Genomic DNA, 57,671 nt, shown 5'->3' with positions numbered 1-57,671 from the left:
TAAATGTAATTGACGTTTTAATGGTTGAACGGACAATCAGAGTATTATATTTTCATAGATATGGTTCGAAATCGGCATCGTAAGTACCGAAAAATGAACTTAGAATTACATAAAAAGCAATAATAAACAGGCGATTAGATGGCTATCGAATCATTACAACAATTGGGGGCGGTTTTTTTGTCCCCCGTTTTAACCTATTTCAACAAAAACCTTTATGAACAGCGACCTAAGGGCAGACCTCTGTTTTTCTTAGCTCGAGAAGGTTATTGGTTAGAGCGCTCATTTTCCCGCTATGCTTCGGGGCAGGAGAAATCTGTTGAGACACGTTACTTACTTGTATCACGAGCATTTCTCTTCAAAATTGGCTTAATCGAGCCGAAAACCCACGCTTACTCGCTGAATTTTAAATTCTCGGGATCAATGTATGAGTTACTGCGCACGCGATTTATGCTTAGTGATGTCAAGATCAGAGAAGTTTTTTCACAGAAAGAGCTCAGTCAAAAACTTTTTCTGCCCAATGACCTAGAAAAGGTTTCCGCGTTACTTTGCACAAGAGTTGAACAACTGACACCCGTCATCCGTCGTTCAAGTGATGCTTATAAAGAATATCTAACCCAACTGGGTTTCTTTGAACACGACACAGTCGATGTCGTTGATGTCGGTTATGGCGGAACCATACAAACACTGTTGAGCTTAATCTTTGATGTCAACACTGTAGGACATTATCTTATTGCGTCAAAACCTGGTAAAAAACAGATTGGAACAAAATCCGCAGTAATGAAGGGCTACTTAAAAGAAGGTGTCAAACTGGGTGACGGTTATGTGCCACTCGATCGTTCCATGTTCTTAGAAGGCTTATTAACAGCACCAAATGGTCAGTTCCAAGATATTCGTTTTAGTCCGCTGCAACATCGAGAATTTGACTATTACTATGGACGAAAAGTCTCAAGCCAGCATAACTTCCATTTATTGGAAACGGTTTGTAATGGCGCGTTGAAGCAAATGGACGAGTTTGTGGCACATGGTATAGAGTTCTCCCGTCAAGAAATCGAAGATTTATACACCACCTTTGTCTCCAAAAAAGGCATGTTACCTCGAGGGAGCTGGCCGTTGTTTGAAATAGACGATGACATCACCAGTGAAGGAACCGTGAACGGTATTGATTTTTTTGGGTTGAGACTATGAATTACAGAGCATTAATTAAACAACGCTTTCCTAGAGTTGAACGCACTTTACGCCATAACCCAAAACTTATGACTTTGGCCGAAAAAGTAGAGAACCGACTTCTCCGACGTAAACTAAAAAAGCACACTAAAGCACTCAGCGGCCAGTATAACGACATCAGCGTTGATCAAGTTCAACTTCTTCTTGACGCTAAAAAGCACGGTCTGTTTGACTTTGATTGGTATTGTGAAACGCAAAACCGCCAGTTTTCCTCCGAACAACAGGCATTTTGCGACTACTTACATAAAAGTCGGTTTTCCGCAGTAAGCCCAAGCCCAAGCTTTGACAACTTAACGTACCAAAAGCATAGCCTAGACGTATACCACGCAAACGTTAGTCCACTTGCGCATTACCTCTCTACTGGTCACACTGAGGGGCGAATTTCCGCACCTTTTTCACCAAAGTGGACACCGAGACAATCTATTGAAATCACGCCGAATAAAAAACGCATTGCCGAAGCAAAAGTTGCGGTCTGCTTGCATATTTTCTATGAAGATTTTATTTCGTATTACGCTAAATGCTTAACAGACTTTCCGGTCAAGGTAGATTTATTAATAAGCGTAAGCGACAAAGCGTTTGAGAGCGAAATAGAGAAGCAACTCTCCTCACTTAACGCTGTAAATAACATCGAAGTTGTCGAAGTTCCTAACCAAGGCCGTAATTTTGGTCCGATGTTGGTTGAGTTTGGACAAAAGCTGATGGATTACGATCTATTCTGTCATCTGCATTCTAAAAAATCCTTGTACTCAGGACGTCCGCAAACTCAGTGGGCTGACTATCTAGGCGAGTACTTGCTCAAAGATCACTGTGTCATCACAAGAATGTTGACTCACATGCTTAACGATGAAGAGTGCGGCATTTATTACCCAACATCATTTACTATGATGCCAGACTGGGTAAACCACTGGCTTAAAAATAAACCGTTTAAAGGGCAATTCTTCGAAGAATGGGGGCTTGATGATCATACCGAGTTCCTTCCCTACCCTGTAGGCGGTATGTTTTGGGCGAAGCCAAAAGCTATCCAGCAATTGCTTGATAAAAGTTACCAATACTCCGATTTTCCACAAGAGCCGTTACCTAACGATGGTTCACCTCTTCATGCACTAGAACGCTGCATTGGATTATTGGCAGAAAAGAATGGCTATTCACAGCTGTTTTTCAACCCCGAACTTGCACGCTTCACCTATGACAAGAGTTACATCTTTGCCAACTATGTCAGTAACAAAGAACAGCTTTTGCACAAACTACAGCCCTTCGAAATTATTTCGTTTGACGTTTTCGACACTTTAGTTCGACGCAGCCACTATGTACCTGATTATGCGAAATTTAAACTTGGCAAACAGTTGGTTGATGATGGGCTGTTTTCATGTCCACATGAGTTTGTTAAGGCTCGCAACGAAGCAGAATTTAAAGTAAGACAAGACAAGAAGTTTCAAGGCGATGTGAACATTTTTGAAACTTACGAAAAAATGGTTGCTCTTAAATTACTTCCTGAAGGCAGCGCAAAACAGTATGCCGATCTAGAGTTTGCCTATGACCTAGAGATGATTGAGAGTAAAGATGAAGTTGTCGACATCTTAAACCAACTTATCGGTATGGGTAAGGAAGTCTACATCGTCTCTGACACCTACTATGACGAATACCAAATTCTCTTAATGCTGAGAAAAGCAGGTGTGACAAACGGTTACAAACTATTTGTCTCAAGCGACCTAGGGTTAAGGAAAGATAATGGCACAATGTGGTCGTACATCAGTGACAATCTCAAGAATAAAACTCGCTTTGTTCATATAGGGGACAATGCAGTTGCCGATGCACAATTGCCAGGGGATTTTGGCCTTGCCAACCTGCATATTTTAAATCCAATCGACAAATGGCAGGCCGCAGGCTGGAATAACCCTTTCACAGGCGAAAACGAACTAAACGAACAACAGATTTTAAAATGGGGCCCTTTGATCAGTCAGTTTGGCCGGTTCCCATTTTTAGGTGAATAAGAAAATGAAACAAACGATTTATCTGCACGTTGGCCCTCATAAAACAGGGACAACGGTGATTCAAAAAGCGAGCTTGGACAATAAAGAGGTCCTAGAAAAGAACAATATTTCTTATCCACTTCAGTTTTTTAATCATATTGGCCATCATGATCTTGTGAATATCGTGAGAAGACGAGCCATTAGTAATGAAGATATTGAAAAGCTAAAAGCATGTGGATTAAACATCTTGTTATCAAGTGAGAATTTTATTCATTTCACCGCTCAAGATTATGCTTACTTACATAGTAGCCTAGAGAAAGATTTCGATATCAAAGTAATCTATGCATGGCGACGCTCTAGCTTGAAAATGTATTCTCTTTGGCAAGAATCTGTAAAACATGGAGGATGTCAACCCTTTCACTCATTCTTCTATCACGATTTGATTCGCCCAGGGCAAAGTAAAACATTAATGCAGACAATGACATTAGATGTACTAGCGAAACACTTTGGTAGAGAAAATTTACATATTTTAGACTACGACTCTCTAGCAAAAAATGGGGAATTAGTAAGTGTATTCTTCGGCCTAATGGGTATTTCTCCAGGTGAAATCGATGTGTCTAAGCAAAGCGACGGTGTAAGAAATGCTTCTTTGGATCCAGAAACAACAGAAATAATACGTTGCTTGAATGTCTTGAGCAAAAAAGCCCAACTACCTCAAAGCAGTAAGACTCGAGAAAACTTCTATGCCCGTAAAGATGATGTTCAAGAGCTCATCCAAAAAATTCGTGATTTGATGGCAAAAGATCAAGATTCGACTGAATCTGGAGATTATTTTGTCGATCGGCTTTGTGAACGAAGTATTCCAGAGAAATACTCTGATCGGATATTGAGCTATTCTCCCGTCAACCATAAGAAACAAATAAAGACTATCAGTCCTGATTGGCTTTTAAGCCCAAACGCTTCTAACTTCATTCAAGATGTATATAACATCGTTATGGAGGGGGTGGCTCTAAAATGATTGAGCTGATTTTACACCCAGGCCACTCAAAATGTGGTTCGACTACTATTCAAGATTTTCTTTATACTAATAGACTAGTGTTAAAAGATCGTGGCATTTTTATGCCAGATAGTGACTTCAACTTCCCAGGTAATAAAGCGTATCGAATTAATCGTACTCATACACCAAGAGACTTTATAGAAAAAGTCATCAATGGTGAGCTTAACATTAATGCTCTAGAAAAAAAGATCGACGACTTTTTAATTACTGCCGAAGAGCAAGGTTGTAAAAAAGTAATAATTACAGCAGAAAATTTAGTCAACGCAATAGGATCTCCACAGCTAAAAGCAATCCACTCTTTATTTGCGACACGCTTTAGTAACGTTAAAGTTGTTTACTATATTCGTGATCAACGAGAGTTACTTCTTTCCGCGTGGCAGCAATGGGGACACAAAAAAGGCGAAACAATAGACGCTTATATCGATAGAATGATAAATACTAATTTTGGTGATTATGTATTTGTTACAGAACAGCTTAGTAATTATTACCCTAACGCTGAACTAAAAGTTTGCTCATTAGATAAAAAGCACTTAATTAAAAGCAATTTAACTATAGACTTTTGTACTAGAGCAGGTATTAATAATAACGGACTAAAGCCGTCTCTAGAAGCAAGCAATGCAGGACTAAGCAGTGCTATATGCGAAAGTCTGACGAAAATTCACACTATTTATGAGAGCCCTCATACTCAAAAGGTTAAGAATACTATTTTAGCATTTGCACCTAATAGTAAGAAATTAATAAGCAAAAAATATTCTGTAAAGCTTCCCTTTGAACTAGAAAATAAGATATCTAGTAGATATCTTGAGTCAAATAAAAAGCTAGAACAAACATACTATTTAGGTAAGCATGCTTTTCCGTCTTCCCTGAATAAATCTAATTCAGAATCTGACAATGAAATATCACTATTAAAACAGAGAATTGAAAAACTTGAAGATATAGTCTCTATTCAAATGGATATGATTTTAACTATCGTTGGAAAAAAATAATATGGATATGAAAATAAAGCTCATAGCAATAGCTAAGGACGAAGCTGCTTATTTGCCTGATTGGATTTTTCATCACCTATATTTTGGCTTTGATTCAATTGATATCTATGTAAACAACACTACCGATAATACAAATGACCTAAAGCTCTTTCTTGAAAAAGAACACCGAGTCAGCTTCATTGACGGAGACTCATTTTTTGATCCATCTGTTGCTAAGCCTCAAGAATCAGTCTATAAACACGCTCTTGATTTAGCGAAAAAAGATAATTTTACCCATTTGTTATTTCTAGATATTGATGAGTTTTGGACACCCAAAAACTTTGCAAGCAAGATCCAAGATTGTATAAATGAGATCGACTCCGATGTAATATGCTTTGAGTGGTTTTTACTCCAATCTGAGCTAAATGAGTATGCAGAACCTTATGATCTGAAGAATGAAGGAAGGTTATCACCTTATGTGAAATCTATACTTTCTTTAAAACACGACTACATAAATATCGGTGTTCATAACTCAATATCACCATCAGTAGATTATGCTCTCGCTGACGGTTCAACGGCACTATTCCACGGAAAGGGAAAAGGAAGAATCGCTTCAGAAGAGAAGTCGACAGAATTAAAATCCTACTTCATTCTACATCGAATGTTCCGAAGTCAAATGGAATATGTTTCTATGCTAGCTCAACCGCTGGCTATTAACCAATTGAATGCTATTTCTGTATTCAAAAGTAATCGATCTGGTTATTGCCCTGTAAGCAGCAATGTTTCATTTAAATTGTCAAATGACAATTTTGAAAAATATTACTCTGCGAAGCGTGAATTTATAGAAAATAGCATTCCAGTGAGTTACTTCCTTAAAGCTAGAGAGTTTATTAAATCTAGGTTTAATAGTGTTAACAACAGTATTTCTACAGCACCGAGTTTTGAGTTATTGACACTTAATAAAATATTAAAGAATGTCACTATCTCTCCGACTAAAGAAGTTTTTAATAGTTGGAAAGAAAAAGTCATTACTCCAGGTGATGTAGAAGTACTTAGGGATTTAGCGATATCTTTGGAGACATCTGATTTATTAAAAGCTTACAAGTTAATGTCAATAGCTCAAAAGATGAGACCTAATGGTAAAATAATTGCGAATAAGATAAAGCAATATACACAAGCCTTAAAAGTTTGAGCAAAATTCTCAATAAATTAGATTGGCATATGATTAAGCTAGAAAAACTAACAAAATATTACCCCTCTGAACTGGGCAATCAGTATGTCTTTCGGGACATCAATTTTACGATCCCAGAAGGGCGTAATGTCGCTTTACTTGGTTCGAACGGTGCAGGTAAATCGACTCTGTTTCGCATATTGGCGGGTAGCGAATACCCAAACAAAGGACGAATCGTCACTGATAAAGCACTTTCATGGCCAGTCGCTCTCGCGACTGGCATTCACCCGCAAATGACTGGACGGGAAAATACACGTTTTATCGGAAGAGTAAACGGGGTTGCCGACCTCGATGAGTACGAAGAAAAGGTCAAAGCTTTTGCAGAACTGGGATTAAAATACGATCTCAAAGTGGCTTCTTATTCAAGCGGTATGCGCTCTCGACTGGCTTTTGGTTGCTGTATTGCGATTGATTTTGATGTCTACCTAATTGACGAAGCCACCTCTGTCGGTGACCTAAAATTTCGTAGAAAAGCGAAGCAAGCACTGCTGAGAAAAAGCCAATCGGCACAAGTCATCATGGTAAGCCATGAACTCGACGAAGTGCGTGAATTCTGCGATAGTGCGGTCATACTGCACCAAGGTGCACTCACTTATTATGATGATTTAGAAGAGGCAATTCGTCACTATAAAACACTGTAATGCACTTGCACTAACAACCAACGCTATCTAAGCATTGTGAAATAACAGATACAATCAGAAGGGTAGCGTCAATAATTATAAAAATTAATAAGACATAACTATGCTAGGTATTCAACCCTCTTATATTGTCCTGGCGCTCTTTGTAGCGACCATCGCAGGATTGATTAAGTATCAAAACCAACCCGAAAAAGTCTTCGGTATTTTGTTGATGGTTCTCTATCTTGGTGGACTCGTCACCACGGAGCAAGTGATCACAAGCTTTGCAAATCAAGGGCTATTAACGCTTATTCTTCTGATGGTGTGTTCGTTAGCGCTGGAAAAAACCAGCTTGCTTAGACAAGTGGCGAAGTTTGTCATAAAGCCTAGTTACAAAACTACTTGGTGGCGGCTGTTTTCAATGACCGCACTGTCTTCGGCAATCTTGAACAACACTGCGGTGGTATCAACGATGTTGGCACCTATCCGTAACAACCCCCATCATCCGGCAAGTCGTTTACTACTTCCGCTTTCTTATGCTGCAATTCTGGGTGGTACGCTGACGCTTGTTGGTACTTCAACAAACCTGATTGTGAACAGTATGGTGTTGGAATCCGATCTACCAGGCCTGGCCTTTTTTGATTTTACAGCGGTCGGCGCATGTGTAGCGGTTGGATGCGGTCTATTACTCTACTTTCTTTCTAAATTTCTTCCTCACCATGCCAAAGAAAATGTTGTTGCAGCAGACTACTTTATTGATGCAAAGGTACAACCTGGCTCAAACTTGATTGGTAAATCGATAGAGGATAATGGACTTAGAAGCCTCGAGTCACTGTTCCTTGTGGAAATTTTGCGTGACGGTAGATTAGTCAGCCCAGTATCACCTCATGAGGTAATAGAAGAAAGTGATCGTTTGATGTTCAGTGGCGATATCAAAAAAGTCACACTTCTTAACCAGTTCGATGGTTTAAGCTTGTTTGCGCATGAGAACGGACTGCCTTTAAACAACTTGATCGAGGTTGTTGTAAGACCAGAAAGTGTATTAGTAGGGAAAACTCTTAAGCATGCTGGATTTCGTGCTCGCTTTGACGCAGCTGTTGTAGCAATGAAACGTGACAGTGAACAGGTCTCCGGTAAGTTAGGAGAAATGGGCATTGAAGCAGGTGACTACCTCGTATTAGCGGTCGGTGAAGATTTTAAATCACGTCATAACATCCACAAAAATTTCTATTTACTGAGTAGTTTCGAAACAGAGAAGCAACTTGAGGGAGGAAAAAGCCTTCTTGCGACGCTTGGCTTCTTCAGTGCAATTCTATTATCTGCATGCAATGTAGTGCCGCTATTTCAAGGCATGTTATTACTATTAGGAGCACTGCTTATTACACGGTGCCTATCTCCCAATGAGATCTTACAACGCTTACCCACTCAGATCTGGCTAATTATTTCGTCTGCTCTCTTGCTCTCGCAAGCACTGATAAACACGGATGGATTACGTTTTTTAGACACACTAATACAAAACAACCAACAAACCTTAACCCCTTTCGTCGGGCTTGTTGTGGTCTACTTATTAACCTGTCTGTTGACTGAGCTGGTTACAAACAATGCGGCTGCCGCGTTGATTTTTCCTATGGCTTATGGGCTAGCGGTGGGTTTGGACAGCAATGTTCACAGCTATATTTTAGCGGTTGCCTTTGGCGCTAGTGCGAGCTTCATTAGCCCCTACGGTTACCAAACTAATTTAATGGTTTATAATGCGGGGCGTTACAAGATCAAAGACTTTTTTAAAGTGGGGCTACCTATTAGCCTGCTATACGGAAGTATTGTGATTACTGCGATCACGCTATTCTATGGAGTGTAACGAGGCTAGGTTAAGCAGTTACGCAATAAACAATAAATATGGGAAACTGAGAATGACTATTTCTCCTGAACGCATGACTCACTTAAAACAGCTAGAAGCTGAGTCAATTCATATAATGCGAGAGGTTGCCGCAGAGTTTGACAACCCAGTGATGCTTTATTCAGTGGGTAAAGATTCATCTGTAATGCTGCACCTTGCTAAGAAAGCTTTCGCACCGGGAGTGCCTCCATTTCCACTGATGCATGTCGACACAACGTGGAAGTTCAAAGAGATGATTCAGTTTCGTGACTACATGGCAGAGAAACTGGGAATGAAACTTATTGTTCATCAAAACCCTGAGGGTTTAAAAATGAACATCAATCCGTTTGTACATGGTAGCTCAAAGCACACGGATATCATGAAGACCCAAGGCTTAAAGCAAGCACTGGACAAACACGGGTTTGATGCTGCATTTGGTGGCGCGCGTCGTGATGAAGAGAAATCCCGCGCGAAAGAGCGTGTTTACTCTTTCCGTGACGAACACCATCGCTGGGATCCAAAAAACCAACGTCCTGAGCTGTGGAACATCTACAACGGTAAAGTAAACAAAGGCGAAAGCATTCGTGTTTTCCCACTTTCTAACTGGACAGAGCTTGATATCTGGCAATACATCTACTTAGAAAATATCGAGATCCCAGGTCTGTACCTTTCAGCGAAGCGTCCTGTTGTAGAAAGAGACGGTATGCTAATCATGGTTGATGATGAGCGTATGGAACTAAAAGAAGGCGAAAAAATCGAAGAGAAAATGGTTCGATTCCGCACGCTAGGTTGCTACCCACTAACAGGTGCAGTTGAATCTGAAGCGACGACCTTGCCAGAGATTATTCAAGAAATGCTTTTGACGACGACTTCTGAACGCCAAGGCCGAGCGATCGACCACGATAGTGCAGGTTCGATGGAAAAGAAAAAACGCGAAGGTTACTTCTAATTTAGGGACGCTGATAAATAAGAAGTAATACTTGTGTGTTTTGCTTCTCATGCAACAGCTCAAAGCACAGACCTCACGGTGCTTGTTTTTTACATCAAACATAGGAAGTGAGTGAGAGAGCCAATACCTTATCTCACTGCAAAATTATGAGTACACCATACGAATTTAAGAAACATGAATCCGTAAGCCAAGATGTCGTCTGGCACAACAGCACGGTCACTCATCAAGATCGCGTCAATCTTAAGCAGCAAAAACCTGTGGTACTGTGGTTTACAGGTCTTAGTGGCTCAGGAAAGTCCACCGTCGCAAACGCTGTCGAAAGTAAACTACTGAGCCTAGGCAAGCACAGTTATTTACTGGATGGCGATAATGTTCGTCATGGCTTGAACAAAGATCTTGGATTTAGTGATACAGACCGAGTAGAAAACATTCGACGCATCAGTGAAGTTGCGAAGCTATTTGTCGACTCGGGCACCCTTGTTCTTACTGCCTTTATTTCTCCATTTATTGCAGATCGCGCACAAGCTCGCTCTGTGATCGGAGAGGATGCATTTATCGAAGTATTTATTGATACTCCTTTGGAGATCTGTGAACAGCGCGATCCTAAAGGTCTGTATAAAAAAGCAAGATCTGGGGAAATCAAGCACTTTACCGGTATTGACTCTGCTTACGAAGCGCCTGTGGCTCCTGATATTCATGTAAAAACGCATGAATTATCCATTGAGGCTTGTGCGGAATATGTCGTGGAGCAGCTTGCAGAAAAAGGCTACTTAAGCCAAGAGCAGGAGAAGTAATGCATTACGACATTTTTAATGGTGATGCAGATGGTATCACTGCGCTGATACAGCTCCGTCTCGATACACCGCTTGATTCAGTACTTGTTACGGGAGTGAAGCGCGATATTAAACTGTTAAGTCAGCTCGTTGATAAATCAGATGTGGCCAGTGTGACCGCTTTGGATATATCAATGGAGAAAAACATGGCTGCTCTTACCTCTCTTTTAGATAGAGGGATAGATGTTTTCTATTGTGACCACCATCGTTCGGGTGAGATACCACAGTCGTCCCACCTTGAAGCACTTATCGACCTAGATGCAGAGATCTGTACAAGCTTGTTGATCAACAAGAAACTATCAGGTCGCCATTCGAAATGGGCAGTAGCCGGGGCCTTTGGTGATAACCTCTTCAACAGTGCTGAAACGTTGGCTGCTGAGATTGGCCTGTCTTCTGAAGATACTGCCTTTCTTAAAGAGCTCGGTACGTTGATCAATTACAACGGCTATGGCTCTACGCTTGATGATTTACATATTCCACCAGCCCAATTGTACAAAATGCTGTTGGAGTACCCTTGCCCACTTACACTCCGTGATGATCTCGATTCTCCCTACTATGTGTTAAAACGAGGGTATGAGTCAGACTATCAGCACATTGCGTCTCTAAGTCCGATTTTCAATGACGACGTTGCTTGTGTCTTCGAACTTCCATGTGAAGCATGGGCACGTCGCACGAGTGGAGTGTTTGGGAATGAACTTGCAAATCAATCTCCGAACAAAGCACACGCGGTGCTAACGCTGAATACCAGCGCCGAAGATTACACTGTTAGTGTCCGTGCCCCACTCGCTAATCGCACAGGAGCCGACGAAGTGTGCTCTGCTTTTCCAACTGGCGGTGGGCGTAAGGCTGCTGCAGGAATTAATGCTCTCCCACTCACGAGCAAACAGGATTTCATTGAAGCGCTGTGTCGCTTCTATAAATAAATTTCAAAAGCGTGGTAATTGACCTCACTTTTTATAGGATATTAACATGTCTCATTCATCAGAATTAATTGCTACAGATATCGAAGCATATCTGAAAGTTCATGAAAACAAGGATCTTCTACGTTTTCTTACCTGTGGTAACGTTGATGATGGTAAATCAACGCTAATTGGTCGACTACTATTTGATAGTAAGCTCATTTATGAAGATCAGATGGCTGCGATTGAAAAAGATTCACAAAAATTCAATACAACAGATGAAGCGTTTGATCTGGCTTTACTTGTGGATGGCCTTCAATCAGAGCGTGAGCAAGGTATTACCATTGATGTTGCTTACCGTTACTTCTCTACTGACAAGCGCAAATTCATCATTGCCGATACTCCTGGACACGAGCAGTACACTCGAAACATGGTTACGGGTGCATCGACCTGTGAACTAGCCATTGTTATGGTTGACGCCCGCCACGGTATTCAAACTCAAACTCGCCGCCATAGTTACATTTGTAGCTTATTGGGTATTAAGCACATTATTGTTGCAATCAACAAAATGGATCTGATGGATTACAGCCAAGAGGTTTACCAAAAGATCAAAGCAGACTACCGCGACATGGCGAAAAACTTTGATATCGATGATATCCGCTTCGTCCCAATTTCTGCACTTAAAGGGGACAATGTTGTAACCCCAAGTGAACACATGGACTGGTATCCTGGTGCAACGCTGATGAAACTGTTGGAAACGGTTAAAGTTGACCAAGATAAAAACATGGAGCAGATGCGTTTCCCTGTACAATATGTAAACAGACCAAACCTAAACTTTCGTGGCTTTTGTGGTACATTGGCTTCGGGTATTGTCCGAGTTGGTGACAATGTTACAGCACTACCTTCCGGTAAAGCATCTCGTATTAAGTCCATTTACACCTATGACGGTGAACTAGAACAAGCGCAACCGGGTCAAGCTATTACGCTAACACTGGAAGATGAAATCGATGTTTCTCGTGGTGATATGTTAGTTCATACCGGTCATGAGCCAACAATAACTAATAAGCTTGAAGCGCACGTAGTTTGGATGGATGAAGCTCCAATGCGAACTCACAAAGAGTACTCATTCAAGTTCGCTACCAAGACATGCGTAGGCAAAATTAGTGAAATTGAGCATAAAGTAGATGTTAATACTCTAGATAAACACGCAGAAAATGCAGAGACGCTAGAACTCAATGAAATTGCTCTAACCAAACTATCTCTTACGGATAAAGTTGCCGTAGATAAATACCAAACTCTGCCACAAACAGGCTCATTTGTGATTATTGATCGCCATACGAATGTCACTGTAGGTGCGGGTATGATCAGTGCAACGTCAACAGATCATGATGATGAGTCTCGAATCTATTCTACAGCGGAAAAAGAGCTCAACGCTTATGTGAGAAAACACTTCCCTGAATGGGGATGTGCTGAAATTTAACAAACTTATTACCTAAACAATAGCAGATGTACTGTGTACATCTGCTTTTTATCAACTATAGTTGATGATGCAGTGTGGCTTTGTATCAATAATAAACATAATTAATAGGTAAATGTGTGTTAACTCTCGTCATAGCAACTTTAGCTATTTCCTCTTTGAGCTTGCTTTCTCTTCGTAAGGTAGCCGTCAATTTTGATTTGGTTGATAAGCCAAGTTGTAGAAAACGGCATATTGGTAACGTACCATTTATAGGAGGAATTGCCCTCTATATAACGCTTGCTTGTATAGCGTTTATAGCTCCAGATTTAATTCCAAATAGAAACCACTTTTTAGGGTGTGGCTTAATATTGACACTTATCGGTACTCTTGATGATAAGTTGGATATAAGCGCAACCACTCGGTTAGCAGTCCTCTCCTCTTTATCTACCTGGCTCGTGTTATCAAAGAATATATCTATCAGCAACTTAGGCAATTTACTAGGAAATGGTGATGTTTTGCTTGTTCATGGAGATACGATTCTTACAGCTTGTGCCGTTATTGGGTGTATTTCGGCGTTTAACATGGTGGATGGTATCGACGGTCTCTTAGGCGCTTTAGCATCGGTCACTTTCGGGGCTTTGTCTTTTTTATTTTACAACGCTGGAGAATATAGCTTAGCCTCTTTCTGTCTCATCTTCGTCTTAGCATTATTACCTTACATTCTATGTAACCTGGAGCTGATCCCCCGACGGTCTTTTAAAGTATTCATGGGTGATTCTGGGAGTTTTTTGATTGGTTTTACCATCATATGGCTACTGATTCATAGCTCCCAATCGATTCAAGGCGGTACCACAGAACGTGTAATGTCTCCCGTCACCGCACTCTGGCTCATCGCGATTCCTTTAATGGATATGGCCATGGTTATGATACGCCGAGTTAGAAAGGGAAAATCCCCACTAAAACCAGACCGCTTGCATTTACACCATATTTGTACTCGACTGGGGCTAACCTCGCGACAAACGCTAATTTTCCTCTTCATCTTGTCCTCTATTCTAGCTTACGCTGGGGTTTGGGCTCAGATGAATGATATTGAAGAAAGCGTGGTACTTATCGCCTTTCTAACACTATTTGTGGCCTATATAACTATCATGAACTACATTTGGCGAATATTAGTCAAGATTAGGATAATATTCCCTCCAAAAGTAATTTCTAGAGGTTTAAAAGACGTTGTTCGATGAAACATCTTTGGGTTCATACTTAGATTATATACAGAACCAAGTTTTGATTTCACCTGACACTCAAGGAGCAGCTCAGTGTGCTGCCGCAATTATGAGTGAGGCGGAGTGTTTTTGTTTTCCTATTTTTATAAATGAGCTGCCAACTGAAAGGTGTAGTATTTATTGGCATATCACCTTTGATAGCGATTCAATTATAATCATTAGTCTATGTGATAAGTTAAATGACAAAACAATCATAACGAGGGTTGTACATCTAAGCGCAACCAGATGAACAAAAACAAGACATACTTATGACATTTAATAGTGCTTTGATATTCTAATCTATCCCTCGTAGCTCAATTCGTTGGGTATTATCAGAGCGCTACGACTTGCTATGTTTCTGATTGTAGTATTATATGTATTTACAATTGCTGAATTTCTAAACTAGAATATGCATGAGAGTGCTTTGATACTCTCAACATCGATGTTTATAAACGTTTATACAAGGATTAATAATGAAGAAGACAGCTCTGGCTATTCTTATGGCTCTAAGTGCATCAACTGCATTTGCAGCACCTGAAGCAGGTACAACTGAAGGTGCATCTACTCTTGCTAGCGGTGAAGTGGCTGTAGGTGTTGGTGCGGCAGCAGCAGCAACTGTAGTAGCAGTAGCAGCAACAGACAGCGATTCAACTACTACTACAGCTACAACTACTTCTAACTCTAACTAATCTAGTTGAGTATAGATGTAGATAATCGCCCTGATATATTCAGGGCGATTTTATTTTCAAGAGGGAATAATGAATATCTTTCGAGCAAAAAATTGGAAGCGCCTACTTCTTATCCTACCTGCCGTTAGCCTTATGTTCGGGTGTACGCAAAAATTCAAAGATGTCTCAGCTACCGTTCAAGAAGCTTATGGCAATTACATCGATGTAGAACTCACGCATCAACAAATTGAAGCTATACCATACGCAAGCGCATACCTTAAGATCGGTAATCAGAAACAAATTTTCGTCGTTTTAGCATTCGCAGAACAGAACCCTCTTACCGGTAAAACACAACTGAAGTGGGTGAGCTCAGATAAAGCGATGGTAGTGACAGAAAACGGCCACATTGTAAAAACACTGAACCTACAGAACAACAATATTGCGGGCGTTTATGGTCAAGTCCCGGCATATAGCACATTAGACATTCAGTACCTTCTTTCATATGACTGGGAAGAACAATACCGTTACGGCTTCCCCGCTCACATTACTCGTACCTATCAAGGCAAAGAAGTAGTAACAACACCCTTGTCCTCAACTTCAGCTGATGTCTATCGTGAATCCGTTGAGTTCCCTAGCCTATCTGAAACCGTTGAAAACTTTTACTGGGTAAATAGTCATGGCCAAGTAGTGAAAACCCGACAGCACTTAGGGCCTAACATGCTACCTATTGAGTTAACGATATTGAAAGGATACAGCAAATAATGAGTAAACGACTGTTACCTTTACTAAGTCTAGCTCTGTTAACTAGCACCAGTGCGGCTCAATCTACCGCTGATAAAACTGAACCTTTAAAAGTCAAATTGGTTGGTGTAAGCGAGCAGTTACTATTCCCTCAGAAGGCTCGTTTATCGGATATTCTGCAGCAGGCTCAACAGCAAAACCTTGCCTTAGAATATCCACTCGGAACAACATTATTTAACAATTCTGAAGACGCACTAAGTGAATCAACAGCATTGAAAAACTCCGTGTTGATCAAGATGATTAAACACGACTTAAGCGATCACAAACTCTATGACTTTATCCAAAGTCATCAGTTTGCTCCGCGCATACTTTCGGCTATTGATGTAGATCGTATCCGCCTAGATAAATTTGAAAACCCTCTAATAAGTGGTGACTTAACACTAGTTTCACCAAAGCGAGAAGAAAAGGTTATTTATCTAGGTAATTTAGAACAAGTCTACTTCGTTAAAAATCAAGCTGGTATTCCGTTAAAGGAACAAATTCGCAATTTAAAACGCAATATTGGTGAACTGGCGCACCTCCCAATTTTAATTTATCCAGATGGAAAAGTTGTCAAGCCACACCACGGCTCTTGGTTGACGACGCAATATTACCTTCCGCCATTGACGATGGTCTATTTCCCGTTTGATGAATTGGACACCTCTGAAATGGATCAGGATATTGTTAAACTGCTTACCCAACTGAAGCCAACCTCAATAAAGAGCCCACTATGACGTTAATTAGAAATACTTTAACCTTTTCTTTAATGAGTCCGGTATTGGTTTGGGCCCAAGAAATGCCATTTGAAGTGCCACCACTACAACCCTCACAAATGGACTTTGGCGGTGTTGGTCTTATGCAAATGCCAACTGGCCGGATGGCGCCTGAGGGCGAGTTTAACTTTGCTGTCAATTTTAGTAATGAGTACCAGTTTTACAATGTCACCCTACAAGTGATGCCATGGCTGGAAACAACCCTTCGTTATACCTTAGTCAATGACCTATTATACAGTGAGGATCCAGATTTTTCTGGTGACACAAAGTACACCGATAAAGGCATCGACTTCAAAGTCCGTCTTTTAGAAGAATCCCAATATTTACCAGAGCTTTCGGTTGGCGTTCGTGACTTTGCAGGCACAGGTCTGTTTGATGCTGAGTTTATCGCGGCAACCAAACGATACTCTAACCCTAACTTAGGTACGTTCGATTTTACTTTGGGCATGGGCTGGGGTTACTTGGGTACACGCGACAATATTACTAACGTAGCCTGCAAACTCTCAGATCGGTACTGCGAGAGACAATCTGACTTTACTGACTTTAAAGGCAAAGGCGGTAGTGTTGATTATGAACGTTGGTTTAAAGGCCCTGCAGCGTTATTTGGTGGGGTTGAATACCAGACCCTGCATGCACCACTGCGCTTTAAGTTAGAATACGATAGCAATGATTACAGCGGAGACTTTCCAGTGAGAAATGGTGGCATAGACATGACACCGCATACACCGTGGAACTTTGGCGTATTATACCGCTTGGGACACATGGCAGATCTGCGCTTGAGTTATGAGCGTGGCGACACCTTAGTTGCCGGCTTAAACCTTTACACTAACTTCAACAAGATGCCTTCTTTCTGGCGTGATACACCGACGCCTAAAGTAGAAAACAACCAACCAACAGATCTTTCTCAGGTCGATTGGGAGCGTGTAACGGAAGACTTGGATAAGATCGCCGGTTATCAAAACACCAAAATCTATGCGAAGGATAAGACGGTAGCGATTGTTGGCGAACAGAAGAAGTACCGTGACCGCAACGAGGCACATGAAAAAGCGGCCGCCGTGTTAGCTAACCAAGTACCTGACAGCATTGATACCTTTACTATCAATGAGCGCAACCGTGGGTTAGCAACGAATCAAGCTGTTATATCGAGAGATAAGTACCGAGATTACGCACAAGTAAACTACATCAACCCCAAAATCGAGGATGTAGTCTCATCATCGAACGATAAGCCACAAGGTCAAACAACCTATGATGGCTTTGAACGTTTCGACTGGGGGTTTGCGCCAAAACTGGCTCAAACACTGGGTAGTGCCGAAGACTTCTACCTGTTTAGCGTTGGCTTGAGCGGCAATGCCTCTTACTGGTTGACAGATAACCTTGAACTTGCTGGCTCACTATACTGGGACTGGTACAACAACTACGATAAGTTTAACTATATCACCCCAACAGATGGCACTACTATCCCTCGTGTACGTACCATGTTCCGTGCTTACCAGAACGAGCATGATATTACTATGTCAAATCTGCAGCTGACTTGGTTCCAGGAATACTCGGATACGATAGATCAACAGTTCTACGCAGGTTATCTCGAAAGTATGTTTGCTGGCGTCGGCACAGAACTCTTATACCGCCCTCAAGGATCAAGCTGGGCTATTGGTGCTGACGTGAACTTAATTTCTCAGCGTGACCCACAAAGTTACTTTGGCGTTTACACTGAGAAATGGCAGAACATTCCAGAATATGGTGACCCATTCCAGGTCATTGACAAAGGCTTTACTGGCTTTGTGTCTGGCTACTACTTCCCGCAATGGGAGTTCTTGACTGATACGATGATCCAACTGGATGTTGGTCAATTCTTAGGTGGTGATAAAGGTGCTCAACTGAATTTTGCCAAGCAATTCAAGAGCGGCGTAATCGCAGGCGTCTTTGCGTCTGTAAGTGACTTGTCAGCCGATGAATTTGGTGAAGGTAGCTTTACCAAAGGCTTCTATATTTCAATTCCATACGACATCATGACCGTTAAACCAAGTAACAACCGAGCAAACTTCAGTTGGCAGCCGCTAACTCGCGATGGTGGTCAGAAGCTAGGTCGTAAATACAGCTTGATTGAACTGACTGATGAACGAAACCCATGGTACCAGCGACCAAACCATTCAGATGAAAAGTAACTAACGCAAGGGCCTAGGCTACTAGGCCCTACTCCCAATAACCTTTCTTTACCTCTTCAATAGCGCTGTATTGCGTTTCTTGCTAAAATTCCTGAGAAAATTTTAATCTATGGTGGAAGTTCTATGATCATCGTAACTGGTGGTGCTGGCATGATCGGCAGCAACATTGTTAAAGCTCTCAACGCAGCTGGTATGAACGATATTCTGGTTGTCGACAACCTAAAAAATGGCAAAAAGTTTAAGAACTTAGTTGATCTGGACATCACAGATTACATGGATCGTGATGACTTCCTTACCCAAATTATGGCGGGTGATGATTTCGGTCCTATCGAAGCAATTTTCCATGAAGGTGCTTGTTCTGCAACCACCGAGTGGGATGGTAAATACATGATGCTAAACAACTATGAGTACTCAAAAGAGTTATTGCATTATTGTTTAGACCGTGAAATTCCATTCCTTTACGCCTCTTCTGCAGCCACATACGGTGAGACAGATACCTTTGTTGAAGAGCGTGAATACGAAGGCGCACTCAACGTCTACGGTTACTCTAAGCAACAGTTTGATAACTACGTACGTCGCTTATGGCAAGACGCTGAAGAGCACGGTGAGACCCTATCTCAAATCACGGGCTTCCGTTACTTCAATGTTTACGGCCCTCGTGAAGACCATAAAGGAAGCATGGCATCCGTTGCCTTCCACCTAAATAACCAGCTAAATGCAGGTGAAAACCCGAAACTCTTCGCAGGTAGCGAGACCTTTAAACGTGATTTCGTTTACGTCGGCGATGTATGCAAAGTAAATCTGTGGTTCTTCGAAAATGGCGTATCAGGCATTTTTAACTGTGGCACAGGACGCGCGGAGTCGTTTGAAGAGGTCGCGAAAGCGGTGATCACTCACCACGGAAAAGGTGAAATCGAAACGATTCCTTTCCCTGAGCATCTAAAAGGCGCTTACCAAGAGTTCACTCAAGCTGATCTGACTAAGCTACGCTCAGCAGGCTGCGACGTAGAATTCAAAACGGTTGCAGAAGGTGTCTCTGAATACCTAGCCATCCAAAATCGCTAAGTATATTTGTTCGCAATAATGAGGTGGCGGTGATTATGACCTGCCACCTTTACTCAGCTTCAATAGCCTGTATCATTTCCTTTATCTGCATTTAAATCACTCGTCTCCATACGCATAGGTAACTAGACTCCCCATGATCAATAAACGTGATGATTTCGATCCCAAAGCCTATAACCCTGAGTTTGACCGCTCATTTCTCAAGCCTAAATATTGGGGAACCTGGCTCGCTGTTTTTAGCTCAATTTTTATCGCATTGCTGCCCCTCGCTTTTCACCAGTGGCTGGCAAAAGTGCTGGCATCACGTTTAGTTAAATCTAAAGCAAACTCAGTCAACAACGTAAAGACCAACTTAGCCTTGTGTTTCCCACAGTTAAGTGAACAAGAGCGTGACCAACTGGTTTACAAAACGCTTTATACTGCCGGCGTATTTACTCTTAGATTTGGCTTGGTCTCTTTGCGTTCACCCGAATGGCTGCAATCAAAGTGTGACTTTGTAAACTCCGAACAGTTGCTCGACCTAACTGAGCAAAATCAAAAAGTGATTTTATTAGTGCCGCACTCTTGGTCGATTGATATACCTGCGGTACTACTTGCCTCACAAGGCTTACCTGTTTCTGCGATGGCGAAAAGACAGAAAAACCCAGTAACAGACTGGCTAATGCATCGCCAACGCGTGCAATATGGTGGCCGTGTGTACGAACGCTCTGGAGGGATTAAACCCTTCATCAAATCGATTAAAGACGGTTACTTGGGCTACTATCTACCAGACCAGGATCATGGTGCTGAACTCAGTGAATTTGTGGACTTTTTCGCGACGACGAAGGCAACCCTGCCAGGTCTGACAAAACTGGCGAAACTGTCAAAGTCCAAAGTAATCCCGACTTTTGCCTCACTGGATCCGGAAACTGGTCGCTTTAGTATTGAGTTCATGCCTCCACTGACGCTTCAGGAAACCGACTGCGACGATGCTCGCTCACTCAATGAAGCCATTGAGTACTTTGTGACGAAAAACCCAGAGCAATACATGTGGACCCTGCGTCTACTGCGTACACAGGCGGATGGCAGTAACCCATACAGTGAAATGCGTGAGCATGGCTTTATTAAAGAGAAGTGATATCAACATGTCGAAAAACAAAATTCTAATTATTGGTCCTTCTTGGGTTGGAGATATGGTGATGTCGCAATCCCTATACATTGTTTTAAAGCAACTGAACCCTGAAAGCGAAATTGATGTGATTGCACCCGGGTGGTGTAAACCAATCTTAGAGCGTATGCCTGAGGTGAATAAGGCCATTGAAATGCCGATTGGGCATGGTGAATTTAACCTTCTGGGGCGGCGTGAAATTGGTAAAACGCTGCGTGAGAAGAAATACGATCACGCTTATATCCTGCCAAAATCGGCGAAATCCGCTCTGATACCTTGGTTTGCTAACATTCCTCTTCGCACCGGCTGGAAAGGCGAAATGCGCTATGGCTTGCTGAATGACATTCGTCCTAACATGAAGTCGTTCCAATACATGGTGGAGCGTTATGTGGCTTTGGCTTATCCACAATCGGAGATGGTGGACTCATCGTCACTAGGTGGATTAGAGACGCTGCCGCGCCCTCGCCTAGCTATCAATACTGAAGAGCAACAAACCACTATCCAGAAGTTTAACCTCAATAAAGAACGCTCTATTATTGGCTTGTGCCCAGGTGCAGAATTTGGTCCGGCGAAGAAATGGCCAGAAACCCATTATGCGGAAGTCGCCACACAGATGTGTAAAGAAGGTCATCAAATCTGGTTATTCGGCTCACAGAAAGATCTTGAGACATGTAACGGCATTCGAGCTCTGGTTCCGCCACAGCTCCAACAGCATATTCATGTTCTTGCCGGACAAACCAGTTTGATCGAAGCCGTTGACCTGCTTGCTGCATGTAAAACGGTAGTAGCGAACGACTCGGGCTTAATGCACGTCGCAGCTGCAGTCGGTTGTAATGTCGTCGCTGTGTATGGTTCTACGTCACCAAAATATACGCCGCCACTTGCGGACAAAGTCGAGATTGTTCATACCGATATTGACTGTCGCCCATGTTTTCAGCGTGAATGCCAGTTTAACCACCTTAAGTGCTTGACGGAGTTATCTCCGAAACAAGTACTTAACAGTATCCAAAAGCTCGAAGCCATTACCATTAGCTCATGTTAATTCGTCTGATATATACGTTACTGCTGGCACTAGCGTCACCAATTCTTTTGTTTGGTTTGTATAAGAGCAAGCCAAACAAGCCTAAATTTGGTCCGCGCTGGAAAGAACATTTTGGTATCACGCCCAAGCTCAATACTGATCAACGCCCAATATGGATTCATGCCGTATCGGTTGGTGAAAGCATCGCTGCGGCACCGTTAATAAAAGCATTGAAAAAGCAGAATCCTGAACAGGCGATTTTGGTTACTACAACAACCGGTACCGGGGCTGAGCAGGTGGCAAAATTAGGTGATTTAGTTGAACACCGATATATGCCTATCGACTTTAGCTTTGCGGTAAAAGGCTTTTTAAAGGCTGTAAATCCAAAGCAAATGCTGATCATTGAAACCGAGCTTTGGCCAAATACCCTGAACACGGTGCACAAAGCGGGGATTCCAATTACTGTGGTCAACGCCCGTTTATCTGAAAAGTCATGCCGAAACTACGCTAAAGTGCAGCCGTTGTTTAACCTTTTGCATCCAAAACTTACTCAGGTGTTGTGCCAAACCGAATCGGATTCTGAGCGTTTTTCTCGCTTGGGCGTCGATAGTAATAAGCTATCAGTTACTGGCTCAATCAAGTTTGATATCCAGATCTCAGACGACGTGAAAACGAAGGGTAAAGAATTGCGCTCTGTTCTTGGAGAACACAGACCCGTTTGGATAGCGGCAAGCACTCATAAGGGCGAAGATGAACAAGTACTTAACGCACATAAGAAACTACTTGAATCTTATCCAGAAGCCTTACTGATCTTAGTCCCTCGCCACCCGGAGCGTTTTGATAGCGTCTTTGAACTTTGTCAGAAACATAGCTTGGAAACCATTCGCCGTACCTCACAGTCAGACGTAGCTGAATCAACTCAAGTTTACCTCGGCGATACCATGGGTGAGATGTTGATTTTAATAGGCGCAGCCGATGTCTGCTTTATGGGTGGGAGCCTAATTGGTGATAAAGTTGGCGGACACAACGTTCTGGAACCAGCCGCACTTGGCGTGCCAGTTATTACAGGGCCGAGTTACTTTAATTTTACCGAAATTGTTGCCAGTTTATCTCAAACTGAATCTCTAAGTATCATCGAAGATAGCTCTCAATTAGCGGAATCCATAACTGATATTTTCTTCAACCCAAGGAAAATCGCTAACTCAGCGTTAGGTGCAACAGAAAGCCCTCTTGCGAAAACCATCCAGTTACTTGTTAAGGAATAAATTTTGGCGAAAACAGGCACCATACTTATTGTCTTGTATAACAAAAAGATCTCAGAATCGACTACTTATCAAAGTCTTATTAAGTATCCAGGAAACCTCAATAACATAGACTTGCTTATTTGGAATAACGGTCCTGACGAGATAAACAAGAATTTAGATGAGAGCGATACCAAAAAATTTCGTAGTGTGACAATCAAAGAGGATCTATCTAACGCTGGGCTCGCAAAAATCTATAATTTCGTCTTCACCTTTAAAGAAAATGATTTCTTTGTGTTTCTCGATGATGACTCTAATTTATCTCCTACTTACATTAAATCCATTCTACATGTAGATAAAGATACATGTGCCGTCCCTATTCTTACTCACAATGGCCAGGTCCAAAGCCCAACATTAAAGAAAAAGAAAGTTGAAAGCACTGAACTGCCGGAAGACAGGAGCCGCTTTCGAGCTGTAGGCAGCGGTGTTGTGGTTGGAGCCAATGTTGCCAACAAACTCAAAGCTACGTACGGTAGCGTCTTTGACGAGCACTTTCTTTTGTACGGAGTAGATACAACCTTTTTTATCAGGTTAGAACGCGCGAAATTATTATCGCACCTCAAAGTGATACCTGGGTTTGAGCACTCATACTCTCGCCTTTCTACGGATCCAGATGCTATCAGTGACTTCAGAAAAAAAGAGCGAGCCTATGATGAAGGGCTTCGAGCACGATATTACAAAAGTAAATCAAGCTTAATCGTTTATACTCTTCGTACTGGGTTAAAAAGTTTAAAAAATCGCTTAACAGAAAAGGAAGACCTAGAGGGCTTTATATTTAAAGCAATAATGACTGGAAAGCACTACAGATATAAATAGTCAAAAACCTTTTTTACCATATGAATTGAAGGTGCCACTGACGGTGATATGACATCGCCAGTGACACACTCCAAAAAATCTTAACTTATAGCTAGCGTGGAGTATTAACGTATAAAAGCTAGTTCTTCTAAGCACTACTCTATCTGCGATCTACAAATCAAATTACGCTATAGTAAGCCAAGCAATTAGATTTTATTTTAAGTATAGATACACTTCACCTATAAAAACTTCTTTGCAAAATCAGCTACTTCTTTATGGAAGGTGGCCTTTTCTTCTCTAATTTTATTGCGGTAAAATTCAAAATCGTCCAGTGAACGTTCAAAGTGAGTAAAGACCTCATTAACTAACGAGCTAACTTCATCAATAAAGCCTTCACCAGATTCATTAAGTTTGTATTTTTTTGGAACAGCAATATCAACGGTATTTCCAGCACTGCCTTTTTCACCTGTGATTACAATACACTTTGCCATTGCGGCTTCACGAGGAATACGGTCTTTACCAGGGTGATTACCAAAATCAATGTAAACTTTGCTCTTGGCTAGCAAGTCAGCAACTTCCGCTGCTGTCATATTCTGAATCGGAGCAAACTTTACAGATGGCATTGCAGCTATTAACTTATTCGTAGTTTCTATGCCTTTTTTGGGATTGTAACAAATAACATTTTCTTTCTGGTTGATATCAACTTGCCTAGTTAAGTGCTCTTCACCAAGATAATCACTTAAATGAAAGACATCAGAAATACCATGCTGGTTTAAAAACAATTCACCGTAGTAGCTCTGTGTCAAGTGTGAATATTGTTTGAGCTCATCCATCGGTAAAAACTTTGGATTATTTGTCACATTGCTTCGATACCAATGTTTTATATGCTTGAACAGTGTATTGGGATGAGATTTAAAGTAGTTATCAACCGATAACCACCAGACGATCTTTCTTTTTCCTTCTACCAAATTCAAATATTTGGTTGCCGCCTCAGGTACAATAACAGTAGCCTCACGACACTCCTCTAGCGTGGCTAATGGCACATTATAATGTGCGTAAGCAGAAGGTGTTTGATGTTTTTCCGTAAAGGGGTAGTAAAGAATTTTAGCATCGACATTTAACTGGGTCAGAGCATCCACAAACTGGTGAATCAACTCTGGACCACCAGTCACACTATTCGCTGGGCAAAGAACAATAGCTTTATCCATATTAAGATTTCCCTTCCATCTCATTAACTTTGTTCAACGCACTACGTATTACCTGATGCATATCGTAGTACTTATACTCAGCAAGACGACCACCAAAAAAAACATCTTCAGACTCATTTTTAGCTAGCTGGCGATACTTTTTAAACAGCGCCATATTCTTCTCATCATTCACCGGATAGTATGGCTCATCACCTGGTTTCCACTCAGAAGGATATTCTTTTGTAATAATAGTATGTTCAGTATCTACTGGGTCAAAATGCTTATGTTCGATGATTCTGGTAAAAGGAATTGAGCGCTCTGTATAATTAACAACGGCATTACCTTGATAATTAGCAATATCCATTCGTTCGTTCTGAAACTCTAATGAACGATATTCTAATCGACCAAGTTGATTATCAAAGTACTCATCGATTGGCCCAGTATAAATTACCTTTTTAGCCATTGATTTAAAGCGAGCTTTATCCGATAAAAAATCGACACCTAATTGCACCTCTGAATTTTCTAACATCTTTTCGATTAGATTGGTATAACCACCAATAGGCACACCCTGGTAACGATCGGAAAAATAATTGTTATCATAAGTCAAACGCACCGGCAAACGACGAATGATGAAAGCAGGTAGATCCACACAATCTCGTCCCCACTGCTTTTCGGTATATCCTTTGATCAAGGTTTCGTAAATATCTCGTCCAACCAGAGAGATCGCCTGTTCTTCTAAGTTTTCAGGCTCTTTATTTGCCATTTCCTGTCGCTGCTCTTGTAACTTTGCTTCAGCTTCGGCCGGCGTTCTTACTCCCCATAACTGGTAGAAGGTATTCATATTAAAAGGCAAATTGTAAAGTTTACCTTTGTGATTAGCTAACGGTGAGTTAGTGAAGCGGTTAAACTCCACTAGATCGTTCACATAGTCCCAAATAGCTTTGTCGTTTGTATGGAATATGTGCGCGCCGTACTTGTGCACCTGAATCCCACCACTGTCTTCAGTGTAAACATTTCCACCAATATGTTGTCGTCGATCTATCACAAGCACCGAACGACCTTGCTTCGTCAATTCATTAGCGCATACGGCACCAAATAAACCGGCACCTACTATTAAATAATCATATTTCATAACTGTTATTCCGAAGCACATGTTTGGCTTTCTATCGAATTCATCTGTAGCCTAAACTGGATTTATTTGATATCAAAGTCATAATCGATCACCCATTGACTTTATATGCAGAGTCAAAGGGAACTTTGAGCTAAAATTTATCAGCGGTATCTTAACAAGAAATTTGACTAACCTGAACTCAGCGCAAAGAGGTTAGTCAAAGCTTTAGTAGTATGCAGTTATATCCCTTCAATTTTCGACAACTTCCGAGGAAAAAACATACCACTCTTCCACAACCCATATAGATCACTTACGAAACAGTAAGTTGATTGGGATTTGATTAATTCAAACTCAGCTCAATGATTAGCGGCTCCCTTAAGGAGGTATTCAAACTCCTCTTCTTGCCAATGAATTGAGCGTTTCTTAAGCTCTTTACGAAAGGAGCGCAACAATCTATCTAAATTGTGTTTTTGCCAGTCTGAGCCAGCTTGTTGGGAACATTTGTCGAAATCAATAATCCACACTTGCTTATCTGCATCAATCAGAATGTTGTGAATATTCAAATCGGTATGATTAACGCCAGCCTTGTGCATTTTGGCAATTTCTTGCCCAATCTTATGGTACATTTCTGCTGGTAAAGCCCCCTCTTGGAGGATACTTACTAAATCCTTGGCATTTGGTATACATTGGCTGAGTAAGTCCGCCTGGTAGGTTAATAAGCCTGTCTTGACCGCTCTTGCTGCTATGGGCTTCGGTACGTTCACACCGGCTTCCGTTAACGTAAGTAAGAGCTGAAACTCCGCCGCACTGCGAGTCCTTTCCCAACTAGAAAACCAATAATTATCTTTAACTAACTTTCCAAACAAACCACCACGTCGATAATGACGCAGCGCGGCTTGCATGGTACCAAGTTGGACAAACCAAGTGGTTCCACGCCCAGTTGCACTACCAACAACTGCGTTCAGACTCTGCCAGTATTCAATATCAAACAGCGTTTTTTCCGGCTCTGAAACTACCGATTCGTCATACCAAACTCGAGTATTGCCGTGTTTAAAAAGTTTCATGCTGTTCCTTAAAAGAAGAGGATCGTTAACCAAGTGAACCCGGCTAGCATTAGCGCTACCATTACGGCAGCCGAGCCAATGTCTTTTGCTCTGCCGCTCAATTCATGCCTCTCAATACCTATACGATCAACCACGGCTTCGATAGCTGAATTAAGTAACTCGACAATCAGCACCAATACGACACTTCCAAACATCAAAACACGCTCTATCGCCGACAAATCCAACAAAAATACGATGATGGCAGCGCAGACTAATAAGCCAACTTCTTGTCTGATGGCCGCTTCATGTTTGAATGCAGCTTTTATCCCTTTCGCGGAATAAAAAGTCGCATTGTAGATGCGCCTTAACCCTGTTTGACCAGGCTTTCCGGTAGTCTTTTCGTTATTTTTGTTCATGTCGCCCCATGATTGAATGATCGCCTAAACCTTCACGCGACGTATTCTACATGAGTACCAATGAAGCTGAAACGGGAACAAGCTGGCTGTTTGGCTTAAAAATAAACCCAGAACAGCATCTTTAATGAAGGACCTTTGGTAAACTTGGGTTTAAGCTAACATAAACACCATTTTCTGCTTTAGGGTTCATAATGAAGATTGCACTGATTCACATGCGTCACGCTAAGGTTGGCGGCACAGAACTGTTCTTAAATCAATTGTCCAAATACCTGTGCGAACAAGGTGAAGACGTCACCATTATTTGCCGTTCTCACGAAGAACCAAGTCACCCAAACATTAAGTTTGTCACACTAAAACCGCTCAGTATTGGTAAAGCGCATCGAGCCTATCGGTTTGCGAAAGCGGTTGAAAACCACGTCAATGAAAATGACTATGATATTGTTTATGCGTTGGGGAAAACCTGGACACACGACCTAATTCGCGTTGGTGGAGGCACTCGTAAACACATCGTTGATCTGAGAAAAGACAAGAAACCGACGCCAAGGGACCGCGTCTCCATGTATATCGAGCGTAAAGCCCTGTCGTCTGCCGATAATCTTTTCGTGGTATCGAACTCGCATAAAAGCAGCACCGAAATAATGGAAGATTATGGTGTCTCTCCAGATAAAATCGCCACGATTCATAACGCGGTTGATCTAAACCGTTTCTCACGTGAAAACTGCGCGACACAAGTAGCTGAGTTAAAAAAGAAACTACAAATTAACGATAAACACCCTATCTTTCTGTTTCTTGGTTCAGGTTATCACCGCAAAGGATTAGAGCCGACACTCAAGGCATTTAGCTTGCTGAAAGAAGAGGCAAGCTTGGTCATTGTAGGGAATGAACAGCACCCTCAACAGTACCAAGACCTGGCAAAAGAACTTGGTATTGAAGATAAATGCTATTTCTTAGGTAAACAAAACAATCCGGAAATCTTCTTTAGCATGGCATCTTGTTATGTTTTCCCTACCAAATACGAACCATTTGGTTTTACTGCCATTGAAGCGTTATCAAGCGGCTGTCCAGTGATTACCACCGTCGACTGTGGTGCAAAAGAAGTGATGAACGACGAAGTGAGCTCGATTCTTGAGTCTGACTTTTCGACCGAAAAGCTCGCACAGGAAATGAGTCATTGGGCAGACAAAGCAAAGTCTAAAGAATTCCGAGCAGCCTGTCGTGAGTCAGTCGCACCGCTGGACGTGAATAACATTATGGAAATGAACTATCAGTTGATCAAACAAGCGTGGGAAAAGAAACAGCTAAAATAATATCACCCACATAATTCGATAAAATACAAAAGGCTTCGCACAACTGTTCGAAGCCTTTTAACATATAACGTTACGCGCAGAATCCATCGAACCCCGCTTAGCCTGAGCAAAACTATGCGGTTTCTAAGATCTGAGTCTCCCGACTCAACTCCATCAAAGATAAGCTACTTACCCTTTCTACAGATATAGATTCTATAGACTTACTACACTCAGATGGAAACACACACCAAGAATTATTAGTGCTGTGATACCAATCTGGTAGTACATAATAGGGGGATGTTGGAGACGCAGCTCTGGTATCCCACCCCCAGATCATCACCATTGGAACCTTCATCATTTGAAATATATGGCATGGACCACAGTCATTCGATAAAGTAAGTGCAGACTCGTGGGCAATATCGACCAGATCAGAAATAGAAGGAGAATGTTTTATCTCAAAAGGTAAACCGTGCAATAAACGCTCTACGATAGCTGCCTTTGAACTTTCCTGAGGACCGAGTATGATATTAATTTTGTCAATTTTGTCTGATTTTCGATAGATATTTTTCGCAGCTTCACAGTACCTTTCAATTGGCCAGACTTTAAAAGCTCCAGCGCCACCAGCTGGCACCAAAGTTAACGCGCTTTTCTTTGCATCTTGCCCGGCTTCTGAACCCAGCATATTGATTATCGTGGTATCGTAGTTAGTACCAAATGCGACATTAGCTAAATCGAGATTGTTTTTTGCGATGTACTGTCGACCTTTTGGCGTAAATAAATGCTTACTATATAAGCCACATTTATTCAAAAGCTTGGAGTTGCTAAACGCGTATTTTTCTTTTGTTTTCGCCAGCAGCAGTGCTGCATGAACACGCTCAGAGCCGGAGTAAATATTAAAAACTTTATCAAATTTATTCGAGTTGATACTCGTTACTATTTTTAGAATATTCCAGCCTTTGTAATTAATGACGTTGTCTGCAAGTCCATTACAAACAAGGAGCTGACTGCTTTTGGCCTTGGTATAAATCGTAATATTTGCATCTCCAATCTCTTTTCTTATGGCGCAAAGCAATGGAATTTGCGTTGTGATGTTTCCAAATTGTGCTCTGTGTGGAACAAATACAGCCACGTTTGTCATTAATATATCCACCAATTACGATACGTATATGTCACTTTCCTTACAGTAAAGACCAAAGTATGAATCTAGACACGTAAGGCTAAGTAATATTTAAATTTATTCTTAATATAAAACAGAGAAATAATATCAAAAACTGACCTAATTTTTACAAAAAGCATTCCATTCTGTGCTCCTGAAACCAAAAATTCATCCTAGTTCAATTTACTGGCGAAAGCCTGTACCAAAATCAAACAAAAGGAATAAAAACACCTATCAATACTTAAGGGTTGGACCACTAAAAATTAGGATTGTTGCATACTCGTTCTTGGATCCTGACTCGCCGAATCACACAACTCAGGGTGATTTGGGTATACATTCTGTTGATGCAACTGCATAATTCAGAGATAAATAACAACCCTCTTCAGAGTCATGAGCCTTTTTAATAAACCACCACAGAAAATTTGTATTCTGAGACTCTCTGCTATTGGTGATGTATGCAACACCATCGCAGTTGTACAAGCGATTCAAAAGCACTGGCCTACAACAGAGATCACGTGGATTACTGGTGCCCTAGAGGCTGAACTGCTTAAGTCGATTCCAAATATCAATGTAGTGGTGTTTAACAAAAAGAATGGCTTTTCCGAATATCTAAGAGTTTGGAAGCTGCTTAAAGGTACTCGTTTTGATGCATTACTTCATATGCAATACGCCATCAGAGCGAGCGTTCTGACAATAGGAATCAAAGCCAAATACAAACTTGGATTTGATGCGAAGAGAAGCCAAGACGGGCAACGCTTGTTTACGAACGTGAAGGTTCCCTCTCCTGAATCCAATCATGTTTTAGATGGTTTACGCCAATTTGCGATTACGCTTGGTGTGCCTGAATTCACCCCATCATGGTCGCTAGAATATAATGATGATGCACGGAGCTGGGCGACGAAGAATCTATCCAACGAAAAAACAAACTTAGTCATTGTTCCTGGTGCGAGTAAGGCCTACAAAAATTGGACCGCTAAAGGGTATGCAGATGTGATTCATCATGCCAGCAAGAATAATCTAAATGTCATTCTTGCTGGCAGTCCTGCCCAAGTTGAAAAAGATCTTGGTCGTGATATTGAGAAAGCACTTGATGTGCCAGTTACCAATCTCATTGGTCAAAGTTCGCTGCAGCAAATGCTGGCATTGCTCGATAAAGCCGATGTTGTGATAGCACCAGACACCGGCCCAACACACATGGCCAATGCCATGGGTACACCTGTTATTGGGCTTTATGCGCATCATAATCCAGAACGTACCGGGCCTTATAACTATCGATCGTTGGTCGTTTCAGCGTACAACGACGCGCTTTGGGCGGAAACCCAAAAACAGCCTTCTCAGGTTGACTGGCGTACCAGAGTTCAAGATGAAAAAGCGATGGAGAGAATTACCAGCGAGTCTGTCATCGCCATGTTGGATAAGGTGCTAACTAACCTTCAGAGCGAAAAGGTCAAACCATGAATATCTGCCACGTGAATTTAGCGTCGGGGTACCACGGTGGTGAAAACCAGACGCTTCAGCTTATCAAACAACAAGTTAAGTTAGGCTATAACCTCACCGTTGTCGCTAACCCTAAAAGCCCTTTTGCTGAAGCTGTCCACCAACTGGACGTAAAACTGGTGCTCGCGACACACTTTACTAAAGCTCACTCAAAGTCAGTTACCGAAAATTGCACATTAATTCATGTGCATGAAGGCAGAGCAATTTACTGGGCCTTGATTCAACACATGTTGTATGGCACGCCATATATTGTCACTCGCCGTATAGACAACGCTTTAAAAAAGAAATGGTTAGCAAATCTAGCCTACTCCAAAGCAGCAGCAGTGGTCGGTTTAAGTACCGAGATTGTTCAGCGTGTTAATGATGCCTATCCCGCATTACAGACACATAAAATCCCGAGCTCTCCTGTCCAGTACCCTAGTGACGAGAAAACGGTTCAATCGATTAAACAAAGATTCGCAGGCAAGTTTTTGGTTATTCAGGCCGCGAATATGCTTAAACATAAAGGGTTTGATGTCACCATTTCTGCAGCCAAAAAGCTCGAAGAATCCAACCTACCCATACAGTTCTGTTTGCTCGGTGATGGTCCAGAGAGACCTGCTCTTGAGCAACAAGCTAGCGGACTTAATAACGTTAGCTTTGAAGGTAAACAAACGAATATGGGTGACTGGTTTAGCGCCGCCGATCTGCAAATTCACCCGTCATACACAGAAGGACTGGGCTCAGTGATCTTAGAAGGGATGTCTGCGGGCTTACCTGTGATTGGTGCGAATACAGGCGGAATCCCGGATATTATTGAACATGACTACAACGGTTTTTTAATCGAGCCCGGAAACGGCGATGCATTAACCGATGCAATCGTGAAACTCTATGAAGACCAAAAAAAACGAGCCAGCTTCATACAAAATGGGGTTAAAAAGCTCGAAAAGTTCGATATTCGTTATACTTCCCAGCAGTACCTTGAGCTTTATAAGAAAATAGAAAAATGAAAAGAGTAATCTACCCAGGCACCTTTGATCCAATCACCAATGGGCATCTCGACCTGATCGAACGTGCGGCTGATATGTTTGATGAAGTCATTGTCGCGGTCGCCGAAAGTCCAAGTAAAAACACCATGTTTACACTAGAAGAGCGAGTCAGCTTTGTAAAAGATGTCACCGCACATCTAGACAATGTTACTACCCAAGGCTTTTCCGGACTCATGGTGGACTTTGCACGCGATGTTAATGCGAACGTGCTAATACGCGGCCTGAGAACTACAGTAGACTTTGAATACGAATTCGGTTTAACCAATATGTATCGACGTTTATTGCCTGGCTTAGAGAGTGTGTTTCTCACTCCGGCCGAAGAGTACGCATTTATCTCATCGACAATCGTCCGCGAAGTGGCTATTCATGGTGGAGACGTCAGTGCATTCGTTCCAAAAATAGTGGCGGACGCGATGCACAACAAAAAACGCCATTAATGAACAAGCCTGACTTAGCTATGCTAGGCTACTTCAGGCTTCAGCTTCTCCGCAATCCATTTATTTTAAAGCACTTCTAGCGAAAAGTTTTACTTCTGGCATTCCTCACAAAAGAACGTATTACGCTGACCAATCTTTTGCTCTTGAAGTGGCTCACCGCATTCAGGGCAAGGCTCTCCCGCTTTACCATATACCAACAGTTCCTGAGCAAAATATCCAGGCTTGCCGTCTGCCTGCGCAAAATCCTTGAGCGTAGTACCACCTTGATTTATCGCGATTTCTAGCGTGGTTTTGATATTGGTAACCAGTAACTTCCACTCTTCTGCCGTCACTTGCCCCGCAGGTCTGCTTGGATGGATCCGAGATTTAAACAGGGATTCATTCGCGTAGATATTACCAACGCCGACCACGACTTTGTTGTCCATAATGAACTGCTTTACAGCAACACGCTTGCCTTGCGCTTTTTCTGCCACATATTCAGCATTGAATTCGTCAGTTAACGGCTCTGGTCCCATATGATCAAGCACGGTGTGAGACTCACCCGGCGCGCACCATAACCACGCTCCAAATCGACGCGGGTCGTTGTAGCGCAGTACTTTGCCATTAGTCAGCTTCAGATCCACATGATCATGTTTAGCCGGTGGAAAATCGGCATCAAGCACACGTAGAGAGCCTGACATACCCAGATGAACAATCGCGGTTCCCTTATCCGTCTCAATCAACAGGTACTTAGCACGGCGCCGGATTGCACGAATCACTTGCCCTTCAAGCTGCTTCAGTTCCTGAGGGATATCCCAGCGTAGTTTGGGGGTACGAAACACAAACGCCTGGATCGTTTGATCAAGCATATGCGGCGTGATTCCCATACGGCTGACTTCGACTTCAGGTAATTCAGGCATTGTTGGCTCCGTTCAATTGTCTATTCTTATTAATCTGCTCGGCTAGCATAATCGAAAACACGTGGATAAATACAGGGGTGATTCAAGCAGTCATGTTACTCAGGAAGGAGGTAACCATCATCCACTGAAATCGCAATCCATTTATCTTGCCAGTTCTTGAACAGCCAAAAATCGCTTAATCGGTAGAAGGTGATACGCTGTGGCTCATCAAGATCCTGATACCATACTTCTATCGACTCTGGCGCTGTAAGTTGACGTTTCAACGTCTCAAATTGCTGCTCAGTAAGCTCCGTGCCCTCTAAAGACTGCCAGCGAGCTACAAGCTTTTCAGAGGGAATACTCACTTTAATATTGGCCTGCCACTCGCCATTCTTAAGTTCTAATTCCCAACCGCTATAGTAAATCGCACTCACCTGATGTTCAGATCGTAGTAAATTAGGATATGGATCCACTTCTTCTGATAGTAAGTAGGTTTTGATCCACATCGGCGCATTTAAGATCACGATAAAAGCGATAACACCTAGGATAAGGATATTGTTCCATCGGCGACGACGAGCCGGACTAACGCGCATAATCACTCCTAATTTCTGTAAGTCACAGTAAATTAGCAAAGCAGATAAATATTGACTAGAAAATCTGTAAACAGATGTAGAAAAGCAGTGAAGAAGAGTAATGAGGGTGGGTGCTAGGAACTGGAGGTAATAAAAAACCCAACTCGAAAGTTGGGTTTTTCAATTCGTAAAAGAGTCAGAAACCAATTACTTGATTTTTGCTTCTTTGTACATAACGTGCTGGCGTACAACTGGATCAAATTTCTTGATCTCAAATTTACCTGGCATGTTACGCTTGTTCTTATCAGTTGTGTAGAAGTGGCCAGTACCTGCAGAAGATACTAGACGGATTTTCTCACGAACGCCTTTCTTTGCCATTGCTTATTTCCTCTTAAACGTTTTCGCCACGTGCACGCATATCAGCAAGAACAGTATCGATACCTTTCTTGTCGATGATGCGCATACCTTTAGCAGATAGACGTAGTTTAACAAAACGTTTTTCGCTCTCTACCCAGAAACGATGAGTTTGTAGGTTCGGCAGAAAACGACGCTTAGTAGCATTTCGTGCGTGTGAACGGTTGTTACCCGTTACTGGACGCTTACCAGTTACTTGGCATACTCGTGACATGAATGTCTTCTCCAAAATCGTTTCAGCTCGATATCAACCTTGGTGGCCGAACCTCTCTATCTCTCAAAAAGAAGTTAGAGGTTAAGAACCGCTATGGAAAATCCATACAAGGCTATCAAAGGTCGCGCATTATACTAACTTGACATGCATTGCTCAAGACCCGAACAGATCCTTTTTACAGGTTTTCGTGATCTTTTTTTAGACAGCAGGTTTTTTCTAGCAGTCCAAGCTGAATTCAGTTTAAAATTTAGTGGCGTGGATGATAGCAGATTTTTTGCAACTAACAACCTAAAAAACGCACAGTTATATCCATCCTCTTTCAGCAAAAGAGACACTTTCTCCATCACCGATGACGAAATGGTCCAAAATGCGAATATCTACCAGTGCTAAAGCGTCGATTAAACGGCGAGTAATTCTTCTGTCAGACTGGCTCGGCTCCGCCACACCAGACGGATGATTATGAGCAAGAATCAAGGCTGCCGCGTTATGATGCAAGGCTCGCTTCACCACTTCTCGCGGATAAACCGACGCCGCATCCAACGTTCCTTCGAATAAGATTTCATCTTTTATAACGCGGTGCTGATTATCGAGAAAAAGAATATAAAAGGCCTCTCTTTGTCGATCTCTCAAAATCGATGAGAGGTACAACTTCGTCTGTTCCGGGCTGGTTAAGGCATCACCACGCTTTAAAGTTTCCGCTAAATAACGCTGAGTCATCTCAAGCACGGCTTGTAGTTGAACATATTTAGCTTGCCCTAAACCTTTATGTTGGCAGAAGTCTTTCTCTGACGCTGAAAACAGCTGCCTGAGCGAGCCAAAATCCTGAATTAGGAAATCCGCCAATTCAATCACGTTCATGCCTTGCGTGCCTGTACGCAGAAATATAGCGAGTAATTCAGCATCGGTTAGCGCTTGTGGTCCTCTCTGGAGCAACTTCTCCCGAGGCATCGACTCATTCGGTAAGGATTTGAGTATCATCGACTGTCTCTTTATAGGTAAGAGCCCCTATTCCACAAAACAAAAAGCGAAAGTCGAGTATGACTTTCGCTTTTTTAGTTCCGTTCTGATTTTCTGTGTAATTTAGTGGTTCATCAAAGTTTAAAATTACCAACCAGATCGTGAATTTTCAGCCGAATTATTGGGGTACGTCACTTCGAATTACGACCACATAATAGTGGCATAGCAAAGTAAGCAAACTAAATATACGCAGGCGGTAAGACTTTGAGTTGTGCTAAACTCGTCGCCAGAAAAATTGGAGATCTCACATGCAAACACTAGCAGGAAAGAAAATTCTACTCGGCATCAGTGGCGGTATTGCCGCGTATAAATGTGCGGAGCTAACTCGTCGTTTAATAGAGAGAGGCGCACAAGTGCGCGTCGTGATGACCAAGGCGGCTCAGGAGTTTATTACTCCACTCACCATGCAAGCGGTTTCGGGCCACCCAGTCTCTGACAGCCTATTTGATCCCGCCGCTGAAGCGTCGATGGGGCACATTGAATTGGCAAAATGGGCCGACTTAGTCTTGCTCGCGCCAGCAACGGCTGATTTGATTGCTCGACTGTCGACAGGGATGGGAAATGACCTGCTGACAACTCTAGTGTTAGCCACTGATTCACCAGTTGCGGTATCTCCGGCAATGAACCAACAGATGTATAGTAATGTGGCCACACAAGAGAACATCGCAACCTTGGCTCGTCGTGGCATGCACATTTGGGGGCCAGGCGCTGGCGAACAAGCATGTGGTGATGTCGGCCCTGGCCGTATGTTAGAGCCAATGCAACTGGTGCATCTGTGTGAGCAGTTTTTTCAGCCTAAAGTACTCGAAGGAAAATCAGTACTAATCACAGCGGGCCCAACCCAAGAAGCCATCGATCCCGTGCGCTACATCAGCAACCACAGCTCTGGTAAAATGGGCTTTGCACTGGCGAATGCAGCAGCGCAACTGGGGGCTAAGGTTACTCTAGTAAGTGGTCCTGTAAGTTTAAGTACTCCAGCGGGCGTTGAACGCATTAACGTCGCAAGCGCTCAAGAAATGTATGATGCTGTAATGTCGCATGCCTCCAATCATGACGCGTTTATCAGTTGCGCCGCAGTAGCCGATTACCGACCAGAAGACATCGCGTCTCAAAAATTGAAAAAGACCGCAGACAACGACCAGATGGTCATCAAAATGGTGAAAAACCCTGATATTGTTGCGTCGGTTGCAGCCATGACAGACAAGCGCCCATTCACTGTCGGCTTCGCCGCTGAAACTAACGATGTCGAAACTTATGCTCGTGGTAAGTTAGTGAAGAAAAATCTCAATATGATATGTGCAAATGACGTATCGGTTGAAGGACAAGGCTTCAACAGCAACGACAATGCGATTACTCTTTTCTGGCCAGAAGGTGAACTCGCTCTCGCTTTAGAATCTAAAGAGGCACTGAGTTTTAAAATCCTCGAAAAAATGCACGCATTAATGTAATTAGCGCTCATTTTTTGATAAGAAACTGGCGAAAATTTAGTACAAACATGACAATTGAGGGTGTTGTAACTCCCAATCCACCCTCAGTAGTCTAGTTTGATCCGACTTAGCGTCTTATAATCCCCTCCGCTCAACTTTGTATTTTGAAAGGAAATAACTAATGGCCGGCAGTAAAAAATCCAATCGTCGTGAAGAGATCTTGCAAGCGTTAGCACAGATGCTTGAATCTACAGAAGGCGCTTCACGTATTACTACGGCAAAACTGGCGAAACAAGTTGGCGTTTCAGAAGCGGCGCTCTACCGCCATTTCCCAAGTAAAGCGCGTATGTTCGAAGGTTTGATCGAATTCATTGAAGAAGCATTAATGACTCGTATTAACCGTATTCTTGACGACGAAAAAGATACCTTGGAGCGTATCCGTATGGTGATGCATCTGATTCTGGTCTTTTCGGAGCGTAACCCTGGTCTGACACGCATTCTGTCAGGTCATGCTCTAATGTTTGAGAATGAACGCCTGCGTGAAAGAATCAATCAGCTATTCGAACGAATTGAAACACAGCTGCGTCAGATCCTACGAGAACGTAAACTTCGTGAAGGGAAATCTTTCCCTGTAGAAGAACGCATTCTTGCGGCACAGATCCTGGGCCAAGTAGAGGGCAGTCTAAACCGCTTTGTTCGTAGTGACTTCAAATATCAACCTACTGCCAACTTTGATGAATATTGGGCATTGCTCAGCGCACAAATTAAGTAGAGATTATGAGTAAAGACAAACAAATGCAGCCAGAGTTTTCTCTTTCCCTTCTCCATCCACGTAACTGGGGGGTATGGATAGGGTTTGGTCTACTGGCGATCATCGTTAATATTCTTCCTTACCGCTTGCTTCTGTCGTTGGGCCAATCGGTGGGTAAGCTCGGCATGCGTTATGGTAAAAAACGAGTACACGTCGCAAAGCGTAACCTTGAGTTGGCTTTTCCGGACAAGTCTCAAGAAGACATCGATCGTATCGTTACCGAAAACTTCAAAAACACCGGCATGGCACTGATCGAAACCGGCATTACCTGGTTCTGGCCAACTTGGCGCTTTAAAACGCTGCTAGTGGAAAAAGATGTTGGTGCTCTGAAAGAAAAGGCGCAAGAAGGAAAAGGCGTCCTACTCTGCTGTGTGCATGCATTGAACCTTGAAATCACCGCACGTGCTTTTGCAGTCATGGGACTTGCGGGTTACGGCGCATTTCGTCCACACGATAATCCAGCTTATAATTTTATCCAGTACTGGGGCCGCACCCATAACGGCAACAAACTGATTGACCGTAAAGACGTGAAAAAGATGATTCGCGTCTTGCGTAGTGGTGAACGTCTGTTCTATCTACCTGACCACGATTACGGACGCAACAAATCGGTGTATGTGCCATTCTTCGCAGTAGAAGATGCTTGTACCACCACAGGTACGAGCATTCTGGCTTATACATCGAAGTGTGCCATTGTTCCGGGTTCAGGCTTCCGTAATGAGCAGGGTAAGTATGAAATCATTGCAGATAAATGCATTAAAGCCGATTACCCGCAAAAAGACGAAGTTGCCGCCGCAGCGTACATGAACAAATACGTGGAAGAAGTCATCTTACGCGCTCCTGAACAATGGATGTGGCTGCATAAGCGCTACAAAACCATGCAGGATGAAAACGTGCCAAAAGGCATTCGCTACAGATAAGTGGTAACAAAATAAAAAGGGGCTGATGGATATCCACCAGCCCCTTTTTTACGTTTTAAAGCTTTAGAATAGATTAAATGCCGTATTCCGCGCGGTATGCTTTTACAGCATCTAGGTGCTCTGCAGCGTTGCCTTTCTCTTCAAGGTAAGTCACTAGGTCACCCAAACTCACGATAGAGATCACTGCACAGCCGAAGTCGCGCTCAACTTCCTGAATCGCAGACAGCTCGCCTTTGCCTTTTTCTTGACGGTCGATAGCCACCAACACGCCAGCTAAGTCAGCACCGTTCGCCTTGATGATTTCCATCGATTCACGAATTGCGGTACCTGCTGTGATCACATCATCAACCAGCATAATGCGACCTTCAAGAGCCGAACCGACCAGGTTGCCACCTTCACCGTGGTCTTTCGCTTCTTTACGGTTAAAGCAGTAAGGCGTGTCGATATCATGGTGGTCCGCAAGTGCTACTGCTGTTGTCGTCGCGATAGGGATACCTTTGTACGCAGGGCCAAATAACACATCGAACTCGATACCTGAGTCTGCCAATGCGGCTGCGTAGAAACGACCAAGACGAGCAAGGTCGCGACCTGTATTGAAAAGACCAGCGTTAAAGAAGTAAGGGCTCTTACGGCCTGATTTCAAAGTAAACTCACCAAACTTAAGAACTTCTTTCTCAAGTGCAAACTCAATAAATTCACGCTGGTATGCTTTCATGGATTTCTCTCAATTTTCAGTGTGTGGATATCAGTATTAAAGTTCTAGGACAAAAGCCCTAAAAATACGCAAAAAAATAGCTTCCTTTGCGGGGAAGCTATTTTTAAAAATTAATTTTCTAACGCCGCCTTCTGCGCCGCGACGATTTCGCTAATGCCGATTTTCGCCGACTCCAGCAGTGCCATCAGTTGCTCGTGACTAAACGGTTCGCCTTCTGCTGTGCCCTGAATTTCAATCATCTTGCCTTCTTCAGTCATGACCACGTTCATGTCAGTATCAGCGGCTGAATCTTCAACATATTCAAGGTCACACAGTACTTCCTCACCTAGCAAACCAACAGAAACCGCCGCTACGTGGCCTTTCATTGGGTTTGCTTTTAGCTTGCCGCTCTCAATTAGGTGCTGGAACGCATCTGCCATCGCAACACTTGCACCACTGATTGAAGCAGTTCTTGTGCCGCCATCCGCTTGAATTACGTCACAGTCAACGGTGATCATAAACTCACCCATCGCCTTTAAGTCGACAACAGCACGTAGACTGCGCGCGATAAGGCGTTGGATTTCCATCGTGCGGCCACCCTGCTTACCGTTTGCCGCTTCGCGACGAGTACGAGAGTGTGTTGCACGTGGCAGCATGCCGTATTCTGCAGTTACCCAGCCTTTACCTTGGCCTTTTAGCCAGCGCGGTACAGATTCTTCGACGGTCGCATTACACAACACTTTGGTATTACCGAACTCCACTAACACTGAGCCTTCAGCGTAAGCGGTGTAGTTACGAGTAATTTTGATTGGGCGAACTTGGTCCGCCTTGCGATCGTTTGGACGCATGGGCATCTACCTTAAATATGAGGAGAAGACGATTTGGTTGGGCGAGGATTATAGCGGAATCGATTCCGGATTCCTAGGTCACAAGTCATGCAATCGATGCACATTTCCCTAGTACATCGCGCTACATCCCGCGCACCTATTCTCACTCCGTGATACACTCTCTAGGTAATTTTCAAAAAATTGAAGACAGGAAAATTCGATGATTTACAGTATGACAGCGTATGCGCGCAAAGAAGTGAAAGGCGACTGGGGTTCGGCGGTATGGGAAATCCGCAGTGTAAACCAGCGCTACCTGGAAACTTACTTCCGCATGCCAGAACAATTCCGAGCACTAGAACCCTTGCTACGCGAGCGTTTTCGTAAGCGCCTAGCTCGCGGTAAAGTTGAGTGTAACCTTCGTTTTGAAGCGAACCCAGCCGCGAAAGGTGAACTTAGCATCAATGAAACTCTGGCAAACCAAGTGATTAAAGCGGCAGAGCAAGTGATGCACATGACGGGCGAACTAAGCCGCATCAACCCATTCCAAGTCATGCAATGGCCAGGTGTGATGGAAACGCCAGAGCAAGACATGGATGAAGTAAACAAGGTTTTACTGAGTGCTTTTGATGAAGCTTTGAGTGAGTTTATTGATGCTCGTGGCCGTGAAGGCGACAACATGAAAGCGCTTATCGAACAACGCCTAGATGCTATAACGGCAGAAGTAGTAAAAGTTCGTGCACGCATGCCAGAAATCCTGGAGTGGCAACGTGAGCGTCTGTTCTCTAAGTTTGAAGATGCCAAAGTCGAGCTGGATGCTTCTCGCGTGGAGCAAGAGCTTATCCTTTTAGCGCAAAAATCTGACGTCGCAGAAGAGCTGGATCGTCTCGACTCTCACGTAAAAGAAACGACTAACATTCTGAAAAAAGGTGGCGCTGTCGGTCGTCGTCTGGATTTCATGATGCAAGAGTTCAATCGAGAGTCGAACACACTAGCGTCGAAATCAATCAGTACGGACATTACGGCATCTGGCGTCGAGCTAAAAGTTCTGATCGAACAGATGCGTGAACAAATTCAGAATATCGAATAATATTTTCTAGGGTATTTATTACTCTCACATATCTAACCCTCTAAAGAAAAAAGGGCGGTACCTAAGTTAGGAAGCCGCCCTTACATATTACTTTTATTCTACTTACAGTTCTTGCTCTAACAAACGAATATACGCATTTCTCATACGCTGTTGGTTGGTATTGAAATACGCTGGTGTTAGCCTCGAACGGTTGAGATACTCGCGCTCCAAACTGTGTTGCAACTCAATAGACTGGCCAAGGCCGGTATTCACATTGTTGTGAGAATCATTGATTCGAGTTTGCACCGTCAGCCCATATTGATCGATACCTCTAACCTGTAAATATCCAGGCTTCATGTCTCGCCATGGAGTCAACGGTAAAGAGACCCCAAGAGTCAGAAACTCTTCATCTTCACTGTTTAAGTATTTTGCAAAGAATTTAGCATCCCCCAACCAGTGCGTGGTCGTGATATCAAAGCCTTTATCGCCAAACCAATACTCCCCACCTCGTAAACTTAACTGCCAGTTCCAGTCTGGTTTTGAATAGGTATAGTTGGCTAAGCGGGTCGCTTTGTCTTCGATTTGACGACCACGTGAGTCTACATCATCCTTGTAGGTGAATTCGCTAATTTGGAAGCTAACGCCATGGTTTCCTTCACGAGAATTCCACTGCGTTTCATTCATCCCGCCGAGGTAACCACCGTAGATATAACCAGCAGAAAACTGAGTCATGATATCAATAGGTAGACGGAAAGCTTGGTGAATAAGAACACGGTTGATCTCATTATCTAAGCTTTGATTTTCCCAGCGACCACCGCTCTCATAATCATCGCTATCATCAAGCGGCAATACATGTCGGATATCAAACGCTGCGCCTTGCCACAATGGTGTGTACAGATTGGAACTAAGACCGACAGAATAGTCAAAAACACCGTATTCCGTGGCAACGTTATAATTCATAATCGGCGCAAAAATGAGTTGCGAACGACCAATCCCTTCGTTGATATTCTGGTGGATCCATTGAGTCTGTTTTCGGTATTCATTGAGGTGTTTTGAGGAAAACGAGGTCTTCTCGCATAACTCGCCTGTCGCCAAAAAGTCCTGATAACAGTCGAGAGTAGTGGAAACTCGCATTACTGGAATATTATTATTCAGCAACAGCACGTTGATCACTGGTGCATCACTGCTACCTACCATATCCGCGAGTGTATCATGGCTTAGGTTTGTTGCGATTAAGCCCAAGGCCACACCAACACCGTCAACTTCATTGTGGTTGTAACGTCGGTTTTCGAGGGCAACAACCAATTGGTTAAGGTGAGTGCCCGTTTGAATATTGATAAAGCCTTCATTCTTGAGAGCTTGTTGCAAAGACGTCAGGCTAGTTGATTGGCTTTCAGCCAACTCAGAGGCAAGACGCTTCTCAGTCGTTTCTTGTACGGCCAGCTTCAATCGCTTACGGCTATTAATGTTATTGCTGCTGTAACCTAATAATGGAATGGCTGTATTGATGCCCCATAGCGTCTGGTCACTATTCTGATGACCGGTGTAAAGCTCAACATGTGCAGAGGTTTGAATGCCATAGGGCAAAAATCCCTCGGGAGTGAAAACCTTTGCTGTGACATTGAATTCGCTGGCATCGTATTCGCCGACAAGTTGAGTAAAGGGAAGCGGTTGCCACTCTACCCCACCAAAAGGCCCGTCCATAATCCCAAGACTAAGGTCGGATTTTCCATAACCAGTACTAAAACGTAACCCATAGTCTTCGAAGGTTTTATCTGCAACGAAATAAGTCGTTCTAAAGTTGCTGGCAGCACCACCAACATCTTGAGCCCCCACAGCCAGTTGAATGCCAGTTAAGTCATAGATATAGGGAACTTGAGCCTTAAAAGACGCGGACAAGTCTCGGGTTCCACAGTCACTGCTAGTGTAAGTATTACAATCGTATGTTTGTGTAACGATTCTCCCCCCGGCTTCGACACCAGGAAGAATGCCGGCACCAAAAAACCAGTCATCAAGCTGAGCAATAGAGCCCTGATAAGGTACGCCTTGGCTGAAAGAAACATGAAAATCCCCAGTATCAATCACCTGAGCATTTGGGGTAAACCCCAAGCCGGTGAAACTCTGATAAGAAGAGAGGTTATCGGGTGAAGCAAAACTGGTACAGGGGCTTAAGAGCAAAACAGCTGTTATGCAGCTTTGCCAGGAATAATTTGGTTTGAACATGCGATACATCCATTGATAAAAAGTCACCCAAAGCGAGCGCTGTGGGTGACTAATCTTTTAACGATGATAAGGAAAGTGAAAGTTATTAAGCGCCGCCGCCACCTTCACTACCACTGCCACCTGTACCACCTGTACCACCTGTAGTGCCGCCATCTGTCGGTGGGCGAGCAGGGACAACCGCTGGTTTACCTGTTGTTATATCATCAGTAATTTTATCAAAGATCGGGTTTTCCGAGTCGATATCGTCCTGTTCAGCATTAGCAATTTCGCTGAATACAGCGTCATCTTCGAGTGCTTCGGAAAGATCAACATAGATTTCATCACCGGCTTCAGTTTCTGGATAGTTTGGATGCTCTTCTAGAACTGTCTGGCTCACCCTTCTCGCCACATCAGCAAGCTGATCAACAGTTACATCTGCTTTGTCACCTTGCGCAACAAGTGTATCAGAAAGTACGACGGTGGTAACCATGATTTCTGAGTAAGCGTCTGGATTAGCTTCCTTGATAGCATTTAGTGCTGTTTCTGGGTCAGTGAGCAGCTCAAGAACATCAATTTGGACTCCATCATTGTTCAGCTGATCAACATCGATACCCAGTTTTGCCAAAGTTTCTTTAGCAACTTCTTCAGAGTACACGTCATCACCAAGCTCCTTGGCGATAATTGTCGTCAATGGCGTTGCCGCTGCTTGTTGACCCACTTGGAGTAATCCTTTTGGCACACTGTAGCTTACGTTTGACATATCTTTACCGTTAGAGGTATCCACGGCAAGGGCAGTTCCATTGAAGGTTACAGAACACGTTTCAGGGTTAGTTGCAAACGTTTCATTTTCAATAGTGATGAAACCATCGTAGTCAGTAGTCCCATTGATAGCGCCGCCTGAACCATCAATACAATCAAACTGAGCTGTCATACCTTGAACAGCACCATCGAATGCACGTACATCCTTAGAAGCAGATATAGTATCAGTGCTACTATCATTACAGCCGACTAAAATCATGGAGCCAACCGCGATTGCCAATAGTGAAAGTTTCACTTGAATCTCCTTTTTTTTTTGCAAGTGAGGGTATACCAATAAAGAGCTGCAATAATAGTTCTCTATTATCTTTAACCTTGATTAATATAAGGATTTTTGAATTTTGCCCATCATATAAGAAACAGTTATGAATGTAAAAAGGTGTTTGCACAAATACGACAGATAATTCACTTAAATCTGACACACACCTCCGATTAATTGAGTATTGACAATTCTAAAAATTATGCTCTGCAAACAAACTCATCAATCACTCGTTTTCTTCCAATATCGACATAAAACGGTCATCTTAATCTGTTAATCGGGGTGAATGAGGCAACTATAAGGTCGTAGAGGTATAACCCCAGGAAAAAAGAAAATAGTTAAATTATCCAATGACATGACTATCGCAATAGCACCGTTGATACGTTTAATGAGAATAGGTCTTTTGGTTATAAATAAATATTTAACATCAACACTTAAATTTAAAGGTATTAGGAAATAAGTAGACTTAAATCATAAGTCTAAATATTAATAAGGTGGTAACACCTGAAATAACAAAAATTAAAAAACATCAAATAGCACTGAAATAAGTAACAACTTTAAAAATAAAATCCAATATTGAGTTAAAAAATCGTTTAGACTCTCAGCCAATATATATGGAATATTTCCTCAAAGCCCGCATTTACAAAAAACTTAATTATTTGTTGTACTTCATTCTCAAGCGTATATTTCGAGTCAGATCTCAAAATCAGGTTCAAAAAGAAAAGATAACTGTAGGTCGGACAAAGCAAGGGCTCATTTAAACACTAAAAAACCAGATAGAAATATCTTAATTAGCACCTAAAATAGGGGGACTTAATCTTCAAATCGCGCTTTTTAAGTAAATGGGCATACCCAAACTGATTTAACAGCGCTCTTTAGCCTTTACTCTTACTTTGAATAAGCACACTTACGTAAACCTATAAACTATAATTATTTATCACAAACCACATACATAGCCGTTAGCAAAGAGAGCCAGCTATAAAACGAGGCCATATTATGATCAATAAATCTCTTGTTTATAGCTACATACTATTTACTCTTCTTTTTTCTCCGCTTGGCAAAGCAGAGCAAGAGCCGGAAGTCGACGTAGAACGCGCAGACGCGTTGCTGCATTGCTCAATCATGGCCAAACAAAGTGGACTGGCTACTTACCGATGTCATTTGCCTTTGAGGCTTATAAACCGTGTAAACACCTTAAAGAAATTACCCAGCGTAACCAATGTTCAGCCCCGATACGTTCCCTCGCTCATAAGGCCAAAAGAGAACAGCGCTATATACAAGCCGACATGGATTATTGTCTTAGCTTGCTCGGGAATGAACAGGAAACCGCAAAAATCAGAGAAGAACTCAATGAGCAGCAGCGGCTTTACTATGAAAAAATGGCTGAACAACAATAGTTCAGCCACTGATTGATTCAACCATTTGGGATAAAGCCTGCTTTACTCGTCTTTTTCCGCCGTGCGGTTATCTACGTACGGCCAGTAATGATGACCGATACGAATTAACAATGTCGCCGCCGCAAGTATCAACGCCGCAAGAGATAGCCAAACCACAGGAACCGCATCCAGCTCTTTCATGCCAAGAGTGATGTAACGAGCAATCGCCATCATCGCAATATAGATAGGGTAACGAACCGGAATTTTCCCGTTCATCACAAACTGCCGAACCATCGCTAACACTTCGAGATAGATAAACATCAACAAGATGTCTGTTAGCAGTACTCGCTTTTCAATAAAAACATGGATGAACTCTTCAACCATGGCATACAAGGTCGCCAAGGTAATAGCGACCAACAATATCGCCTCAAAGATATGGAAGATTTTTAAGAACGGTCGGCTGAATGATTTAGGTAACTCTGACGCCATAGTCAATTATCCAAATGAAACCAAAGAGATGAACCTGAGTTTAGCATGCTAGTTGCAAAAGCATACAAAACAAAAACGCTCCGACTATTTAGCGGAGCGTTTATTGTTTAACCTAGAAGTGGCACGGCTTACGCCACTCGCTGCTTTTTTTCGGCCAAACGCTTTTTCTTCCTGTATTTAGGGTGCGTAATCGGAATAGCAGACAGCAATTTTTTGGTGTATTCGTTTTGTGGGTTAGCGTAGATCTCTTTTGCGTTCCCCGCTTCTACCACCTTACCAAAGTACATCACCGCCACTTTGTCTGAGACATGTTTAACCACCGATAAGTCATGCGAGATAAAGATGATCGCCAGGTTCATTTCTTGCTGCAGCTGTAACAGCAGGTTCAGAATCTGAGCCTGAACGGAAACGTCCAGCGCCGAAACGGACTCGTCACAAATCAAGAGTTTTGGTTTTAACGCAATCGCTCGAGCGATACCAATACGTTGACGTTGGCCACCAGAAAATTCGTGCGGATAACGGTTTACTGCCGTTTCTGGCAAGCCCACCTTAACCAATAACTCTTTCACCCACTGCTTACGTTCAGCCGGCGTCCCAATTTTATGAATAACAAAGGGTTCTTCCAGAATCATACCGATGGTATGGCGCTGGTTAAGCGATTCCATCGGATCCTGAAATACAATCTGCATGTCTTTACGCAGAGAGCGCATCTCTTTTACCGACAGCTTGGTGATATCTTTGCCTTCGAAAAAGATTTTGCCTTCCGTTGGTTCGTAAAGCTTTAATATAGTTCGACCTAAGGTACTTTTACCACAGCCTGACTCTCCTACCAGACCCAGTGTTTCCCCTTCACCAACAGACAGAGATACACCGTCTACGGCCTTAATCGTGTAGCCTTTCTTAAACAGTCCTTTACCAGATACAAAGTGCTGCTTAAGATTTTCAATTCTTAATACTTCTTTTGCCATAACATCCTCTTTTATGACTCGTTCACTTTGTACTAGTGAGCAAACATACTTGCATCTATTGGTTTGATGTCGATCATCTGCTTAGGTTCATTATCTAAGCTTGGCATCAATCCCATCAAACGCTCGGTGTATGGGTGCTGCGGGTTATCAAACAGTTCAAAAATCTCTGCTTTTTCAACAATGCGCCCGCCATACATCACAGCCACGTCGTCGCACACTTCTGCCACCACACCAAGGTCGTGCGTAATGAAGATCATCGCCATACCCGTCTCTTCCTGAAGATCATTCATTAGTTCAAGGATAGACGCCTGTACGGTTACATCCAGTGCAGTTGTTGGTTCGTCACAGATCAAAATGTCAGGTTTACAGGCCAGTGCCATTGCGATCATGACACGCTGACGCATACCGCCAGACAAGTTGTGCGGATACTCGTTAAGACGCTTTTCTGGCATTGGAATTTTTACTTTATCCAACATTTCAATCGCATAGGACTCGCGTGACTTCTTATCCAGTTCTGGACGGTGTAGTTCGAGTACTTCACAAATCTGACGGCCGATGGTGTGAACAGGGTTCAGTGCCGTCATTGGATCCTGGAAGATAATAGAAATGCGGTTACCACGCATGGCATACATTTCATTTGCAGGCAAATCCACCAGATTGGTTCCGCGGTAGTTCACTTCACCCTTCACAATATTGCCGTATGGCTTCGGCAGCAGCCCCATAATAGACATTGAAGTCACACTCTTGCCACTGCCCGACTCACCCACTAAGCCAAGCGTGCGCCCGGCTCGAACATCAAAGTTCACACCATGGAGTACTTTTACCGGCCCATCGTCGGTCATAAATTCTACTTCGAGGTCTTTAACACTTAAAATTACATCGTTTTCCATAACACCTCCTTACAGCTTATAGGTGTCGTCGATTTCAACTACAGGCTCGAATGTCTTACCCGATTTCATCGCTTTTTGAGTTTCTTTTTTCACATCACTGTCGATCCAGTATGTGCCGTCACCAATAACACCATCACTGTAAAGTGCTTCTGTCATACGGTTCATCGGTTTTTCTGGTAGCTTCAGCCAGCGCCAGTGGCCGTAGCGAACGTAAGGCACCATGTAGCCCGAGATGATCACGTGCGCGTCGATAATGTTGCGCTGTATTTCGTGTCCGAGTTTGATTTTCTTATCCATATCTAAACCGAAACGATACTCCATGATTTTTTCATCCAGCTCTGGTGTGCTGTAATTGGTGAAGTTGTTCGTTTGCGGCTTATTGGCATTGACCGAATGGAAGTATTCCCAATAGGTTGGAATCTCAGAAGTACTCATGGTCAGGAAAGCGAGATCGTGCTTTTTCTCACGCACATATTTGAACATCGAAGAACCATCCACCAGCTTCAGTTCAATGTCCAAACCAGCCAACTTAGCCTGCTCTTTTAGATAAGCAATACGCGGGGTGTGAACAGGCGTTCCGTAGGTCAACTCGAAACTCAGTCGCTGACCTTCAGAGTTAACGCGAATACCGTCAGCCCCAATTTGGTCAAAGCCTGCGGCTTCAAATGCTGCAATGGCTTTATCGACATCAAAGGCGGGTGCTTTTACATCCGGCAGCGAGTATTTGCCATGGCCAAAACCGGTTGGATTAGGCTTACGAGAGTAGTCACCGCGCAAGACATTTTCGATCATGCCATCGAAATCCGTCGCGTAGGTGACACCTTTGCGCACATTAAGATCATTCAATAACGGTTGCGCCGTGTTGATCCAAAGGCCACCAGCCCCTACAGGATATTGGTTGTAGCCCCAGAACTTCTCGATGTAGCCCTTTTGATACGGTTCCGTGTTCGATTTATCATGCCACAAACTTGGTAGTATTAAGCCAAAGGCGTCGAGATTGCCTTTCTCAAAGTGCTTCATCGCAATGTCATTATCACGAATGACAGTGATACGAATCTTGTCGACGTTGTAGCGGTTTTGGTAGTACTTATTGCTATAGCCCCACCAGTCTTTACCAACGTGTTTAAACGTTACGCTTTTGCCTTTCTTGATATCGTCCAAGTAATAAGCGCTAGTGGTTGGTTCACTTTTAAAGTTGTAGTAACGAACAAAATCATCATGGATGCCATCGCCGTTTTCATCTTTGGCAGGGTTAGCATAGAAGTGCGCTGGGCGTGGGCGTAACGCGCCCATTCTCAACATCAGTTCTTCTTGGTTGAACTCTTTAGCCGCAACAACTGAAAACGTGTGATCATCGAATTTAATGACATCTGCGACCGTTTTGTTGTAGTAATCGTTATACCAAGGCTCAAGAATATCTGCGGAGCGGTAGAACTTGAGCATGAAGACAAAATCGTCTGCAGTCACTGGCTTGCCATCCGACCATTTCGCTTCCGGGTTTAGTCGGAAGTAAACCGTCTTATTATCACCAGCCAACGCCCATTCATTTGCCAACTCAGGAATGAATTCCAAAGTATCCGGATGGCGCACCACCAACCCCGGAGTGTCATCTAACAAGAAAGCACGCAGTCCTGCGTTCGCGTCTGGCCCTACGCTACGTAATGTCTGTGGAAAACTCGACATATAAGTACGATAAGTACCGCCACGCTTAGCTTCTGGAGAACCATATTGCGGCTCATCCCAACTTGTTTTCCATTCTAAGTCAGTCGGGAGCGTCGCGGACATCACACCGAAACTCAGGGCGGTCAACGTAGACGCTAAAAGTAATCTATTCATAAAACTTCCCTTTTTTATGTTTTGTTCACACGCTTAATTAAACATAGCGTGTGAATTTTTTCGGGTCGAAAGCCGCTCGGATCGCTTCACCAATGAAGGTCACCATCACCAATACCAATACAATCGAAGTCACTACTGAAGACACAATCCATGGCGAGTCTAAATTCGACTTACCTTGTTGCAGTAGCTCACCCCAGCTCGGTGTTGGTGGCATTAGGCCAAGGCCTAAGTAATCTAACGCTGTTAGTGCAGTAATGTTAGCCGCAATAGTAAATGGAGCCAGTGTTACAATCATAACCATCGTATTAGGAAGTATATGATTAAATAGAATACGTCCCGTTGATGCACCCAAAGCACGCGCTGCCATTACGTATTCACGAGCCGACTCTTTATAGGTCATGGTCCGCATGTACCACGTCATCCCCATCCAGGAGAAGAGCACGTTGATGGCGACGAAGAGCGCAAAGGTGGGCTGAACGATTGAAACCAGAATCATAATCACGTACAGGAATGGCACCATCGACCAAATTTCGATCAATCGCTGAACGAACAAATCGAATTTGCCTCCCCAGAAACCCATCGCACAACCTACTGCTGTACCAATCGCGTACGAGACGATCATGGTTAGCAAAGCAAATCCCATCGCGGTTCTAAAGCCATAAACCAGACGAGCTAAAATATCTCGACCGATAACGTCAGTACCTAAATAGTGCTTATTCTCAGCGCTCGGTGCTGTTGGTGGAAAATCACCACTGAAATCCTGCTCATACGGGTTCCAAGGAACGATCGGCAAAATGACAAAATTATCTCCACCTTCCTCTTCGAACACCCTCTGTAGCACACGGTAATCTGCTTCACTTGCGGAATTTTGGCCGAAATCACTGCCTAAGCGCACATCACTGACCACAGGAAAATAGAAGCTGCCGTCATACTTCACGACGAGAGCTTTACTGTTGATCAACAGCTCTGCAAACAGAGAGAGGATCAACATGATTGATAACACCACGAACGACCAGTAACCACGTTTGATCTCTTTAAAGTGGCGAATTTTCTTTTGAGTTAATGGACTGACTGTAAACATCTTACGCTCCAAACTTCACACGAGGGTCGACTAAAGCAACACAGACATCTGAAATGATGTTACCGATCAACAACAAGATCGCGTTGATGGCAACAATGCCCATTACTACAGGATAATCACGCTCCATAATGGACTCGTAGCCCAGCAGGCCAATACCATCAATGTTAAAGATAACCTCGATCAGGAATGCGCCCGTCATAAAGAAAAGTAAAGAGTTACCGAAATGGCTCGCAATCGGAATTAAACTGTTACGCAAAGCATGTCGGCGAACAGCTTTCTTGAACGGCAAACCTTTTGCGATTGCAGTACGAATGTAATCTGATGACAGGTTTTCCATCAGGTTGTTTTTCATCGTCATTGTCAGCGTGGCAAAGTCACCAATCAGATAACAAATCAATGGCAACACGGCATGCCACATGATGTCCTTGGCTCGCTCAAAGAAGGTTTCATAGTCATCGAAGTCATCGCCAACAAAGCCTCCCATAGGGAACCACTCGAGGTGATAACTGAACAAGGTAATGAGAAGCACGCCCACCACATACCCAGGTAAGGCATAGCCAACAAATATCAATATCGAGGAAGAGGAATCAAACACGGAGCCATGCTTGAGCGCCTTGTAATAACCGAGAGGAATGGAGATGAAGTAACTGATAAAGAACGTCATCCCTCCGTAAAACAGAGAAACAGGCAGGCGTTCTGCAATCATCTCTGATACTGGCTCGTAGTAACGGGTTGATTCGCCAAGATCTAAAGTAACCAAACGGCTTAACCACTCGACATACGCTTCCATCACTGGCTTGTCCAAACCATAGAAAGCATTTAACTCTGCGATTTGATCGTCAGAAAGCGCGGTGTTACCACCCGCAGACGTCATAGAGGCGGCGCCATCTCCCTGTGATTGCATTTGAGACAACATACGCTCAACAGGTCCACCCGGTACAAAACGAGTAATGGCGAAAATAAGAATGGTAATTCCGAGAAACGTCGGAATCACTAACGCTAAACGGCGTAAAAAGTACGACAGCATATACAACTTGCTCCTTGTCTACTGTCCAATTTAGACCGGCGTAACAGAAAAAATACCGGCCCCAAATGGTGCATATCTATCTTGCAGAAATTCAAATCACTGAAGCACGTTCCATGTGGGTCAATAACTTGTTTTTTATCACTGCAATAATGTCAGCGTCATATTTAGCTTGAATCCACATTGGCTTCAAGTGTTTAAAAACAAAACATGACGCACTTCGTCCACTATCAAAAAAAACGCAATATTTTGGTAAAAAATGATAAAAAACCACAAAAATAATTCATACAGAATATCAATCTGACTAAATTAGAGCCAAAACCCTACATAAAAATGCAGAAATTAAGAATAATAAGACAATTCCCAACCAAGCATATTGACTCGAAATCACGAGTGAGCCCTTTGGTAGCAACGGGTATCATATTTTGATACCACCCTACGTGCTAGAGCTAACTTGATTAGCTTTACATATAAAACCCATGTCAGAATTATTCACTGGAAAAATACTTTTTTTCAGATTCAATTACCCGCTTAAAAACCATACACAACATAACCCATTAAAGTTTACAAGAAAGACAAAACACGGTGTTTTATCGAGGTTTAATGTCATTTTTTTATTATTACTTGGTTAATTATTCTGCAATTCACAATCTCTTCAGATTTTTACATCTTTTTTACATTTGACCATCCTAGTTTACTACTGGTTTGACTTCCTTTTTTGACCTCGGTTATACATTGGCCGCACGTTAACGAAACATTAACGTCACATTTGGTCGTTTACGACCAGACACAGGAAATAATAATAAATTGGAGCAACAAGGATGTATAAAAACACAACAGCTTTATCTGTTGCGATCAGCCTTGCTTTGGGTACGGCGACGGCTTTCGCACCTGTAGCAGCTCAGGCAGAAGAGCAGCAAGTTGAAAAACTTCAAAAAATGAAAGTTACTGGTTCGCGCCTTACGCGCGCATCAATGGAAGGAAGCACTCCGATAGCAGTGATCGGTCGTGCGGAGATCGAACGTGCTGGTGACGTATCGATTGCAGACGTTCTACGTAAATCTTCATTCAACTCTTTCGGATCATTCAGTGAAAGCTCTGGTAACTCATGGCAAAGCCAGGCAACCATGTCTCTGCGTGGTTTAGGCGCTTCACGTACTTTGGTTCTTGTTAACGGTAAACGTCTTCCTGGTTCTGCAACCATGGGTGGCGGCGCTGCGAACATCAACGCGATTCCATCTGCGATTGTTGAGCGTGTTGAAGTAATGGCCGACGGTGGCTCAGCGGTATACGGTTCTGATGCGGTTGCTGGTGTAGTTAACATCATCCTGAAAGAAGAGTTTGATGGCATTAACGTAACGGTTGGTTCAGGCATCCCTAGCCAGGAAGGCGGCGATGAAGGAAACGTTGCGCTTGTGATGGGTACCAGCGGCGAGAAAGGTAACATCATGTTCTCGTTTGAACATGACAGCAAAGATGAAATCTACCAACGCGATCGCGATTACCTAAGCTCAACGAATACTGGCTCAGCGAACTACTTCGATATGTCTGGCGTGAGCATCTTCGGCCGTAACGTGTACCACGACGGCGAATTAAAAGCGCTAAACGGTTACAACACTGACGCATCATGTACATCAAAAGGCTTTGTTGGTCTAACAAACTACCCGGGGCTGGGTGACATTTGTGGTTACGACTACACTGGTGAAGCGGCTCAAACTGCCTCTCTAGAACGTAACACGGTGTTTGTTAACGGTAATATTTTCCTGACTGACGACACAACGTTTAATTCACAGTTAATGCTTAACCGTAACGAAAGTTTTGGTCGTTTCGCACCAGCTGCGGGTAGCTTTACAGTAAACCCGGACACTGATGGTGGTGCAGCATTCTTCGCAGAAAATGGTCTTGATCCAACTGCAGGCCCTGCTTCGGTCTACTATCGTTTTAACAACGTGGGAACTCGTGATAATACCGTTAAAGACTTCCAGGCTGATTTCAAAGCAGGCTTAGATGGAACCCTTTACACTGACACATTCGGTGATGTGATTTGGGAAGCTGGCTACCATATGAACTACTCCAACGGTAGCGAAACAGGTACTGGTTATGTCTTCGGTTCAGCAGCATCGCAACTTGTAGAATCAGGCCAATTTGTAGACGGTGAGTTCAGTACAGACGCGACAGACCAGCTTTCTGCAGGTACTGGCCGTGAAACCGAGATGGAAATGCACCAGTTCTCTGGCGGCCTTCAGTTTGACCTTGCGCAAGTGGGTGACGTAACGATTCCACTGTACCTTGGTGCCGAGTTCACGACTTACGACTACTCTGACATCTACGATCCGCAAAGTGAAGCGGGTAACATCATCGGTAGTTCGGGCAACTCTGCCGGCGGTGACCGTGAAACTTACGCGTTTTACGCGGAATCTTTGATCGCATTCACTGATGAGCTGGAAATGAACCTGGCGGCTCGTTACGACCACTACAGTGACTTCGGTGATGAGATCTCACCAAAAGTCTCTTTCCGTTACCAGCCACTCGATAACCTGATGTTCCGCGCTGGCGCTGGTATGGGCTTCCGCGCTCCAACACTATCTGACCTTTACGCCGCTGACAGCTTCTCGTCAGACTTCGCAAAAGACTACAGTTACTGTACAGCGAATGGTATTGCAATCGAAGACTGTCCAGAGACTCAATACGATGTTACTCGTACTTCAAACGAAGATCTGGAAGCAGAAACGTCAGTATCATTTAACTTCGGTGTGAGCTACTCACCAATCGAAGATCTAGACGTAACAGTGGATTACTACAACATCAGCATTGATGACATGATCACACTGAATACTCTGCAAAGCATGATCGACGAAGAGCGTAGCTCTGGCGTTTCTAACCCGAACATCATCCGTGATGCAAATGGCCGTATCATTGAAGCAACAGCGGGTCTTCAGAACCTAGGTACACTAGACACTTCTGGTATCGACCTGAAACTGGGTTACCGTTACGACTTCGATTACGCGACTGTTCGTTACGACTTTATGGGTAGCTACGTACTTGACTACAGCACACCTGAATACGTTGGCGGTCCAACAAACAACCAAGTAGGCCGCAACGGCTTGCCTGAGTACCGCTTCAACTCTGGTGTTGGTGTAAGCTTCCTTGAAGATCACGACATCTACCTATCTGCAGATCACATCGCAGACCAGGCACAAGATGTTGATGACAACTACAAGAAAACTGGCCACATCTCTTCACAAACAACGTGGAACGTGGCGTACAACTATCTGGCTCCATGGGATGCAAAATTCACAGCGGGTGTACGTAACCTGACTGACGAAGATCCAGCATTTGAAGCTGATGGCGTGACTTATGAGTCAGACCTATACAGCATTCAAGGCCGTGTTTACTTCTTGAAATACTCTCAAAACTTTTAATTAAGACCTTTGGCGCAGGAGGATTTCCTGCGCCCTATTCGACTGACTTTATACACTAACAAGGATGCTACTATGACGTTAAAGGAATTTGGCGTAAGTGCGTTGACTGCCGCGATCCTGTCGGTAAGTGGTGCAGCAATGGCTGCTGACTCAGGAACCGTAGTCTCTAATCAAGCACAAACCACTAAGTCTTCACAGGCTTCACAAGAAAAAATCGACAACTATGCTGAAAGCACTGAAGGCATGTTGGCTGAATACAAAGGCTTACTTCGTCAAATCGACAGCATGAAAGTCTACAATGAGCAAATTAACCGTATGGTTCAATCTCAACAAGGTGAGTTGGATTCATTAAACAATCAGATTGCTCAAATCGATCAAACGGCAACCGAAGTTGTCCCTCTAACACTAAAAATGATCGATGCACTAGACGAATTCGTGACGCTCGATTTGCCGTTCCAAAAAGAAGAACGTAATAAACGCGTTCAAGAATTACGTCGCCTGATGGACCGTGCAGACGTAACGACTTCAGAGAAATTCCGTAAAGTAATGGAAGCTTACCAAATCGAAGAAGGCTTCTCGCGCTCTATCGAATCTTACAAAGCTAGCCTTGACCGTGGCGGCGAAGTTGTGACTTACGACTTCTTGCGTATTGGTCGTACGGCACTTCTATTCCAATCTCCAGACGGCGGTGAAACGGGTATGTGGAACCAACAAACTCGTCAATGGGAAACATTACCTGAAAGCTACCGTATTGCTGTACAGCAAGGTCTGCGCATCGCTAAGAAGCAAGCGCCACCATCGCTGATCAAACTGCCTGTATTTGCTGGGGAGGAATAAGAGATGAAAGGATTCAAAACTCTAGCCGCTGGCCTATTAGCTAGCTTATTTATGGTTTCTGGCGTTCAAGCAGAAACCCCACAAACACTGTCTGAACTACTGAAAAACGTAAAATCAGAAAGTATTGTTGAATCGAAAGAAAACAAAGAACGCGAAGCAATCTTCAAGCGCGATCGTGATCAGCAAGCCGTGTTGCTACAACAAGCGCGCGATGAGCTTGCCTCACAACAAGCTCTGGGTGATCAGCTAAAAGCAACGTTCGACGAAAACGACAAACAACTTACTGAACTAACCGAAACACTGCGTGTTCGCTCCGGTACCTTGGGTGAAATGTTTGGTGTGGTTCGTCAATACGCAGGTGAATTTAAAGGTCTGTTTGCCGCTTCGCAAAATGCCGTTCAGTTCCCAGAGCGTGATGCACT

The 57,671-nt window shown here is 43.2% G+C and carries 53 protein-coding genes (1 of these 53 cut by a window edge); 33 read left to right on the top strand and 20 right to left on the bottom strand.

Features of this window, described 5'->3' with window-relative positions:
• Positions 1 to 138: 138 nt before the first annotated feature.
• The 21 genes from VER99_RS01050 (at position 139) to VER99_RS00950 (ending at position 24,072) form a co-directional block, all read left to right on the top strand.
• Entirely contained in the window at positions 139 to 1,185 is a 1,047-nt protein-coding gene (locus VER99_RS01050; RefSeq protein ID WP_020335749.1) for a hypothetical protein, read from the top strand.
• On the top strand, positions 1,182 to 3,215 hold the full coding sequence (locus VER99_RS01045) for an HAD-IA family hydrolase (protein WP_020335748.1): 2,034 nt from the start codon (positions 1,182 to 1,184) through the stop codon (positions 3,213 to 3,215). Before VER99_RS01050 ends, VER99_RS01045 begins: the two co-directional genes overlap by 4 nt.
• Before the next feature lie 4 nt (positions 3,216 to 3,219).
• A complete protein-coding gene (locus VER99_RS01040) occupies positions 3,220 to 4,212 on the top strand; it encodes a hypothetical protein (RefSeq protein WP_020335747.1) in 993 nt (330 codons plus the stop codon).
• Complete coding sequence (locus VER99_RS01035) at positions 4,209 to 5,237, top strand: sulfotransferase domain-containing protein (protein ID WP_020335746.1); 1,029 nt, start codon at positions 4,209 to 4,211, stop codon at positions 5,235 to 5,237. Before VER99_RS01040 ends, VER99_RS01035 begins: the two co-directional genes overlap by 4 nt.
• Position 5,238: 1 nt before the next feature.
• Positions 5,239 to 6,408 (top strand): glycosyltransferase family 2 protein, encoded by a 1,170-nt coding sequence (locus VER99_RS01030; protein ID WP_020335745.1) that lies wholly within the window; start codon positions 5,239 to 5,241, stop codon positions 6,406 to 6,408.
• Between the two features lie 29 nt (positions 6,409 to 6,437).
• Complete coding sequence (locus VER99_RS01025; protein ID WP_020335744.1) at positions 6,438 to 7,088, top strand: ABC transporter ATP-binding protein; 651 nt, start codon at positions 6,438 to 6,440, stop codon at positions 7,086 to 7,088.
• A 100-nt stretch (positions 7,089 to 7,188) separates the two neighbouring features.
• Positions 7,189 to 8,922: an SLC13 family permease gene (locus VER99_RS01020; RefSeq protein WP_020335743.1), complete on the top strand. Its 1,734-nt coding sequence runs from the start codon at positions 7,189 to 7,191 to the stop codon at positions 8,920 to 8,922.
• 52 nt (positions 8,923 to 8,974) lie between these two features.
• Positions 8,975 to 9,889, top strand: a complete 915-nt coding sequence (cysD, locus tag VER99_RS01015) for a sulfate adenylyltransferase subunit CysD (RefSeq protein WP_020335742.1) — start codon at positions 8,975 to 8,977, stop codon at positions 9,887 to 9,889.
• A 146-nt stretch (positions 9,890 to 10,035) separates the two neighbouring features.
• Positions 10,036 to 10,683 (top strand): adenylyl-sulfate kinase, encoded by a 648-nt coding sequence (gene cysC, locus VER99_RS01010; protein ID WP_020335741.1) that lies wholly within the window; start codon positions 10,036 to 10,038, stop codon positions 10,681 to 10,683.
• Positions 10,683 to 11,645 (top strand): hypothetical protein, encoded by a 963-nt coding sequence (locus VER99_RS01005; RefSeq protein WP_020335740.1) that lies wholly within the window; start codon positions 10,683 to 10,685, stop codon positions 11,643 to 11,645. The genes cysC and VER99_RS01005 overlap by 1 nt, the downstream gene beginning before the upstream one ends.
• Positions 11,646 to 11,691: 46 nt before the next feature.
• Positions 11,692 to 13,101 (top strand): sulfate adenylyltransferase subunit CysN, encoded by a 1,410-nt coding sequence (gene cysN, locus VER99_RS01000; RefSeq protein ID WP_020335738.1) that lies wholly within the window; start codon positions 11,692 to 11,694, stop codon positions 13,099 to 13,101.
• Between the two features lie 116 nt (positions 13,102 to 13,217).
• Positions 13,218 to 14,318, top strand: a complete 1,101-nt coding sequence (wecA, locus tag VER99_RS00995) for a UDP-N-acetylglucosamine--undecaprenyl-phosphate N-acetylglucosaminephosphotransferase (RefSeq protein ID WP_020335737.1) — start codon at positions 13,218 to 13,220, stop codon at positions 14,316 to 14,318.
• A gap of 494 nt (positions 14,319 to 14,812) precedes the next feature.
• Positions 14,813 to 15,028, top strand: coding sequence for a hypothetical protein (locus VER99_RS00990; RefSeq protein WP_020335735.1), 216 nt, complete (start codon positions 14,813 to 14,815; stop codon positions 15,026 to 15,028).
• A gap of 69 nt (positions 15,029 to 15,097) precedes the next feature.
• The gene (locus VER99_RS00985; protein ID WP_020335734.1) at positions 15,098 to 15,769 is read left to right on the top strand and encodes a YjbF family lipoprotein; all 672 of its coding nucleotides are present in this window, start codon (positions 15,098 to 15,100) and stop codon (positions 15,767 to 15,769) included.
• The gene (locus VER99_RS00980; protein WP_020335733.1) at positions 15,769 to 16,521 is read left to right on the top strand and encodes a capsule biosynthesis GfcC family protein; all 753 of its coding nucleotides are present in this window, start codon (positions 15,769 to 15,771) and stop codon (positions 16,519 to 16,521) included. Before VER99_RS00985 ends, VER99_RS00980 begins: the two co-directional genes overlap by 1 nt.
• Complete coding sequence (locus tag VER99_RS00975; protein ID WP_020335732.1) at positions 16,518 to 18,725, top strand: YjbH domain-containing protein; 2,208 nt, start codon at positions 16,518 to 16,520, stop codon at positions 18,723 to 18,725. Before VER99_RS00980 ends, VER99_RS00975 begins: the two co-directional genes overlap by 4 nt.
• 123 nt (positions 18,726 to 18,848) lie before the next feature.
• Entirely contained in the window at positions 18,849 to 19,790 is a 942-nt protein-coding gene (gene rfaD / locus VER99_RS00970) for an ADP-glyceromanno-heptose 6-epimerase (RefSeq protein ID WP_020335731.1), read from the top strand.
• Between the two features lie 133 nt (positions 19,791 to 19,923).
• Complete coding sequence (lpxM, locus tag VER99_RS00965; RefSeq protein WP_020335730.1) at positions 19,924 to 20,904, top strand: lauroyl-Kdo(2)-lipid IV(A) myristoyltransferase; 981 nt, start codon at positions 19,924 to 19,926, stop codon at positions 20,902 to 20,904.
• 7 nt (positions 20,905 to 20,911) lie between these two features.
• Positions 20,912 to 21,976 (top strand): lipopolysaccharide heptosyltransferase II, encoded by a 1,065-nt coding sequence (gene waaF, locus VER99_RS00960; RefSeq protein ID WP_029791356.1) that lies wholly within the window; start codon positions 20,912 to 20,914, stop codon positions 21,974 to 21,976.
• Positions 21,970 to 23,220, top strand: coding sequence for a lipid IV(A) 3-deoxy-D-manno-octulosonic acid transferase (gene waaA / locus VER99_RS00955; RefSeq protein ID WP_020335728.1), 1,251 nt, complete (start codon positions 21,970 to 21,972; stop codon positions 23,218 to 23,220). The genes waaF and waaA overlap by 7 nt, the downstream gene beginning before the upstream one ends.
• A 3-nt stretch (positions 23,221 to 23,223) precedes the next feature.
• Positions 23,224 to 24,072 carry a glycosyltransferase family 2 protein gene (locus VER99_RS00950; RefSeq protein WP_020335727.1) on the top strand — a complete coding sequence of 283 codons (849 nt, stop codon included), beginning with the start codon at positions 23,224 to 23,226 and terminating at the stop codon, positions 24,070 to 24,072.
• A gap of 218 nt (positions 24,073 to 24,290) precedes the next feature.
• Here the strand turns inward: VER99_RS00950 and VER99_RS00945 are convergent, their stop codons facing one another.
• The 4 genes from VER99_RS00945 to VER99_RS00930 all read right to left on the bottom strand — a co-directional run bounded on the left by VER99_RS00945 (position 24,291) and on the right by VER99_RS00930 (position 27,808).
• Positions 24,291 to 25,259: a hypothetical protein gene (locus VER99_RS00945; RefSeq protein ID WP_014230595.1), complete on the bottom strand. Its 969-nt coding sequence runs from the start codon at positions 25,257 to 25,259 to the stop codon at positions 24,291 to 24,293.
• A gap of 1 nt (position 25,260) precedes the next feature.
• Entirely contained in the window at positions 25,261 to 26,370 is a 1,110-nt protein-coding gene (glf, locus tag VER99_RS00940; protein ID WP_014230594.1) for a UDP-galactopyranose mutase, read from the bottom strand.
• A gap of 335 nt (positions 26,371 to 26,705) precedes the next feature.
• Positions 26,706 to 27,413: a 3-deoxy-D-manno-octulosonic acid kinase gene (locus VER99_RS00935; RefSeq protein ID WP_014230593.1), complete on the bottom strand. Its 708-nt coding sequence runs from the start codon at positions 27,411 to 27,413 to the stop codon at positions 26,706 to 26,708.
• Between the two features lie 8 nt (positions 27,414 to 27,421).
• Positions 27,422 to 27,808 carry a diacylglycerol kinase gene (locus tag VER99_RS00930; RefSeq protein WP_014230592.1) on the bottom strand — a complete coding sequence of 129 codons (387 nt, stop codon included), beginning with the start codon at positions 27,806 to 27,808 and terminating at the stop codon, positions 27,422 to 27,424.
• A gap of 191 nt (positions 27,809 to 27,999) precedes the next feature.
• Between VER99_RS00930 and VER99_RS00925 the strand changes: the two genes are divergently transcribed.
• Positions 28,000 to 29,115 (top strand): glycosyltransferase family 4 protein, encoded by a 1,116-nt coding sequence (locus VER99_RS00925; protein ID WP_020335726.1) that lies wholly within the window; start codon positions 28,000 to 28,002, stop codon positions 29,113 to 29,115.
• A gap of 112 nt (positions 29,116 to 29,227) precedes the next feature.
• Here VER99_RS00925 and VER99_RS00920 read toward each other — a convergent pair whose 3' ends face one another.
• Positions 29,228 to 30,232 (bottom strand): glycosyltransferase family 9 protein, encoded by a 1,005-nt coding sequence (locus tag VER99_RS00920; protein ID WP_020335725.1) that lies wholly within the window; start codon positions 30,230 to 30,232, stop codon positions 29,228 to 29,230.
• Positions 30,233 to 30,640: 408 nt separating this feature from the next.
• Here VER99_RS00920 and VER99_RS00915 point away from each other — a divergent pair, with 408 nt between their 5' ends.
• From VER99_RS00915 to coaD, 3 genes are read left to right on the top strand one after another with little or no spacing between them, the layout of a single operon-like run.
• Complete coding sequence (locus tag VER99_RS00915; RefSeq protein ID WP_020335724.1) at positions 30,641 to 31,708, top strand: glycosyltransferase family 9 protein; 1,068 nt, start codon at positions 30,641 to 30,643, stop codon at positions 31,706 to 31,708.
• Positions 31,705 to 32,736 carry a glycosyltransferase family 4 protein gene (locus VER99_RS00910; RefSeq protein ID WP_020335723.1) on the top strand — a complete coding sequence of 344 codons (1,032 nt, stop codon included), beginning with the start codon at positions 31,705 to 31,707 and terminating at the stop codon, positions 32,734 to 32,736. Before VER99_RS00915 ends, VER99_RS00910 begins: the two co-directional genes overlap by 4 nt.
• Complete coding sequence (gene coaD / locus VER99_RS00905) at positions 32,733 to 33,212, top strand: pantetheine-phosphate adenylyltransferase (RefSeq protein ID WP_020335722.1); 480 nt, start codon at positions 32,733 to 32,735, stop codon at positions 33,210 to 33,212. Before VER99_RS00910 ends, coaD begins: the two co-directional genes overlap by 4 nt.
• Before the next feature lie 89 nt (positions 33,213 to 33,301).
• Here coaD and mutM read toward each other — a convergent pair whose 3' ends face one another.
• From mutM to radC, 5 genes are all read right to left on the bottom strand, one after another.
• Entirely contained in the window at positions 33,302 to 34,111 is an 810-nt protein-coding gene (mutM, locus tag VER99_RS00900) for a bifunctional DNA-formamidopyrimidine glycosylase/DNA-(apurinic or apyrimidinic site) lyase (RefSeq protein ID WP_020335721.1), read from the bottom strand.
• 95 nt (positions 34,112 to 34,206) lie between these two features.
• Positions 34,207 to 34,683: a biotin/lipoyl attachment domain-containing protein gene (locus VER99_RS00895; protein WP_020335720.1), complete on the bottom strand. Its 477-nt coding sequence runs from the start codon at positions 34,681 to 34,683 to the stop codon at positions 34,207 to 34,209.
• Between the two features lie 186 nt (positions 34,684 to 34,869).
• A complete protein-coding gene (gene rpmG / locus VER99_RS00890; protein ID WP_004410866.1) occupies positions 34,870 to 35,040 on the bottom strand; it encodes a 50S ribosomal protein L33 in 171 nt (56 codons plus the stop codon).
• Between the two features lie 13 nt (positions 35,041 to 35,053).
• Positions 35,054 to 35,290 carry a 50S ribosomal protein L28 gene (gene rpmB / locus VER99_RS00885; protein ID WP_005384783.1) on the bottom strand — a complete coding sequence of 79 codons (237 nt, stop codon included), beginning with the start codon at positions 35,288 to 35,290 and terminating at the stop codon, positions 35,054 to 35,056.
• Positions 35,291 to 35,593: 303 nt separating this feature from the next.
• The gene (gene radC / locus VER99_RS00880; RefSeq protein ID WP_014230584.1) at positions 35,594 to 36,268 is read right to left on the bottom strand and encodes a RadC family protein; all 675 of its coding nucleotides are present in this window, start codon (positions 36,266 to 36,268) and stop codon (positions 35,594 to 35,596) included.
• A gap of 287 nt (positions 36,269 to 36,555) precedes the next feature.
• On the opposite strand from radC, the gene coaBC reads away from it, so the two are divergent.
• The 3 genes from coaBC (at position 36,556) to VER99_RS00865 (ending at position 39,462) form a co-directional block, all read left to right on the top strand.
• Positions 36,556 to 37,755: a bifunctional phosphopantothenoylcysteine decarboxylase/phosphopantothenate--cysteine ligase CoaBC gene (coaBC, locus tag VER99_RS00875; RefSeq protein ID WP_020335718.1), complete on the top strand. Its 1,200-nt coding sequence runs from the start codon at positions 36,556 to 36,558 to the stop codon at positions 37,753 to 37,755.
• A 160-nt stretch (positions 37,756 to 37,915) separates the two neighbouring features.
• Positions 37,916 to 38,506 carry a nucleoid occlusion factor SlmA gene (gene slmA, locus VER99_RS00870; RefSeq protein ID WP_014230582.1) on the top strand — a complete coding sequence of 197 codons (591 nt, stop codon included), beginning with the start codon at positions 37,916 to 37,918 and terminating at the stop codon, positions 38,504 to 38,506.
• A 5-nt stretch (positions 38,507 to 38,511) separates the two neighbouring features.
• Positions 38,512 to 39,462: a Kdo(2)-lipid IV(A) acyltransferase gene (locus VER99_RS00865; RefSeq protein WP_020335717.1), complete on the top strand. Its 951-nt coding sequence runs from the start codon at positions 38,512 to 38,514 to the stop codon at positions 39,460 to 39,462.
• A gap of 73 nt (positions 39,463 to 39,535) precedes the next feature.
• On the opposite strand, the gene pyrE is transcribed toward VER99_RS00865, so the two are convergent.
• Positions 39,536 to 40,177, bottom strand: coding sequence for an orotate phosphoribosyltransferase (gene pyrE / locus VER99_RS00860; RefSeq protein WP_014230580.1), 642 nt, complete (start codon positions 40,175 to 40,177; stop codon positions 39,536 to 39,538).
• A gap of 110 nt (positions 40,178 to 40,287) precedes the next feature.
• Positions 40,288 to 41,004 (bottom strand): ribonuclease PH, encoded by a 717-nt coding sequence (rph, locus tag VER99_RS00855; protein WP_020335716.1) that lies wholly within the window; start codon positions 41,002 to 41,004, stop codon positions 40,288 to 40,290.
• Between the two features lie 199 nt (positions 41,005 to 41,203).
• Between rph and VER99_RS00850 the strand changes: the two genes are divergently transcribed.
• The gene (locus VER99_RS00850; RefSeq protein WP_020335715.1) at positions 41,204 to 42,070 is read left to right on the top strand and encodes a YicC/YloC family endoribonuclease; all 867 of its coding nucleotides are present in this window, start codon (positions 41,204 to 41,206) and stop codon (positions 42,068 to 42,070) included.
• A gap of 102 nt (positions 42,071 to 42,172) precedes the next feature.
• Here the strand turns inward: VER99_RS00850 and VER99_RS00845 are convergent, their stop codons facing one another.
• Entirely contained in the window at positions 42,173 to 44,272 is a 2,100-nt protein-coding gene (locus tag VER99_RS00845) for a YjbH domain-containing protein (protein WP_020335714.1), read from the bottom strand.
• A gap of 85 nt (positions 44,273 to 44,357) precedes the next feature.
• Positions 44,358 to 45,305: a hypothetical protein gene (locus VER99_RS00840; protein WP_020335713.1), complete on the bottom strand. Its 948-nt coding sequence runs from the start codon at positions 45,303 to 45,305 to the stop codon at positions 44,358 to 44,360.
• 1,017 nt (positions 45,306 to 46,322) lie between these two features.
• Between VER99_RS00840 and VER99_RS00835 the strand changes: the two genes are divergently transcribed.
• Positions 46,323 to 46,739 (top strand): hypothetical protein, encoded by a 417-nt coding sequence (locus VER99_RS00835; protein ID WP_076633420.1) that lies wholly within the window; start codon positions 46,323 to 46,325, stop codon positions 46,737 to 46,739.
• 26 nt (positions 46,740 to 46,765) lie between these two features.
• Here VER99_RS00835 and VER99_RS00830 read toward each other — a convergent pair whose 3' ends face one another.
• The 6 genes from VER99_RS00830 to VER99_RS00805 all read right to left on the bottom strand — a co-directional run bounded on the left by VER99_RS00830 (position 46,766) and on the right by VER99_RS00805 (position 52,993).
• Positions 46,766 to 47,191 carry a phosphate-starvation-inducible protein PsiE gene (locus VER99_RS00830; protein ID WP_014230574.1) on the bottom strand — a complete coding sequence of 142 codons (426 nt, stop codon included), beginning with the start codon at positions 47,189 to 47,191 and terminating at the stop codon, positions 46,766 to 46,768.
• 128 nt (positions 47,192 to 47,319) lie between these two features.
• The gene (locus VER99_RS00825; protein WP_014230573.1) at positions 47,320 to 48,159 is read right to left on the bottom strand and encodes an ABC transporter ATP-binding protein; all 840 of its coding nucleotides are present in this window, start codon (positions 48,157 to 48,159) and stop codon (positions 47,320 to 47,322) included.
• A 32-nt stretch (positions 48,160 to 48,191) separates the two neighbouring features.
• Positions 48,192 to 49,049, bottom strand: a complete 858-nt coding sequence (locus VER99_RS00820) for an ABC transporter ATP-binding protein (RefSeq protein ID WP_020335711.1) — start codon at positions 49,047 to 49,049, stop codon at positions 48,192 to 48,194.
• 9 nt (positions 49,050 to 49,058) lie between these two features.
• Positions 49,059 to 50,885: an extracellular solute-binding protein gene (locus VER99_RS00815; protein ID WP_020335710.1), complete on the bottom strand. Its 1,827-nt coding sequence runs from the start codon at positions 50,883 to 50,885 to the stop codon at positions 49,059 to 49,061.
• Between the two features lie 37 nt (positions 50,886 to 50,922).
• The gene (locus tag VER99_RS00810) at positions 50,923 to 51,966 is read right to left on the bottom strand and encodes an ABC transporter permease (RefSeq protein WP_020335709.1); all 1,044 of its coding nucleotides are present in this window, start codon (positions 51,964 to 51,966) and stop codon (positions 50,923 to 50,925) included.
• Position 51,967: 1 nt separating this feature from the next.
• A complete protein-coding gene (locus tag VER99_RS00805; protein ID WP_014230569.1) occupies positions 51,968 to 52,993 on the bottom strand; it encodes an ABC transporter permease subunit in 1,026 nt (341 codons plus the stop codon).
• Between the two features lie 818 nt (positions 52,994 to 53,811).
• Here VER99_RS00805 and VER99_RS00800 point away from each other — a divergent pair.
• The 3 genes from VER99_RS00800 to VER99_RS00790 form a co-directional block, all read left to right on the top strand.
• Positions 53,812 to 56,412 (top strand): TonB-dependent receptor plug domain-containing protein, encoded by a 2,601-nt coding sequence (locus VER99_RS00800; RefSeq protein ID WP_014230568.1) that lies wholly within the window; start codon positions 53,812 to 53,814, stop codon positions 56,410 to 56,412.
• 72 nt (positions 56,413 to 56,484) lie between these two features.
• Positions 56,485 to 57,249 carry a DUF3450 domain-containing protein gene (locus VER99_RS00795; RefSeq protein WP_014230567.1) on the top strand — a complete coding sequence of 255 codons (765 nt, stop codon included), beginning with the start codon at positions 56,485 to 56,487 and terminating at the stop codon, positions 57,247 to 57,249.
• Between the two features lie 3 nt (positions 57,250 to 57,252).
• Positions 57,253 to 57,671, top strand: the start of a protein-coding gene (locus tag VER99_RS00790) for a MotA/TolQ/ExbB proton channel family protein (RefSeq protein WP_020335707.1). 943 nt of this gene lie beyond the right edge of the window; only the first 419 of its 1,362 coding nucleotides appear in the window; it begins with the start codon at positions 57,253 to 57,255; the stop codon falls past the right edge of the window.

It is taken from the genome of Vibrio natriegens NBRC 15636 = ATCC 14048 = DSM 759, from assembly GCF_035621455.1.
Taxonomy (GTDB): Bacteria; Pseudomonadota; Gammaproteobacteria; order Enterobacterales; family Vibrionaceae; genus Vibrio; species Vibrio natriegens.
This window is presented reverse-complemented; position numbering and strand designations above follow the sequence as displayed.

What these genes read in the sequence shown, in the direction of transcription:
- VER99_RS01050 (WP_020335749.1), top strand. Translation starts at nt 139, where the DNA reads ATGGCTATCGAATCATTACAACAATTGGGGGCGGTTTTTTTGTCCCCC.
- VER99_RS01045 (WP_020335748.1), top strand. Translation starts at nt 1,182, where the DNA reads ATGAATTACAGAGCATTAATTAAACAACGCTTTCCTAGAGTTGAACGC.
- VER99_RS01040 (WP_020335747.1), top strand. Translation starts at nt 3,220, where the DNA reads ATGAAACAAACGATTTATCTGCACGTTGGCCCTCATAAAACAGGGACA.
- VER99_RS01035 (WP_020335746.1), top strand. Translation starts at nt 4,209, where the DNA reads ATGATTGAGCTGATTTTACACCCAGGCCACTCAAAATGTGGTTCGACT.
- VER99_RS01030 (WP_020335745.1), top strand. Translation starts at nt 5,239, where the DNA reads ATGGATATGAAAATAAAGCTCATAGCAATAGCTAAGGACGAAGCTGCT.
- VER99_RS01025 (WP_020335744.1), top strand. Translation starts at nt 6,438, where the DNA reads ATGATTAAGCTAGAAAAACTAACAAAATATTACCCCTCTGAACTGGGC.
- VER99_RS01020 (WP_020335743.1), top strand. Translation starts at nt 7,189, where the DNA reads ATGCTAGGTATTCAACCCTCTTATATTGTCCTGGCGCTCTTTGTAGCG.
- cysD (WP_020335742.1), top strand. Translation starts at nt 8,975, where the DNA reads ATGACTATTTCTCCTGAACGCATGACTCACTTAAAACAGCTAGAAGCT.
- cysC (WP_020335741.1), top strand. Translation starts at nt 10,036, where the DNA reads ATGAGTACACCATACGAATTTAAGAAACATGAATCCGTAAGCCAAGAT.
- VER99_RS01005 (WP_020335740.1), top strand. Translation starts at nt 10,683, where the DNA reads ATGCATTACGACATTTTTAATGGTGATGCAGATGGTATCACTGCGCTG.
- cysN (WP_020335738.1), top strand. Translation starts at nt 11,692, where the DNA reads ATGTCTCATTCATCAGAATTAATTGCTACAGATATCGAAGCATATCTG.
- VER99_RS00990 (WP_020335735.1), top strand. Translation starts at nt 14,813, where the DNA reads ATGAAGAAGACAGCTCTGGCTATTCTTATGGCTCTAAGTGCATCAACT.
- VER99_RS00985 (WP_020335734.1), top strand. Translation starts at nt 15,098, where the DNA reads ATGAATATCTTTCGAGCAAAAAATTGGAAGCGCCTACTTCTTATCCTA.
- VER99_RS00980 (WP_020335733.1), top strand. Translation starts at nt 15,769, where the DNA reads ATGAGTAAACGACTGTTACCTTTACTAAGTCTAGCTCTGTTAACTAGC.
- VER99_RS00975 (WP_020335732.1), top strand. Translation starts at nt 16,518, where the DNA reads ATGACGTTAATTAGAAATACTTTAACCTTTTCTTTAATGAGTCCGGTA.
- rfaD (WP_020335731.1), top strand. Translation starts at nt 18,849, where the DNA reads ATGATCATCGTAACTGGTGGTGCTGGCATGATCGGCAGCAACATTGTT.
- lpxM (WP_020335730.1), top strand. Translation starts at nt 19,924, where the DNA reads ATGATCAATAAACGTGATGATTTCGATCCCAAAGCCTATAACCCTGAG.
- waaF (WP_029791356.1), top strand. Translation starts at nt 20,912, where the DNA reads ATGTCGAAAAACAAAATTCTAATTATTGGTCCTTCTTGGGTTGGAGAT.
- waaA (WP_020335728.1), top strand. Translation starts at nt 21,970, where the DNA reads ATGTTAATTCGTCTGATATATACGTTACTGCTGGCACTAGCGTCACCA.
- VER99_RS00945 (WP_014230595.1), bottom strand. Translation starts at nt 25,259, where the DNA reads ATGGATAAAGCTATTGTTCTTTGCCCAGCGAATAGTGTGACTGGTGGT.
- glf (WP_014230594.1), bottom strand. Translation starts at nt 26,370, where the DNA reads ATGAAATATGATTATTTAATAGTAGGTGCCGGTTTATTTGGTGCCGTA.
- VER99_RS00935 (WP_014230593.1), bottom strand. Translation starts at nt 27,413, where the DNA reads ATGAAACTTTTTAAACACGGCAATACTCGAGTTTGGTATGACGAATCG.
- VER99_RS00930 (WP_014230592.1), bottom strand. Translation starts at nt 27,808, where the DNA reads ATGAACAAAAATAACGAAAAGACTACCGGAAAGCCTGGTCAAACAGGG.
- VER99_RS00925 (WP_020335726.1), top strand. Translation starts at nt 28,000, where the DNA reads ATGAAGATTGCACTGATTCACATGCGTCACGCTAAGGTTGGCGGCACA.
- VER99_RS00920 (WP_020335725.1), bottom strand. Translation starts at nt 30,232, where the DNA reads ATGACAAACGTGGCTGTATTTGTTCCACACAGAGCACAATTTGGAAAC.
- VER99_RS00915 (WP_020335724.1), top strand. Translation starts at nt 30,641, where the DNA reads ATGAGCCTTTTTAATAAACCACCACAGAAAATTTGTATTCTGAGACTC.
- VER99_RS00910 (WP_020335723.1), top strand. Translation starts at nt 31,705, where the DNA reads ATGAATATCTGCCACGTGAATTTAGCGTCGGGGTACCACGGTGGTGAA.
- coaD (WP_020335722.1), top strand. Translation starts at nt 32,733, where the DNA reads ATGAAAAGAGTAATCTACCCAGGCACCTTTGATCCAATCACCAATGGG.
- mutM (WP_020335721.1), bottom strand. Translation starts at nt 34,111, where the DNA reads ATGCCTGAATTACCTGAAGTCGAAGTCAGCCGTATGGGAATCACGCCG.
- VER99_RS00895 (WP_020335720.1), bottom strand. Translation starts at nt 34,683, where the DNA reads ATGCGCGTTAGTCCGGCTCGTCGTCGCCGATGGAACAATATCCTTATC.
- rpmG (WP_004410866.1), bottom strand. Translation starts at nt 35,040, where the DNA reads ATGGCAAAGAAAGGCGTTCGTGAGAAAATCCGTCTAGTATCTTCTGCA.
- rpmB (WP_005384783.1), bottom strand. Translation starts at nt 35,290, where the DNA reads ATGTCACGAGTATGCCAAGTAACTGGTAAGCGTCCAGTAACGGGTAAC.
- radC (WP_014230584.1), bottom strand. Translation starts at nt 36,268, where the DNA reads ATGATACTCAAATCCTTACCGAATGAGTCGATGCCTCGGGAGAAGTTG.
- coaBC (WP_020335718.1), top strand. Translation starts at nt 36,556, where the DNA reads ATGCAAACACTAGCAGGAAAGAAAATTCTACTCGGCATCAGTGGCGGT.
- slmA (WP_014230582.1), top strand. Translation starts at nt 37,916, where the DNA reads ATGGCCGGCAGTAAAAAATCCAATCGTCGTGAAGAGATCTTGCAAGCG.
- VER99_RS00865 (WP_020335717.1), top strand. Translation starts at nt 38,512, where the DNA reads ATGAGTAAAGACAAACAAATGCAGCCAGAGTTTTCTCTTTCCCTTCTC.
- pyrE (WP_014230580.1), bottom strand. Translation starts at nt 40,177, where the DNA reads ATGAAAGCATACCAGCGTGAATTTATTGAGTTTGCACTTGAGAAAGAA.
- rph (WP_020335716.1), bottom strand. Translation starts at nt 41,004, where the DNA reads ATGCGTCCAAACGATCGCAAGGCGGACCAAGTTCGCCCAATCAAAATT.
- VER99_RS00850 (WP_020335715.1), top strand. Translation starts at nt 41,204, where the DNA reads ATGATTTACAGTATGACAGCGTATGCGCGCAAAGAAGTGAAAGGCGAC.
- VER99_RS00845 (WP_020335714.1), bottom strand. Translation starts at nt 44,272, where the DNA reads ATGTTCAAACCAAATTATTCCTGGCAAAGCTGCATAACAGCTGTTTTG.
- VER99_RS00835 (WP_076633420.1), top strand. Translation starts at nt 46,323, where the DNA reads ATGATCAATAAATCTCTTGTTTATAGCTACATACTATTTACTCTTCTT.
- VER99_RS00830 (WP_014230574.1), bottom strand. Translation starts at nt 47,191, where the DNA reads ATGGCGTCAGAGTTACCTAAATCATTCAGCCGACCGTTCTTAAAAATC.
- VER99_RS00825 (WP_014230573.1), bottom strand. Translation starts at nt 48,159, where the DNA reads ATGGCAAAAGAAGTATTAAGAATTGAAAATCTTAAGCAGCACTTTGTA.
- VER99_RS00820 (WP_020335711.1), bottom strand. Translation starts at nt 49,049, where the DNA reads ATGGAAAACGATGTAATTTTAAGTGTTAAAGACCTCGAAGTAGAATTT.
- VER99_RS00815 (WP_020335710.1), bottom strand. Translation starts at nt 50,885, where the DNA reads ATGAATAGATTACTTTTAGCGTCTACGTTGACCGCCCTGAGTTTCGGT.
- VER99_RS00810 (WP_020335709.1), bottom strand. Translation starts at nt 51,966, where the DNA reads ATGTTTACAGTCAGTCCATTAACTCAAAAGAAAATTCGCCACTTTAAA.
- VER99_RS00805 (WP_014230569.1), bottom strand. Translation starts at nt 52,993, where the DNA reads ATGCTGTCGTACTTTTTACGCCGTTTAGCGTTAGTGATTCCGACGTTT.
- VER99_RS00800 (WP_014230568.1), top strand. Translation starts at nt 53,812, where the DNA reads ATGTATAAAAACACAACAGCTTTATCTGTTGCGATCAGCCTTGCTTTG.
- VER99_RS00795 (WP_014230567.1), top strand. Translation starts at nt 56,485, where the DNA reads ATGACGTTAAAGGAATTTGGCGTAAGTGCGTTGACTGCCGCGATCCTG.